The sequence below is a fragment of the Blastopirellula marina genome (assembly GCF_002967765.1).
Taxonomy (GTDB): Bacteria; Planctomycetota; Planctomycetia; order Pirellulales; family Pirellulaceae; genus Bremerella; species Bremerella marina_A.
In genome coordinates, this window is record NZ_PUHY01000001.1 from 288,358 (window position 1) to 346,028 (window position 57,671).

Annotated in this window: 40 protein-coding genes (2 of these 40 only partly in view); 16 read left to right on the forward strand and 24 right to left on the reverse strand. The window is 52.7% G+C overall.

Features of this window, described 5'->3' with window-relative positions:
* Both C5Y83_RS01025 and C5Y83_RS01035 read left to right on the forward strand, forming a co-directional pair.
* Positions 1-179, forward strand: partial view of a vitamin K epoxide reductase family protein gene (locus C5Y83_RS01025; protein WP_105327778.1) — the final stretch only. Its footprint begins 484 nt before the window's first position; only the last 179 of its 663 coding nucleotides appear in the window; its start codon lies beyond the left edge, outside the window; it ends in the stop codon at positions 177-179.
* Positions 180-560: 381 nt separating this feature from the next.
* Positions 561-1,010: a hypothetical protein gene (locus tag C5Y83_RS01035; RefSeq protein ID WP_105327780.1), complete on the forward strand. Its 450-nt coding sequence runs from the start codon at positions 561-563 to the stop codon at positions 1,008-1,010.
* 86 nt (positions 1,011-1,096) lie between these two features.
* On the opposite strand, the gene C5Y83_RS01040 is transcribed toward C5Y83_RS01035, so the two are convergent.
* On the reverse strand, positions 1,097-1,306 hold the full coding sequence (locus C5Y83_RS01040; RefSeq protein WP_105327781.1) for a hypothetical protein: 210 nt from the start codon (positions 1,304-1,306) through the stop codon (positions 1,097-1,099).
* A gap of 239 nt (positions 1,307-1,545) precedes the next feature.
* On the opposite strand from C5Y83_RS01040, the gene C5Y83_RS01045 reads away from it, so the two are divergent.
* The gene (locus C5Y83_RS01045; RefSeq protein WP_105327782.1) at positions 1,546-2,058 is read left to right on the forward strand and encodes a general stress protein; all 513 of its coding nucleotides are present in this window, start codon (positions 1,546-1,548) and stop codon (positions 2,056-2,058) included.
* Between the two features lie 101 nt (positions 2,059-2,159).
* Here the strand turns inward: C5Y83_RS01045 and odhB are convergent, their stop codons facing one another.
* Together odhB and C5Y83_RS01055 are read right to left on the reverse strand one after the other, a co-directional pair.
* Positions 2,160-3,389 (reverse strand): 2-oxoglutarate dehydrogenase complex dihydrolipoyllysine-residue succinyltransferase, encoded by a 1,230-nt coding sequence (gene odhB / locus C5Y83_RS01050; RefSeq protein WP_105327783.1) that lies wholly within the window; start codon positions 3,387-3,389, stop codon positions 2,160-2,162.
* An 18-nt stretch (positions 3,390-3,407) separates the two neighbouring features.
* Positions 3,408-6,287, reverse strand: a complete 2,880-nt coding sequence (locus tag C5Y83_RS01055; RefSeq protein ID WP_233207013.1) for a 2-oxoglutarate dehydrogenase E1 component — start codon at positions 6,285-6,287, stop codon at positions 3,408-3,410.
* 895 nt (positions 6,288-7,182) lie between these two features.
* Between C5Y83_RS01055 and C5Y83_RS01060 the strand changes: the two genes are divergently transcribed.
* Positions 7,183-8,226: a LacI family DNA-binding transcriptional regulator gene (locus C5Y83_RS01060; protein WP_105327784.1), complete on the forward strand. Its 1,044-nt coding sequence runs from the start codon at positions 7,183-7,185 to the stop codon at positions 8,224-8,226.
* Positions 8,227-8,265: 39 nt separating this feature from the next.
* On the opposite strand, the gene C5Y83_RS01065 is transcribed toward C5Y83_RS01060, so the two are convergent.
* Positions 8,266-8,688 (reverse strand): GNAT family N-acetyltransferase, encoded by a 423-nt coding sequence (locus C5Y83_RS01065; protein ID WP_105327785.1) that lies wholly within the window; start codon positions 8,686-8,688, stop codon positions 8,266-8,268.
* A 140-nt stretch (positions 8,689-8,828) separates the two neighbouring features.
* Between C5Y83_RS01065 and C5Y83_RS01070 the strand changes: the two genes are divergently transcribed.
* A complete protein-coding gene (locus tag C5Y83_RS01070) occupies positions 8,829-9,539 on the forward strand; it encodes a class I SAM-dependent methyltransferase (RefSeq protein WP_105327786.1) in 711 nt (236 codons plus the stop codon).
* A 70-nt stretch (positions 9,540-9,609) separates the two neighbouring features.
* Here C5Y83_RS01070 and C5Y83_RS01075 read toward each other — a convergent pair whose 3' ends face one another.
* The 10 genes from C5Y83_RS01075 to C5Y83_RS01120 all read right to left on the reverse strand — a co-directional run bounded on the left by C5Y83_RS01075 (position 9,610) and on the right by C5Y83_RS01120 (position 21,281).
* Positions 9,610-10,389 carry a sterol desaturase family protein gene (locus C5Y83_RS01075; protein WP_158262179.1) on the reverse strand — a complete coding sequence of 260 codons (780 nt, stop codon included), beginning with the start codon at positions 10,387-10,389 and terminating at the stop codon, positions 9,610-9,612.
* A 372-nt stretch (positions 10,390-10,761) separates the two neighbouring features.
* Positions 10,762-11,592 (reverse strand): class I SAM-dependent methyltransferase, encoded by an 831-nt coding sequence (locus C5Y83_RS01080; RefSeq protein ID WP_158262180.1) that lies wholly within the window; start codon positions 11,590-11,592, stop codon positions 10,762-10,764.
* A 12-nt stretch (positions 11,593-11,604) separates the two neighbouring features.
* Positions 11,605-13,512: a potassium transporter Kup gene (locus tag C5Y83_RS01085; RefSeq protein ID WP_105327789.1), complete on the reverse strand. Its 1,908-nt coding sequence runs from the start codon at positions 13,510-13,512 to the stop codon at positions 11,605-11,607.
* 179 nt (positions 13,513-13,691) lie between these two features.
* Positions 13,692-15,332: an FAD-dependent oxidoreductase gene (locus tag C5Y83_RS01090; RefSeq protein WP_105327790.1), complete on the reverse strand. Its 1,641-nt coding sequence runs from the start codon at positions 15,330-15,332 to the stop codon at positions 13,692-13,694.
* Positions 15,333-15,405: 73 nt separating this feature from the next.
* Positions 15,406-16,440 carry a DsrE family protein gene (locus C5Y83_RS01095; RefSeq protein ID WP_105327791.1) on the reverse strand — a complete coding sequence of 345 codons (1,035 nt, stop codon included), beginning with the start codon at positions 16,438-16,440 and terminating at the stop codon, positions 15,406-15,408.
* Positions 16,441-16,481: 41 nt separating this feature from the next.
* Positions 16,482-16,961 (reverse strand): bacterioferritin, encoded by a 480-nt coding sequence (locus C5Y83_RS01100; RefSeq protein ID WP_105327792.1) that lies wholly within the window; start codon positions 16,959-16,961, stop codon positions 16,482-16,484.
* 58 nt (positions 16,962-17,019) lie between these two features.
* Positions 17,020-18,204 carry an FAD/NAD(P)-binding oxidoreductase gene (locus C5Y83_RS01105; RefSeq protein ID WP_105327793.1) on the reverse strand — a complete coding sequence of 395 codons (1,185 nt, stop codon included), beginning with the start codon at positions 18,202-18,204 and terminating at the stop codon, positions 17,020-17,022.
* 11 nt (positions 18,205-18,215) lie between these two features.
* A complete protein-coding gene (locus tag C5Y83_RS01110) occupies positions 18,216-18,977 on the reverse strand; it encodes a DUF1641 domain-containing protein (protein WP_233207014.1) in 762 nt (253 codons plus the stop codon).
* A gap of 40 nt (positions 18,978-19,017) precedes the next feature.
* On the reverse strand, positions 19,018-20,442 hold the full coding sequence (locus C5Y83_RS01115; RefSeq protein ID WP_105327794.1) for an MBL fold metallo-hydrolase: 1,425 nt from the start codon (positions 20,440-20,442) through the stop codon (positions 19,018-19,020).
* Between the two features lie 17 nt (positions 20,443-20,459).
* The gene (locus C5Y83_RS01120; RefSeq protein ID WP_105327795.1) at positions 20,460-21,281 is read right to left on the reverse strand and encodes a sulfite exporter TauE/SafE family protein; all 822 of its coding nucleotides are present in this window, start codon (positions 21,279-21,281) and stop codon (positions 20,460-20,462) included.
* A gap of 1,476 nt (positions 21,282-22,757) precedes the next feature.
* On the opposite strand from C5Y83_RS01120, the gene C5Y83_RS01125 reads away from it, so the two are divergent.
* Both C5Y83_RS01125 and C5Y83_RS01130 read left to right on the forward strand, forming a co-directional pair.
* Positions 22,758-23,318: an ECF-type sigma factor gene (locus tag C5Y83_RS01125; protein ID WP_105327796.1), complete on the forward strand. Its 561-nt coding sequence runs from the start codon at positions 22,758-22,760 to the stop codon at positions 23,316-23,318.
* A 163-nt stretch (positions 23,319-23,481) separates the two neighbouring features.
* A complete protein-coding gene (locus tag C5Y83_RS01130; protein ID WP_105327797.1) occupies positions 23,482-25,878 on the forward strand; it encodes a serine/threonine protein kinase in 2,397 nt (798 codons plus the stop codon).
* 140 nt (positions 25,879-26,018) lie between these two features.
* On the opposite strand, the gene C5Y83_RS01135 is transcribed toward C5Y83_RS01130, so the two are convergent.
* The gene (locus C5Y83_RS01135) at positions 26,019-27,170 is read right to left on the reverse strand and encodes a xylose operon transcription regulator XylR (protein WP_105327798.1); all 1,152 of its coding nucleotides are present in this window, start codon (positions 27,168-27,170) and stop codon (positions 26,019-26,021) included.
* A 190-nt stretch (positions 27,171-27,360) separates the two neighbouring features.
* Between C5Y83_RS01135 and C5Y83_RS01140 the strand changes: the two genes are divergently transcribed.
* The 7 genes from C5Y83_RS01140 (at position 27,361) to C5Y83_RS01170 (ending at position 38,800) form a co-directional block, all read left to right on the forward strand.
* Positions 27,361-28,479, forward strand: a complete 1,119-nt coding sequence (locus C5Y83_RS01140) for a DUF1611 domain-containing protein (protein ID WP_105327799.1) — start codon at positions 27,361-27,363, stop codon at positions 28,477-28,479.
* Between the two features lie 2 nt (positions 28,480-28,481).
* Positions 28,482-29,522, forward strand: a complete 1,041-nt coding sequence (locus tag C5Y83_RS01145) for a dipeptide epimerase (protein WP_233207016.1) — start codon at positions 28,482-28,484, stop codon at positions 29,520-29,522.
* Between the two features lie 24 nt (positions 29,523-29,546).
* Complete coding sequence (locus tag C5Y83_RS01150) at positions 29,547-32,387, forward strand: serine hydrolase (protein ID WP_105327801.1); 2,841 nt, start codon at positions 29,547-29,549, stop codon at positions 32,385-32,387.
* Between the two features lie 71 nt (positions 32,388-32,458).
* The gene (locus C5Y83_RS01155) at positions 32,459-34,861 is read left to right on the forward strand and encodes a serine hydrolase (protein WP_105327802.1); all 2,403 of its coding nucleotides are present in this window, start codon (positions 32,459-32,461) and stop codon (positions 34,859-34,861) included.
* 126 nt (positions 34,862-34,987) lie between these two features.
* Entirely contained in the window at positions 34,988-36,316 is a 1,329-nt protein-coding gene (locus tag C5Y83_RS01160; protein ID WP_105327882.1) for an asparagine synthase-related protein, read from the forward strand.
* Complete coding sequence (locus C5Y83_RS01165; RefSeq protein WP_105327803.1) at positions 36,309-37,271, forward strand: radical SAM protein; 963 nt, start codon at positions 36,309-36,311, stop codon at positions 37,269-37,271. The genes C5Y83_RS01160 and C5Y83_RS01165 overlap by 8 nt, the downstream gene beginning before the upstream one ends.
* Positions 37,268-38,800, forward strand: a complete 1,533-nt coding sequence (locus C5Y83_RS01170) for an NAD(P)/FAD-dependent oxidoreductase (RefSeq protein WP_105327804.1) — start codon at positions 37,268-37,270, stop codon at positions 38,798-38,800. Before C5Y83_RS01165 ends, C5Y83_RS01170 begins: the two co-directional genes overlap by 4 nt.
* Here C5Y83_RS01170 and C5Y83_RS01175 read toward each other — a convergent pair.
* The 9 genes from C5Y83_RS01175 to C5Y83_RS01215 all read right to left on the reverse strand — a co-directional run bounded on the left by C5Y83_RS01175 (position 38,797) and on the right by C5Y83_RS01215 (position 55,767).
* Complete coding sequence (locus tag C5Y83_RS01175) at positions 38,797-42,381, reverse strand: FG-GAP-like repeat-containing protein (protein ID WP_105327805.1); 3,585 nt, start codon at positions 42,379-42,381, stop codon at positions 38,797-38,799. The genes C5Y83_RS01170 and C5Y83_RS01175 overlap by 4 nt on opposite strands.
* A gap of 19 nt (positions 42,382-42,400) precedes the next feature.
* Positions 42,401-44,260 (reverse strand): CRTAC1 family protein, encoded by a 1,860-nt coding sequence (locus C5Y83_RS01180; protein ID WP_105327806.1) that lies wholly within the window; start codon positions 44,258-44,260, stop codon positions 42,401-42,403.
* Positions 44,257-47,136 (reverse strand): multiheme c-type cytochrome, encoded by a 2,880-nt coding sequence (locus C5Y83_RS01185; RefSeq protein ID WP_105327807.1) that lies wholly within the window; start codon positions 47,134-47,136, stop codon positions 44,257-44,259. The genes C5Y83_RS01180 and C5Y83_RS01185 overlap by 4 nt, the downstream gene beginning before the upstream one ends.
* Before the next feature lie 374 nt (positions 47,137-47,510).
* On the reverse strand, positions 47,511-49,298 hold the full coding sequence (locus C5Y83_RS01190) for a CRTAC1 family protein (RefSeq protein WP_105327808.1): 1,788 nt from the start codon (positions 49,296-49,298) through the stop codon (positions 47,511-47,513).
* A 10-nt stretch (positions 49,299-49,308) separates the two neighbouring features.
* Positions 49,309-50,694 (reverse strand): tetratricopeptide repeat protein, encoded by a 1,386-nt coding sequence (locus C5Y83_RS01195; protein ID WP_105327809.1) that lies wholly within the window; start codon positions 50,692-50,694, stop codon positions 49,309-49,311.
* A 94-nt stretch (positions 50,695-50,788) separates the two neighbouring features.
* Positions 50,789-51,274, reverse strand: a complete 486-nt coding sequence (locus tag C5Y83_RS01200) for a carboxypeptidase-like regulatory domain-containing protein (RefSeq protein ID WP_105327810.1) — start codon at positions 51,272-51,274, stop codon at positions 50,789-50,791.
* Positions 51,275-51,328: 54 nt separating this feature from the next.
* A complete protein-coding gene (locus C5Y83_RS01205) occupies positions 51,329-52,387 on the reverse strand; it encodes a DUF1559 domain-containing protein (protein WP_105327811.1) in 1,059 nt (352 codons plus the stop codon).
* Positions 52,388-52,548: 161 nt separating this feature from the next.
* Positions 52,549-54,387: a CRTAC1 family protein gene (locus tag C5Y83_RS01210; protein WP_105327812.1), complete on the reverse strand. Its 1,839-nt coding sequence runs from the start codon at positions 54,385-54,387 to the stop codon at positions 52,549-52,551.
* A 15-nt stretch (positions 54,388-54,402) separates the two neighbouring features.
* Positions 54,403-55,767, reverse strand: a complete 1,365-nt coding sequence (locus C5Y83_RS01215; RefSeq protein WP_105327813.1) for a tetratricopeptide repeat protein — start codon at positions 55,765-55,767, stop codon at positions 54,403-54,405.
* Positions 55,768-56,254: 487 nt separating this feature from the next.
* Here C5Y83_RS01215 and coxB point away from each other — a divergent pair, with 487 nt between their 5' ends.
* Both coxB and ctaD read left to right on the forward strand, forming a co-directional pair.
* A complete protein-coding gene (coxB, locus tag C5Y83_RS01220) occupies positions 56,255-57,211 on the forward strand; it encodes a cytochrome c oxidase subunit II (RefSeq protein WP_105327814.1) in 957 nt (318 codons plus the stop codon).
* 2 nt (positions 57,212-57,213) lie between these two features.
* Positions 57,214-57,671, forward strand: partial view of a cytochrome c oxidase subunit I gene (gene ctaD / locus C5Y83_RS01225; RefSeq protein WP_105327815.1) — the 5' end (the start) only. It continues 1,768 nt past the right edge of the window; 458 of the gene's 2,226 nt are visible here — the first part of the coding sequence; the start codon lies at positions 57,214-57,216; the stop codon falls past the right edge of the window.

A 57,671-nucleotide genomic window follows, 5' to 3' on the forward strand; every position in this document is an offset into this window, starting at 1 on the left:
TTTACTTGGCTTACGACGAAGTTTACTCGTCGCTTCTATACCTCTGGAAGGTGTGGAGAGCGTCAGGTAGCAAACGCGAAGTCTGGATCACGCTATGTGGATTCCCCACTGAATCGGCAATTCGCGTTGGTCGAGAGATGTTAGAACCGAAATCCCCCACCTCCAGTGAAGGAACTTAATGTATGTGGGCCCGAGTTGCTGAATTCATGCTTGGTTGCTGGATGCTGTGTAGCCCCTTCATTTTTAGAGGTGTGCATCGCGCAGACGCTCCTACATTGTGGGACTTCTCAGCCGGCTTGTTGATAATTACGTTCGCGTTGCTTTCATTCTGGGAGCGAACACGTTTTGCCCATATTGGTACATTACTGCTCTCCATTGTCATGGTCCTGGGGCCGCGCATCGCTCTCGCCCCGCATGTTCCTCCTGCGGGAGAAAACTTCATGATGGTAGGACTTTTGCTGTTAATGTTTGCAATGGTTCCTAGTCAAGCATCCCAACCACCGAGAGCCTGGAGAACCGCTTTACACAAACGAGAACATACTTAAGAGAAGGAGCACATCATGGCTTATGAACAAGTAAAGAACATCGTCCATGATCTGGCCCGGAAACATTTGGCAGCAAGCGACGCCTGTCGCGGTGAGCACGGAATCACCAATGCCAATGCACGAACGAAGTTGTTACTGGAACACTTGGAGGCGTTTGAGGTTGAAGTTTACGCTCGATTGGAAATCGACAACGAGGCTACGCCGAACGAAATACTGGAAACATGGATTCAGTACGTTCCTATGGAATCGGTTGACGACTCGCTAAAACGTCTCGAGTACGCCGAAGGAGCCGACAAGCCACAGCGACTGCTCGACTTCCACCAGTCGGTAACTGACTTATTGAAAACGATCTCGGACCAGGTTGAGAGTGAGAAGGTCAGCGAATTTTTCGAGAGTTTAACTGAGATCGAAGAGACTTTTTCGCGTCAGTGTGCGGTGGCTCAGACTGGCGAAGCTGATATCTAGATCCTGTCACGCAACATGATTTCTTCGTCTGCAAAAAAAGAGCCGCTCAAATGGCGGCTCTGTCGTTGCTCGTTCCTGCAGGTTGACTAGCCAGCTTGCTTCCCAAAGACACCACTTAGATCGACGGTGCTTAAGAGCAGACTAACCTGCTTCATGTCGGCAAGCGTCTTACGACATTCTCGTTCGCTCGATGACCAACCGCGACGAATTGCACGGCAGGCATCCGCAATTTCCTTGTGGGAGACTGCTGCTTCTCGAATTTGAACTGGGGCTTCAGGACATGCGATCGAGCTCATGGTAACTCCATTTATATCTCGGAGGTCGGGTGTTGTTTCAGTGTTTGGTAGGGATCGCAATTGGCGTACCAATCCTGAGAAATCGCCGATTTCCATCTCGGTTTGGAAGGACGTTCTATCCTGCCTCGGAGGTCATCCATGATCTAAGGCACATCGCTTGCAGCGTTTACGAAAACCCGACAACTTCTTGTCGCGAGGTCCGCAACTTCGATAGAATGAGAGCAAAAAGGAGCAAAGCAATGTCTCGTCAGTGTGTAGTGGCCGTTTACGAATCACTTGAAGCAGCTCAGAAAGCGGTGCACGCCCTCGACGAGAGCAAATTCCCGTCGGAGAAGGTTTCGCTGGTGGCAAATAGTATCCATCAAGATCTTCAGTCGACCACACCCATCCAATATGGGGACGAAGCAACCCATGATGCCGCGTTCGGAGCTGGCGTGGGTGGATTGCTGGCATTCTTCATGGCAGCACCTTTACTCACAATCCCCGGCATCGGGCTCATGCTAATCGCTGGGCCAATTTCAGCAGGGCTTGCCGGAGCTATCGTCGGAGGCTTTCTCGGAGCCCTTAATGGGTGGGGTGTCCACGAAGATCACATTACGGATTACGAAGAGGAAGTTCGTAAAGGTGCGTGTCTGGTCGTCGCTAATGGTGATCCGTACGAGATTGACTACGCGAAACAGATTCTCGGCAAGACCGAAGCGAAGAAGGTATCGATGTACGCTCATGAGAGCGCTGACGAGATTAACCCATAGCGGAGAGGGCCCCCCCCCTATTTTGTAAGACGCTACCAAACGAAAAGAGCCAAGCCCGTAACCGGCTTGGCTCTTTTCATCTAGTTTCAATTGCAAGAAGCTTAGGCTTCGATCAACATTCGCGAAGGTTCTTCGATGGCTTCCTTCACGCGTCGCAGGAACGTGACTGCTTCGCGACCATCGACAATCCGATGATCGTACGTCAGTGCGAGGTACATCATCGGGCGAATCACAACCTGACCATTCAGAGCGATCGGTCGTTCTTCAATCGCGTGCATACCCAACACGCCGCTTTGTGGCGGGTTGACGATTGGCGTCGAGAGCATCGAACCGTAAACACCACCGTTGCTGATGGTGAATGTACCGCCGGATAGCTCTTCCGGCTTCAGCTGGTTGCTCTTAGCACGTCCAGCAAACTCTTGGATGGCCTGTTCGATTTCCGCAAAGCTCATTCGCTCGGCAAACTTCAGAACTGGAACGACCAAGCCCTTACCGGACCCGACGGCAATGCCGATATGGAAATAGTTGCGGTAAACGATGTTCGTCTCGTCGCGAATTTCGGCGTTCAATTCCGGGTGAGCCTTCAACGCGTCGATCAACGCCTTCGTGAAGAAGGACATGAAACCGAGCTTTACACCGTAACGCTTCTGGAACGATTCACCGTGACGCTTACGCAGGTCCATGACATAGGACATGTCGACCTGGTTGAACGTCGTCAGCAGTGCCGCTTTCTGCTGCGCTTGAACTAAACGCTGAGCGATACGACGACGAATCAGGCTCATTGGAATGACTTCTTCCAATTCCGATTCGTTCTTGCTGGATGCTCCGGCACCCGTCTTTCGATTCGAGATCGATTCGACGTACTTTTCCACGTCTTCACGGCGAACCGTTTTGCCGGTGGGCGAAACGTCAGAAGCATTCAAACCATGCTTCAACAATTCGCGTCGACCCGATGGGGTCGCTTGGACGTCGTTGCCGCTTGCGGAGGAAGCGCTGCCATCGCTTTTGGCTTCCGACGTGGCTGCGGCTGGTTTCGGCTCTTCGGCCTTCTTCGCGGCCTTGGTGCTCTTCGATGCGGCTTTAGGCTTGCCACCACCTTCTTCAAACAAGGCGATCACTTCACCCACGCCGACGATTTCGCCTTCTTGCTTCAGGATCTTCTGCAAGGTGCAATTCGCTGGTGCGGCCAGGTCCATTGAGGCCTTGTCGGTCTCTAGTTCAACCACGTCCTCGTCTTCTTGGACGTTGTCTCCTTCGCTTTTGAGCCATTTCAGGATCTGAACTTCCTGGATCGACTCGCCAGACTCGGGGACTTTCAATTCGATGGTCATCTTCCGCAGCTATCCTTTCTAGGTGTTGAAGGCTCGTTCGAGAAGTTGTTGCTGCTCGAACTCATGAGCCGCTTTGGATCCGGTTGCCGGGCTGGAAGATGTCTCCCGAGCGATAACAGAAAGCGGGAATCGCTCGAACATTCGATGCCCGTATCGTAATTTCCAGTAGGGCCAAACACCCATATTGTCGGGTTCTTCTTGGACCCAGTACAAGGGGACCCCGTCCTGATACTGATCCAGAACAGCTTGCACCGTGTGGTTCTTCAATGGGTAAGGCTGCTCAACCCGAATAATCGCTACATCGTGTCGCTGATGCTCATCACGGTAGTGGGCTAAGTCATAGTAAACCTTGCCGCTGCACATGATCACCCGCGAGGTATGTTCGGGGTTCTCGCGATTATCTTTGATAATGCGTTCAAACTTGTTGTTCGCAAGTTCTTCCAAACTGGAGACTGCTGCCGGGTGGCGGAGCAGGCTCTTTGGAGTGAACAGAATCAGCGGCTTCTTCCACGTGCGCTTCATTTGACGACGCAGAATATGGAAGTACTGGGCTGGTGTGGTCGGAATAGCAACTTGAATGTTGTCTTCCGCAGCCAACCAAAGGAACCGTTCCAAGCGTGCACTCGAGTGCTCTGGCCCCTGCCCTTCATAACCGTGTGGCAGCATCAACACTAACCCGCTCAAGCGGCGCCACTTGTCTTCGGCGCTGGCCATGAACTGGTCGATGATCACCTGGGCGGCATTACTAAAGTCACCAAACTGTGCTTCCCATGCGACTAACGCATTGGGATAGTCGAGGCTATAACCGTAATCAAAACCCAGCACGCCAGCTTCACTTAGCGGGCTGTTGACGATCTCGACTGGGGCTTGTTTCTGCGACAGGTTGGTAAAGATGTTGTGCTCGTGACCGTCGTTGATGTCGTGCAGCACCGAGTGACGCTGGTTGAACGTACCACGCTGGCTATCCTGGCCCGAGAGACGAATACGGTGCCCTTCCATCGATAGGGTAGCGAAGGCCAAGGCTTCGGCAGCCGCCCAATCGAGCGAACGCTGACCATCGGCCATCTCGCGACGCTGGTCCGCAATACGGGTCAACTTCCGATTGCGATGGAAGTCATCCGGTACGGTCGCCAGTTGACGCAATATCTCGGCAGATCGATCGGTCGGGATACGAGTTTCAGGACATTCGTCGGCCGGATCGTGCTCTGGATCTTCGTTAGTCGGTTCCAGACCACCCGCAAATTCTTCCCAAACACCTTCGGGTCGACGCAGCGAACGTTCCTTCATCTCTTGGGCGATATCATATTCCTTTTTCAGGAATTCCTGATACTCGTCCGACATCGCGTTCGCTTCTTCACTGGTGATCCGGCCTTGTTCGACAAGTCGGTTCAAATAGCTGTCGCGAATCGGCGTCTGTTTGTCGATCGCTTTGTACATCATGGGCTGAGTGAAGCTAGGTTCGTCTGCTTCGTTGTGCCCCAGACGTCGGTAACAGACCAAATCGATGATCACATCTCGTTGGAACTTCTCACGGAAGTCCATTGCCATCGAAACGACATCCGCCACAGCTTCCGGATCGTCACCGTTGACGTGGAAGATCGGAATCTGCAGCATTCGTGCGATGTCGGTGCAGTAGCGAGTACTTCGCGAATCGTCGTAAGAGGTCGTGAAGCCGATCTGGTTGTTCACGATGATGTGAACCGTACCACCAACCTTGTATCCATCCAGCTGGCTGAGATTCAGCGTTTCCTGGACAACTCCTTCGCCAATAAATGCGGCGTCGCCATGGATTAGCACGGCCATGCCACGACGACGTTGCATGTCACCCGTGCGATCTTGCTTTGCTCGCAATCGCCCGAGTGCAACCGGGTTGATGAACTCTAAGTGGCTCGGGTTAAAGCAGAGCGAGAGGTGAACCTCGTTGCCCGACTTGGTCATCTTGTCGACGCTGTTACCCAAGTGATACTTAACGTCACCTCCACCAATAAACTGGTGGAAGTCAACGTCGTTGAACTGAGCGAACAATTCGCGGGCGGGCTGGCCGATGATATTGGTCAGCACGTTCAAACGACCACGGTGAGGCATGCCTAGCACGACTTCCCGCACGTGGTTGCTGGCTGCTCGATCGATCAGCAGATCGAGCATGGCGATCAGCATTTCTGAGCCGAATAAGGAGAACGTCTTCGCTCCGACGTACTTTTTGCGGACGAATTCCTCGAAGACGGTTGCCTCGGTCAGTCGCTGTAGAATCTGCTTCTGAACTGCGTTAGGAAGTTCTTTAATATGCGACTGGTGTTCGATTCGATCGATAATCCACTGCTGAACATCGGTTTCTTCGATGTGCGTGAACTGATAACCGATATGTTTGCAGTACAGATCATCGAGTCGTTTGACCAGATCTTCCAGGGCGATCTGCTCGATCTTGTCGCCGCTGCTGTAGTAGACCCGTTGATCCAGGTCAGAGCGAGATAGGCCGAACGACTCCAGCGACAGATTGGTCGCCTTTTTATTCTTGATGTTTAGTGGGTCAAGCTTCGCGTTAAAGTGACCGCGTGAGCGATAGCCGTTGACCAACTGGTCGGAACCGTACTGCACCTTCTGCAGCCTAACGTTTCCGGTCGCTCCGCCGGCGATCGCGGCTGGCCCGGCGGCAGTGCCAGTCTCGCCGAAAATACTGCGAGGCTGGAAAGAGGGGCGACGCGAACCGAGATCTGCAGCCGAAACTCCGTTCTCTTCTGCTTCACGGTCGAAAAACGCTCGCCAGTTTTCGGGCACCGCGTCCCGGTCATCCAGATACTTCTGCAGCAACCGCTCAACGTACGAGGCATTGTAACATGCCAGGTCGATTTCTTCCGCCTCGGCGGTTGGCGCGGACCTTGGTGTACTTTCTGAGATCATTTTCTAGCTGATGCCTCTATAGCTAATAGCTTAAGCGATTTTCCCAGGGGGAGTAGGGATGGAAGGGAGGTTGGCAATCCGGGCGGAAAACAGATATCCGAGAATGAAGGAAAGGGTCGCGATGTGCCGACAACCGGCCTGTTCCTGCCGTAATGTGGGACGTGCGTCAAACCTGCTCGGAAGGAGCTGTGAGGTCCTGCCAGAAACTGCCATGGAGGGATTCATCTTTGGGTACCCCGCATCCTTACTCGGGGAGCCTGACCGCTAATTGATGAAAACGTGGGACCTACTTAAGTTTCGAGATTGCAGAAACCATCAATTAAGAATTCTTCCGCAATAAAAACGCATTAGCGTACAACGTGACAACCTAACCGTCTATTTCAAATCTGCCGCTTGGACCGATTTTGCTCAAAAAGCTAACTGGGAGGACAAAAACTGATCTAATGCCCTCGGTTGGGTAATCACCTTCTCTGGGAAGCAGGACTGCTTGTTTTCGGTAGGACCACAAAACGCGTTAATGGCCCTTATCCTAGTGGGCAATTCTAGCCTGGCATTGCCAGAGTCAATCGTTTGCATCTTCGAACCGGAAAGCGTCACGCTTCCTGGTCGGTTTGACAGCCAAGACGAGATAAACTGTCGACGGTCAATACCATGATTCGACCGCAATTCAAAAGAATTTCAAGACCGGTAAGTGATGCCCACTTTCGGATCTTTCCGCCGATGCGTTCTGACTTTCGAGAAACCCAGCGAACTGCCGGGTAGTGAACGCAATTATTTTGTATTATTTCCTTGTCGAATAAATCGAATCAGGATAAAAATAAGCAATATCGCGGGATAGTCGCGGCTCTTATCAAATTTCTTATTTCCTCGCTCAGTATACCAAGCAAAAATCCTCATGGCAAAAAAATCGGGGCGAACGGCGGTTCGCATGAAAGACGTCGCCGATGTGGCGGGCGTTTCGCGGATGGCGGCGTCTGCCGTGCTGATGGGTACGGGTAACGGACGTATTCGAGTTTCCGAGGAAACGGCTGAGGCCATACGTAAGGCCGCCGCCGATCTCGGCTATCGCCCGAACATCGCAGCTCAACAGTTAGCCGGTAAGCGCAGCAATGTGGTCGCTCTGGTTGTCCGCGATACGCGGAACTTCCTCACGCAAAAGGTTTCCGCCGAACTGCAACGAGAAGCGGAAGAGCTCGGACTTCGTCTTTTGTCGGTCGGATCGTATCCGAAGCTCGACGGTTTCAACCGTGCTCTACAAGATCTCGATGCGGGCTGGGTCGACGGAGTGATCTATCTGGCCTACGAAAACGAGGAGCAATGGAGCGAGGTTGGGCGACAGTTTCAATCGCGACAGCGTGTTTTAACGGTGCTCGACGATCCCTGTATCGAGGGGATCGGGCACGTCAGCAGCGATGTCCGAACCGGCGCTGCTGAAACGATTGAGCACTTAATCTCGACTGGGCGAAAGCGAATCTGCCTGATTACGGAACAACGCGATACCATCGCTATCAATCAGCGAATCGAAGTCTATCGCGAAGAGTTGGCCAAGCATGGCATTGACTTTGGCGACGACAAAATCGTGGTCGACACCAAGGGCTGGCTCGTGAACGACCCGACGACTTTCCCTAAGTTTGACAAGATTTGTCGACACTTCCTCGACGACCACCAGGCCGACGCGATCATCTGTGACAGCGATTTCAATTCGGTCGCCATCTGCCGTTCCCTACGCCGTCTGAACGTAACGATCCCAGATGATGTCGCCGTGATCGGGTGGGGAGACTTACAATTTTCGTCTCTGCTCGACCCGCCGCTGACCACCGTCGAACACGACTTGCCCGGCATTCTGAAGGCAGCCATCAGCGCCATTCAATCGGATACGCCTGAGGAAACGACGGAAATTCTGGTTCCGACGCGGTTACGGATTCGCAATACTTCCTAATCGTTATTTCTTTTGCGAATTGGACACTTAGTTGCTGCTCTATCCCTTCTCAAGCAGAAAATATGGGCCGTCCTCTCCAGTGCTGGTTTCAATGAGTTTCCAGCCTTTTGTTCGGTAGAAACCGATCGCTCGCGTATTGGCCGTGACACACTTCAATTGCCATGGCCGCGGCAGCCAACCTTCCAGTGAGTCAAGTAATTGCGTCCCTACCCCCTTTCCTTGGTGGGACGAGGCAACATAGAGGTTGTGCACAAACCTATTCGCCTCCCACACGCTCATCAGTCCGATGATCTCTCCGCTTGACGACTGGGCCACGAAAACCTTCTCGCCTTGCGTGCTGGCGGCAAAGTTGGGGTCTTTCTTCGCCGGTTCCGACAACCAATCCGATTCATAGACGAACTGTTGAAACAACTGCTGGAGAGTCGTCGCATCCGAATTGTGAGCGAGACGGATTTGTATCATGTCTTACGGAAACGATTGAACGCCTAAAGGTTCACTAGGGGCAATCGGTCACGATCGATTGACTCGCCGTTTTCCTAACCTTATCGTTGACTTTGTCTTCACGGCGAAATTCCTACCCACCTCCTGCCAGGACCTTTACCATGCGAATTGCCACTTGGGCGATTTTAACGGCCTCCCTCCTTTCTGCACCACTTTTTGCACAAGATTCCCCGTCCACTCAATCACAGCAAAGCGTCAAGCCCGGTATCAACGACAACTTTCTTGATCCCGATCTAAAAGTGGAAGAATGGGTCAAGCGATTCGAGGTTGAAAGCCGCGAGATCTTCCATGCGCGAGATGAAATCGTTCAACAGCTAAAACTGAAATCAGGCGACCGGATCGCCGACATTGGAACCGGAACCGGACTATTCGTCGAACCGTTCGCGAAGGCAGTCGGAAAGAACGGGTGGGTCTATGCCGTCGACATTGCGCCTAAGTTCGTCGAACGTGTAGGCAAGCTGGCCGAGGAATATCAGCTAGACAACGTCACGCCCGTCGTCTGTGGCGAGGATGACGTCAGATTGGCACCTCGATCGATCGATGTCGCATTCATCTGCGACGTCTATCACCACTTCGAGTATCCCCAATCGTCGCTCGAGTCGATTCATAAGGCTTTGGTTCCGGGTGGCCAGCTCGTGGTAATCGATTTCAATCGCATCCCAGGCGAGTCACGTGATTGGACGCTAAGTCACGTCCGAGCCGGGAAAGAAGGATTTCGAAAGGAGATCGAAGCGGCCGGCTTCGAGTTCGTTGAAGAAGTGAAGATCGAAGCGTTTAAGGAAAACTATTTCCTGCGATTTACGCGGAAGTAAAGTCGCGTTCTGCTTCAACGTGCTGGGAACCGTTTGAATCGGTTCCCAGCGGAATCCTGCTAATGTCTCATCATGCAGGTTCTTTTGCCGCTTCTGGCATCGTCTTGTCCTCGCGCGACGTTACCCGCTCAAACTCTGCTTGATAGTCAGGGTGGTTCGTCTTGAACAGCAGATCCCAGTAGTTGAAGTACAACCCAAAGTTGTAGTTCACGCAGCGATGATGCATGTTGTGATGCACGCCGGTATTGTGCCAATAAAGCGGCCAGTATCGCAGGAAGTTCTTGGGGAACAACTCGAATCCCAGATGGCCGAAGACATTCATACCGGTCATGTAAAGCATCCAAATGACGACGGTAAAGGGATGCAACGGCATGAAGAGGGCGACGATTGGTAAGATAATCGCCTGAACGAACGCCTCAACTGGGTGAAAGGCAAACGCGGCCCATGGAGTCGGATTGTGGCTTTGATGATGGATTCGATGCACTTTGGCATACAGATACTTTGTATGCAGCAGCCGATGCGTCCAATAAAACCAAGCATCGTGAATCAAGATCATCGCCAAAACCGTAAACCAGAAATATGGCTGTGATGTGGGAATACCGTCGTAATAGAAATGTAAGACGCCGGCCAACTTCCCGAGGTAAACCACCACGCCAATCATCGCGAAGATCGCCAACGACGAAAGACTATACAGCACCTCGCGTCGAATATCGGACCAGCTGGCAAGTGAGTTCTGAATTTGTGCGAACCATCCTGTTCTTCGTAGAACGACATAGAACGCGAAAAAGGCTCCGCCGGCGAAGACGACGTAACGAATCAAATTCGTCGCATAGACCGCTCCGAAAATCATCGGGCCCCTTTTTACAACCGGCAGTTGTAGATCCAAAAGCCAATCAATCGCAATCACAGCGCTACAAATCATAGCGAGTCCCGCAAACCAGGGGAGAATCGTTTGCAGGTAAGGTACTAACAACCCGCGTTTGCCCTTGTTTCGCCTAGGCAAAGGCTTAGTTGGCTCCACCGTTTTGGGGGAAGTCGCCTCACTCATCCTATATTCTCCGACTTTCAGTCTATGATCCGGGATCACTACGCTCTTGGGTACTACTGGATGGGTTGAACGGTTTCAATAAAAATAGCGACCGGGCGATATCGTCTTCCAACATAGATCCGAAAGCGAATTTGGAATAGATGAAAGTTCGCAGGTTCTGACGCATGGACCGATTCATTTGCGCGACGAGATGACGGTGTATTCGACCGACTTGTGAAATAGTCCGTCATGTTGCAGCCGACTTAGTCGCTCTCTTAATTCCGCTTCAAATTCTTCGGCTTGGTCACCAAGCACTCCCTTCGAGGCATACGAAGTCGAGTATAGAAAGCCAATGATCTCGTCCGTTGTCCATACTTCGTCGACATTCAAGTCATGAACCGTTGCTGAACCAAATCTCGTTTGAGCAAGGGCCGTTTGATGACGTTCTCCTTGCTGGTAGATTCCTCCGCCGGCGCGTCGTTTCGGGCCCAGCCACTTTTCCAGCATCTTGCAGATAATTGCCTCCCACTCGGTTTTTCCTTCATGGATACCCGTATAAGCGAGTGCCACAATTCCGCCACCGTCGTCCAGTAAATCATAGACGCGATTGGCTACTCGCAGACGGTCCATCCAATGGAACGATGCTCCAAAGGTTGCCAGGCGAAACATACCAAAATCTTCGCTAAGCTCCTCTGCCCGCATCTGGTGGAGTTGCACCTGGTCAATAGCAAGTTCTATCGCAGCCTGCCGGGCAATCGCGATCATCTGCGTGTCGGCGTCGATCGCGACAATCTCTTGAAAGTAGGACGCCAACGGTAGGAATACCTGCCCGGTTCCGCAACCGACATCGAGTAGCCCCCCTTCCCCGTTTAGGTTGAAGGTCTCGACAAGATAGTTGATGACCTCCGTGGGATAAGGACGGCGATAACGGGCATAGTACAAAGCGGTACCTTGAAAGAGATCCGCCTCGTTCCCGCCAATCTTGAAGCCTTGCCTGACAAACGATTGATCTTCGCGACTGGTCACGACCAACTCCTATTAAAGTTCGATCTGGCCACCGACCTCGACGACTTGTTCCGGCGGAAGATGGAAGTAGTCCGTCGCGCGCTGCGAATTACGTGTCATCCATGCAAACAGACGTTCTCGCCAGATTGCGATGCCGGGTCGATCGGTCGCCAGCAGATCTTCACGCCCCACAAAGAAGCTAACATCCAACTGCGAAAAATCGAGCCGCTCGTCATGGATCGTCAACAGAGCTAACGGGATATTCGGCGTATCCATAAAGCCATAAGTTAGACTTACCCGATAAACCCCTTCGCCGATTTCTTCGATTTGACTTCGGCGAGCAACTCGGACATGCGGAACGTCGGCGGTGGTTACGGTGAGCAAGACAACCGTCTCGTGCAGTACTTTGTTGTGAGTCACGTTGTGACGCAGCGCCGGAGGCGTACCAATTGGATTCCCCGTTAGGAATACGGCCAGTCCGGGAACCCGGATTGGTGATTGATTCATCAAATCGGCCAGGAACAGTTCGATCGGGACGCTGTTTTCGTTCAATCTTTCGGCCAATAATCTTCGTCCGGCCATCCAGGTAGACATCAACAGATAGGCAACGCCTGCCACGACGAGAGGAAACCACCCTCCATGGGTTACTTTCGGCAAGTTAGCTCCGAGAAATGACAGGTCAACCAGCAGGAATAGTCCTGACAAAGTCACCGCGGCTGATAACGACCAATTCCAACGCTTGCGGACGAGAAAAAAGAACAAGATCGACGTAATAACCATCGTAATAGTAATTGCCACGCCGTACGCAGCCGCCAGATTACTCGACGTCTCGAACCCCAAGACAAGCCCGATGCAAGCCAGCATTAACATCCAATTCACGGCAGGCAGATAGACTTGGCCCGCTTGCTCGTGCGAGGTATGCCGAATCGTCAATCGCGGACAAATTCCGAACTGCATCGCTTGCAACGTCAAAGAAAACGCACCGGTGATTACCGCCTGTGAAGCAATTACGGTGGCCGCCGTCGCTAAGATCACAAGCGGGTACAATGCCCAGCCGGGTGCCATCCGATAAAACGGATTTACGACATCGGAAGGATCACCTAGCAGTAGTGCTCCCTGACCGAAGTAATTTAAAAGCAGCGAAGGCAAGACGAGCGAATACCAACCAATCCGAATCGGCTGCGTACCAAAGTGCCCGATATCAGCGTAGAGCGCTTCGCCACCAGTCACCACAAGAAACACGGTCCCCAGTGCTAAGAAGCCTCCGAATCCATTGCCCAATAGAAAGTGCATTCCATGAAGCGGGTTAAGGGCTGCTAGGACCTCGGGCTTCTCGATGATCTGTGCCACTCCCATTCCCGCGATCGTCATGAACCAGACGAGCATGATCGGTCCAAAAATCAAACCGACGCCGGCGGTTCCGCGCGATTGAAAGAGAAACAGGCCGATCAAGATACCGATGGTGATGATTTGCACATACGGTTGTAATGCTGGCGTGGCGACTTCGATTCCTTCAACTGCACTAAGCACAGAAATCGAAGGGGTGATCATCCCATCGGCATACAACAAGGACGCTCCCATCAATCCCATAGCTACGATTAAGGCACTTCCCTTGCCGGACGGATTTTTTAGGGACGTGACCAAAGAAGTTAGCGCGAGGATTCCGCCCTCGCCGTCATTATCGGCCCGAAGAATGAAGATGAGGTACTTAATCGAAATGACGAGAATTAGGGCCCAGAATACTAAGGACAAGATGCCCAGAATATTGAAGCTCGACACTTCCAACGCGTGGTCTTCGTGAAAACACTCACGTAGCGCGTAAAGGGGACTCGTTCCAATATCTCCATAAACGATCCCCAGCGCAATCAGTGACATGATCGCAGGCTGCTTTCCATCCTCCTGATGATCGGTGCCAGAGGGACTCTTCGACGCGTCGGACATCGCCTGCTACTTTCAGAACGGTTTGCGTTGCGCCCACCCTCGATTCCGAAGAGGCAAGCCGCCCGATTCTCCCACGCAATCCGCAACGTTACAAGGAGCAAGAAATCGGCGACGGAGTCGCTGCTACTAAGAAACATCGCAGGGCCACCACCTCGTTGGTCCTGCGATGACTGGTCCGCTTAAATCTTGCCGTTCTCGATTGCCCACAAGCGATATCCGCCACTAATATTGGCAGCATCAAACTCATTCTGCAGCAAGATTCGTGTTGCCAGGTAACCTCGTTGACCGACCTGGCAATAAGTGGCCACTTTGCGATCCTTCGGAACTTCCATCAATCGTTCACGTAGCTGTTCGACCGGAATGTTGGTTGCTCCGGGTATGTACCCTTTGGCAAACTCACCCTCGGTACGGACGTCCAGGACGAATAAGTCATCAGCGTCTTCTAGAGTATCAGCGTGCAAGATCGGTTGGTCACCACGCAAGACACCCGACGCGATGAAGCCTGCCATGTTGACCGGATCCTTTGCGTGACCATACTGCGGTGCATAACAAAGCTCCGACTCTTCCAGGTCGAATACCGTCAGATTGGCTTGAATGGCCATGGCAATCACGTCAATCCGTTTATCGACGCCATTGGTTCCTATAGCCTGAGCGCCCAAGATTCGTCCAGTTTCGGGAGCGAACAATAACTTCATCAGCATCTGCTGAGCACCCGGGTAGTAACCGGCATGATCAGTCGGGTGAAGAAAGACCTTCAAGTAGTCCATCTTCTTACCGCGCAGTACCTTTTCACTCAGTCCCGTCATCGCTGCCGTCTTGCCAAATACACCAACCACGGCCGTTCCTTGCGTACCGCGATAAATGGAATCGCGACCAAAGATATGATCGGCGGCGATCCTTCCCTGCCGATTCGCAGGGCCAGCCAAGGGGATTTGAATCGGATCCCCCGTGACGGCGCAAACCGTTTCTACGACATCCCCCACCGCGTAGATATCAGGATCGTTGGTTTGCATGTGGCCGCTGGTCAGAATGCCACCGCGCGAACCACACTCAATGCCAGCATCCGCGGCCAGCTTACTGTCGGGGCGGACGCCTATGCAAACGACGCCAAAATCGGCTTCGACAATTTCACCGTCGCTGAGCGTGACATGCAGTCCGCGATCGTCGGATTCGAACCTGGTAGCAGAATTACCCAGCCGAAGTTCAATGCCTTCCTCGCGGATATGTTTCTCGAGCGGCAAGACCATCTCAGCGTCCCAAGGTGGGAGAATCTGGTCCGCTAGTTCGATCAGGGTTACCTGAAGTCCCCGACGAACCAAGTTTTCAGCCACTTCGATACCGATAAAACCGGCCCCGACAATTACGGCACGCTTTGCATCCGAAGTTGCCAACTCACGCATGCGATCGGCATCATTTAGATCGCGTAAAGCAACGATGCGTTCGCTGTTGATTCCTGGAATGGGTGGCCGAAACGGTGAAGCCCCAGTGGCGATGATCAACTTGTCGTACGACTCCACGTACTCTTCGCCTGATTCGAGATTTTTTACGGTCACTTCTTTCGCGGACCGATCAATTTGGGTGGCCTCAGAACGGACGCGAACGTCGAGTCGGTGCCGTTCCTTCAGCATCTTGATTGGAGCGACCAACAAGCTATCTCGCTTCTCAATCTCACCACCGACGAAATAAGGAAGGCCACAGTTCGCGAATGAGGGATAGCCTCCCTTCTCCAAAACAACGATCTCGGCGTCTTCTCCGAGCCGTCGTGCCCTTGCTGCGGCGGAAGCCCCGCCGGCAACTCCACCAATGATGACGATTTTCATGACGTTCCCCCAATATCATCCTGAATAGCAAACACGCTTATCGTGTCGAATCGTTCAACGAGGCTTCCATGCTCTACTTTGCCAGTGGAACGTAGGCGTAACCATCGGCCTGCAGGTTCACACTCGCCGTGAATGCGGAAACGGCCGTATCGACAAACACAACCACGTCGTCCGGACTTTTCCCTTTGGCGCTGAGCGTTTGACCACAAACATACATCTCGACACCAGCGTGGTGAAGATCACGTAGCAGTTCTAAGTTGGGATTTTTCTCGGTCTTGAATTCGGCGTTGTAGACCGCTTCATTCAATACATCCAGGGTCGCGCCACCATGAAACACCAAAGCGATGTTCGCATCAACTTTTTCTTTGCCAGCTCCGGCGTAGATATTGACATAGCGAGCCACCTTCTCGATAGCCGGATTCAGCTTATCGGGATCGCTTGAGGCCGTTACGTCGACCATAATCTTCGTCCCTGGTCGTGGTTGCTGAGTGGCGGTAGGTAGTTGGTAGACCCCACCATGTCCTTGAATTGCAGGGAAGACGGTCTCTGTCTTAACGGCCCCATCCTTGCCCGGCACGGGATGGTTTTTCATCGCTTCCTGGAATCCATCGTTGACGAACTTGGAAACGACCATGGCATGAGCTTGGATCAGTTTCACAACGTAGGGATCATCCGACGTTTCGGTAACTTTGACACCGCTTTTCGTCTTCTCGACGTTCATTTTGATCTTGTCGGTGTGACGGAAGATCTCTGCGAACAGTGGATCACGGCGTCGGATGGGGTTCGTTTTTTCGATCCGAACCTCCATCCAATGCACGTGTTCTTTGATCTTCGCGGCAACTTTCGGATCGTCCGATTCCGTCAATGTTTCGACGCCATTAGGAAGTTCCTTCACAGTCCGCTCGATCTTGGTGTGATTCTCGAGCAAATAATGAAAGACCTCCATATCTTCAGCTTGGCGAGCATCAGGCCCATGACCGCCGCCTGGGCCGCGACCAGGACCACCGCCAGGTCCGCCTCCGCGACCTCCTCGGAAACCTTGTGCATCTACGGAAGAGCACCAACCAACCGAACTAATCACTAAAGCAGCTACCAGTAGCCGAAACATTGCCAGGGTCCTTTCCAAAAATCTCGTTATCGTGAACGAAATCAGCCGGCCGAAGGCGAAGACATATGCTTCGCGATGTAGGCTGATTCCCCCATTCGTTTAATCAAGTCAAGTTGCAATTCCAGCCAAGACATGTGCCCTTCTTCATCGAGTACAATGCTTTCAAATAACGACCGTGTTCCGATGTCGGAATCTGCGGCCGCTTGCTGCGAGGCCTTCGTGTAAAACTCGATCGCCTCTTTCTCATCTGCCAGATCGGACTCAAACACATCGGTCAGAGTCTCTGCGCGCTTAGGCGTCTTTTGAAGGGTCATCTGGGGGTCACCTTTAAGGAACAAAATCCGTTCCAGGTACTTTTCCGAGTGACCGAGTTCTTCATGCATCTCTTCCCGCATACGTGCAGCCAGCAGGTCGAGTCCCCAGTCATCCATCACTGCCGCATGTAGCTGGTATTGGTGACAGGCAGTCAATTCCATCGAAAGTGCTGCTTGCAGATTCTCGATCGATTTGGACTTAGACATCGTTGGTTCTCCTCACAATTCGTGTTGTTGTTGGTCGTTCCCGTGAAGTGAACGTCGACTAGGCTCGACCTTTAAGCATGCCGTGCCAGTACAACGCAGGTAGCCCGAACTTTTTCAACATCAACATGCTGAAGCGTTCCTGGCCCTGATCAAAGGGAAACGTTTCTGCCGGCTGACCGTCGTAGTCGAACTCGGCTAAGACCAAACTATCATATCCGGTGACCACCGGGCATGAGGTGTATCCGTCGTAACTTGCGGTGAGAGGTTCGTGATGCATCTCGGCGAGTAAGTTCTTCACTAAAACCGGAGCTTGCTTGCGTATCGCGGCACCCGTTTTGGAAGTTGGCAAACTAGAAGCATCACCTAGACTGAACACATTCGAGAAACGCGTATGTTGGAGCGAATACTTATCGACATCGACCCAACCTGCCTCACTTGCCAACTCGCTATTTGCGACAAAGTCCGGCGCGCCCATCGGTGGTGTCACATGGATCATGTCGTACTTGATGACGATCTCTTCATCCGTATCCATGTGCCGGTAAATGGCTTCCTTCGAGGCGGAACGGACTTCGGTTAGGTTATGCCGGAAACGTGTATCGACACCCTTGCGCGCGGCAACCTTCTCGAGAACTTCTCGATACTTTTCAACCGCAAACAACCTCGGCCCAGCGGTGGTGAACATCACATGAATCTTGTCTCGCACGCCAGTGAGACGGAAGTGATCTTCGGCGAGATAACAGATCTTCTGTGGTGCGCCGCCGCACTTGACCGCCCCTGCTGGTTGCGTAAATAGCGCGGTCCCTTCTTTCAGGGCCCTGATGAACTTCCACGTACTGCCAACCGTGTTGATCGAGTAGTTGCTGCAAACGCCATCCTTGCCAACCGATTCCTTGAGACCTTTCACTTTGTCCCAGTTGATTTGAATGCCTGGGGCGACAACCAGGTATTCATAAGAAATCGTCGTGCCGTCTCGGGTGGTGAGTTGATTTTCATTCGGCTGGAACGCAACGACCGCATCTTTAATCCACTTCACCCCATACGGAATGACATCGACTTCATTTCGGCCAGATTCTTCCGGTCGGAAAATGCCCCCACCTACCAACGTCCATAAAGGTTGGTAATAGTGCTTTTCGGAAGGCTCAATCACCGCGATATCGAGCGATGGGTCTGCGTTGTGAAGTCGAGCAGCAACCGTGATTCCTGCCGTCCCTCCACCCACGATGAGAATTTGATGATGGCTCATGAGATCGCTCCTTACGACTTAGAGGGGGTAGTGGTAGGACAAGCCTTGGGATGGTGCTGCTCGAGCAGTGTGCCGAAACATTTGCCAAACTGAACCGCGAACGCCAATGCACGCTGCGTACTGGGATCTCGGGAAGCCCCGAGAAGACCAAACAGTCCCATGCGTTCGGGAACCGGATGTTCGCAGCTTCCTTGTCGACAGCTTGAAAGCGCGCTGCCCGCAAGCCCGACCGTTTCGACGGAGAACTCGCTCAACACGTCTGAACGCAACAGGTAGCCGAGTCGATCAAGCTCATCTCGTTGGATTTGGCCGCCCAGGTAAAGTGCCGCGTGCAGACCGTTCTTGAGGCTTTGCTCAAGATCGATCCCATCCTTCTTAAGATCTCTCGCCCATTCATCGATGACGTCGGTCGCGATCGCCGCCAGATTGGGAAGCTCGTCAGACATCTCCACGGCTTGTTGAATCTTGGGAAGATGATTGGCGAGAACCTGCAGCGCTTTCATGTTCCGCGGTTCAGTCAATTGCTTGACGATCGAAAGCACATCCGCGACGCGCTGCTGAAGATCGATTCCTTCTTCGGCTGCCTGCCGAGCTAAGCTATCGAAAAGATCTGTGGCAATTGCCAGCAGATTCGGCACTTCACCGGTCATGGCCAACATCTTGTCGAGATCTTCGGCTCGGTCGAGCAGGCGATGAAGCATCTCCTGCGTCTCTGGCTGATTGAGTCGATCGGCGACCGTCATCGAACGTTCGCTTGTCTGCACATCGCTCATGGGAACCTCACTTTCCTTCGTTAAGCATGTTGTTCAGACTTCACGACACATTCACGGTATCGGTTTGCACGGTCGGCAAGCCTGCCGATGTCCAAGCCGTATAGCCTCCCTTGAGGTTGATCACATTCTTGAGTCCGGCTGCTTGCAGCACACTGACGCCAATTGCCGAGCGAGCACCACTTCGACATTGAACGACCACCTTCTGATCGGACGATATTTCCTGAGACGATTTCGGTAAACTTCCTAGGAAGTGGTGCGTTGCGTCCGCGATGTGCCCGGCATTCCATTCGGCATCGGTTCGAACATCGATCAATTCGACACTGCCGTTGCTCAACGCGTCAGCAAGTTCCGACGCCTCCATCGACTCGTATGTTTCGGTCAGGAGGCCCGCCGATTTGACGTCTTCTCGTAGGACGTATTCGCGGATGTCTTCGACGCCGATTTTCGAGAGGATCATCGCGGCTTGATCGATTTGATCTTTCTCACCAATCAGGTAGGTCGGACGATCGTAATCGACCAACCAGCCAGCCCAGGCTCCGAGCATGTTGCTAGGGATGTTGATCGTCCCCGGAACGTGACCTTGAGCGAAAACGCTGGATGGTGCCAGGTCGACGACCGTTCCCTTCGTGGTCGCATCGGTTATCGTGGAAGCCTCGACTTGAGGCACCATAGCCCCTTCACCCAGTACACGAGGTCCCTCCTTATTCACCCGCTTCATGACCGCAAAGTACGTGGGCGTTTCCGGTTGATCGGCGAGGATGTAGTCAACGAACTCCGCTTCATCGGTATACTGTAGACCAGGATTGAACAGTTTTTCGTAACCGACCGTCGAGGAAGGAATTGCCCCCAGTCCTTTTCCGCATGCGCTGCCAGCACCATGTGCTGGCCAGACTTGCAGGTAATCAGGAAGCTCTTTGAACTTCTCCAACGAGATGAACAGGTCTTTCGCACCTGCCCTGGCTGTATCCATGATCCCCGCTGCTTTCTCTAGCAAATCAGGACGGCCGACCGAATTCACAAACACGAAATCACCTGTGAAGATCCCCATCGGCTTGTTGGCACCGCCACCTTGGTCGGTAAGCACAAAGGAAACACTTTCCGGAGTGTGACCCGGCGTGTGGATCACATCGAATCGAATGTTACCCACCATGAAGTGATCTCCATGATGGAGAAGTTGATGGGAGTATTCGCTCGCAAACTGGTATTTCCAATCAGCCGGTCCTTCGTCGGAAAGATGTAGCTTGGCACCAATCCGCTCGGCGAGTTCGCGGGCCCCAGACACATAGTCGGCGTGAATGTGCGTCTCTGCGACGTCGGTCAGCTTCAGACCTTCTTGCTTGGCGGCGTCTAGATAAGGTTGAATATCGCGGCCCGGATCAATCACCACGGCCACTTTGGCTCGTTGGCAACCAACCATATACGACGCATGAGCGAGTGTCTTGTCGTAGAAGTATTTCAGCAACATCGTAAAGTTCCTTATCTTTACAGCAACGTTGATTTCACAATGACAAAGGCCGCCACCAGCACGACCGCCGTGGCAAACACTTTTTGAAGCGTTGGGCCCTTCAGGCGTTTCGCCAGCAAACCGCCCAAGTACATGCCGGTAAATCCACCGACCAGGAATTCGAGAGTTAAAGCGAAGGGGAATTCATTCCGACCAACAAAGTGCGAAAGCACTCCACTTGCGCTAATTAGCACGATGACAAACAGCGAAGTCGCGATGGCTCGATGAATATGCATTCCACTGAAAAGGACGAGCGCCGGGACAATCACAAATCCACCACCCACACCAAACAGACCTGATAGTACGCCGGTGGCCAGTCCGGTAAGGATCAGTAACCGAGCACACTTCGAGGTAAAGATCAGCTCTCCGTTTTCATTACGTTGGCAGGTTGACCGTTCGCGGGTTGAATCAGGCTCGCAGATTGCTTGTGGGGTGGCCGGGGACTTCGATTTCTGCCACATCCGAAACGCCACGATGAACATCAACACAGCAAAACATGCCAACAAAACATCGCCTGGCAGAAATTTGGAGAGGTACGAACCGATCGGTGCACCGAGCATTCCAGAAACGGCGAATAGAAGGCCGGTTCTTAGTTCGACTTCCCTGCGCAGCAATCGGGGCAACGCACCTGAGATGGCCGTGCCACCGACTGCCGCCAAAGATATGCCGACCGCCTCACGCGGTGCGACCCCCAGCCCGTAAACCAACAGTGGCACGGCAAACACACCACCTCCGCCCCCGGTCAACCCAAGAGCAAACCCCACAATGCATCCAAACAAGATTGCCAGGGCGGCGGCCATTTGCTCAGCCTTTCGTTTCCGCAATTAAAGGAGCGGGTAACCTGACCCATGCAACTCGTCACCTCACAAGATGACGATACATGAAGCCAAAAAAGGAGACCGAATTATTCGATCCGTTTCTCCAAACTAGAGACGTAATGCCTCGTGTTTGACCGATTTCAGCTGAATTCGAAGTGAACTACGCTCACCTCTATTCATTTATATCGTGATCTCACGATATGTCAAACACATTTTCCAAGGCAGACCAATCGCTATGCGGTATCCCGCGAAAACACCTGAGTCACGTCGGCCATAACTGGAGCATCTTGTTCCCACCGAAGTCCACCGATTCAGTCTGCGAAGGGTCAAGCTATAGCTGAGCCGATGTATACGCGCATCGTGATCGAACCATTGCCTTGAGTTAGAGACGGCTGACTTCAACACTCACAGAAAAAGTGGCCCGCAACTCGGCACTAGCGGCGAGCCGAGTCACGGGCAACAGGGGGGTCCGTGTCAAGGAACCCAGCAACAATCATCAAAGGCGAGGATGCGTGCTGGTCGACTTGCGTCAACACATATTGATGTGAACGTCAGCGACGCGTGTAACGAAATCAACAGATTCTCCCAGGGAGGATTCTAGCGATTCTCCAATCCTGAATAGCGATTGAAGCACACTCGGAAGTAGCTTCTAAACCCCAATGCGAGATCACGTCGCGGATAGTGACACGAATATTCTCACCAAGCGGCGACATGGCACACATAAGATCGCGAATCATTCGATCTAAGACGTTGCGAATACCTTTTGAGACGAACGCAAATCGGCTTGTTGAGAAAACTATCCGATGTCTATTCATAGCGTTAATAAGACTCAAGTCAGTGACTTTTAGATCGAGCAAACATTGCGCCGATCGATCTGCCCTGCGTACAGTACGTGTGCAAGCTCATGGCAGCGATCTCGAATACTCATTCGGCCGTCGTTTACAATCTGCCCCAAACATAAGCCAACCCAAGGACTTAGTAATGAAGAAGCGGCGTCGCTGGAATCCAATCTTCAGGATGCTTTGTCTTCGCTATTCGACGCAGGTAAAGGTCACCCCGATCCGGAAACTGTAAAAGAAACCGTTTGCAATGTGTTTGCTATGTACGGACTGGATGCCGCCAGTTGGCTAATACCCGTAGTCCCGGCGGCGGACGACCTCCTGGTGGAATTCCTGCAACAACTGAAAGCGAAAGCTCTTTGGAAATGGAATCCGACGCGACTCTCTTCGAGACATTGCAAGATTTACTTTCGCAGCTATCGGGAAGCGAAGATTCTGAAACGGTCCATAAAACCTCAGACCTTCTGGTCTGGGGACTGCTTGGAGTTGATGAAGAGGCGTAGCTTACCGCGAAAACCAAACAAATTGATGTGCTTTTGCTAGAATAGTTAGACGTCTTTCCTGGCGTTCTGTGTACCTGCGAGACAATTTCTGAACCCATTAGCGAAGTAGATCACTCGTGACGAATTCGGACGTAACGCAAATCTTGGGAGCTCTAGAGCGTGGCGAAGCACACGCTAGTGATCATCTGCTTCCGCTTGTTTACGAAGAACTCCGCAAGTTGGCAGCTGCCAAGATGTCTCACGAAAAGGTTGAGCATACGCTTCAGCCTACCGCACTGGTCCACGAAGCCTACATGAGACTGGTCGGCGGAGGGGGAAGCTGGGAAAATCGCGGCCACTTTTTCGCCGCGGCAGCCGAGGCTATGCGGCGTATTCTGATTGAAGAAGCACGCCGACGAGCAAGCTTGAAGCGAGGCGGCAATCACACGATCGTCGCATTACAGGAGGACTTGCTATGGAAGTCAAAGGACGAGAATGAGTCGCTCTTAGCGTTAGACGAGGCCCTTACCCGCCTCGAAAAGGCGGATCCGGATTCTTACAAGCTAGTGATGTTGCGTTACTTCAGCGGCCTCACCGTAGATGAAGCGGCTCAATCTCTGGGAATCTCATCACGAACCGCGAAGCGATATTGGAGCTTTGCCCGTGCTTGGCTTCAGCGAGAAATCGAACGACAGTAACCGTTTCCAAGTATTTGGCACTCTCTTCGCGCAGATTTCGCATATCCTAAGAGTAAGGACCGTCGCGCTTCATCCGTAGGGTGCGAGCATGCTCGTGGATCGCACCCTACGGCCTCGGTTCACCTCAATTCCATCCTGTTGAATCCTGAGTGAAAACGCCCCCATGTCGTTTGATCGGGAAAAATCGATCTTTCTTTCCGCGCTCGATCTTCCGTTCGGAGCCGAGCGGGATGCATTTATCGAAGCGGAATGTAAAGGGGATTCCCAACTACGGGCAGCCGTAAACGAACTTCTGTCCGCTCACGATCGATCAATGAACGTGCTTGATCATCAAACACCCCAACGCAGGGCGCTTCAGGGACAGGTAAAATCGGCCGCCGAAGCGATTGCGCAGAATGCAACTTGGGATCGCGGAAGTGACGGTAGCGGTATTCCACGCGAAGGTGACGACAACGCGTTCATCGGAAACTATGTCTTACTGGAAAAGCTGGGCGAAGGAGGCTTTGGCCAGGTTTACGTGGCCGAGCAGCGTCATCCGGTGCGGCGTCGTGTGGCGATCAAGCTTCTGAAAGCTACGGCTAATTCTCAGGATGCAATGGCCCGCTTCGAGGCCGAGCGCCAGGCCCTGGCGATGATGGATCATCCAAACATCGCCCACATCTTCGACGGTGGCGCCACTTCATCAGGACAACCCTACTTCGTGATGGAACTGGTGCGTGGTGTCCATATCACGACCTTTTGCCAAAACCACCAGTTACCGGTATCCCGGCGATTGAAGTTGTTCCTGGACGTGTGCCATGCAGTACAACACGCACATCAAAAGGGAATCATTCATCGCGACTTGAAGCCCTCGAACGTACTAATCACTTTGCATGATGTGGAGGCCGTCGTCAAAGTGATTGATTTCGGTGTCGCCAAGGCGCTCAACGAGCCCTTGACGGATCGTACGATCTACACCCGGTTCGCCCAAATGATTGGGACTCCCATGTACATGAGTCCCGAACAGGCCGAAATGAATTCGTTGGATGTCGACACGCGCAGCGATATCTACTCATTGGGCGTTCTACTTTACGAGCTTCTCACCGAACAGACTCCCTTCGACCAACATCGCCTGCAGACGGCGTCTTTTGATGAGATGCGGCGAATGATCCGCGAGGTGGATCCGCCTCGACCCAGTGCTCGCTTAACGACAAATACCCGCCTTGTAACCACGCGTGAGGCCAATCGCACGATGGGCGAACGAAGTTTGGCCAGCGAGCTGAAGGGCGATCTCGACTGGATTGTAATGAAGGCGCTCGAGAAGGATCGACGGCGGCGTTACGAAACTGCGGCTGATATGGCCCGGGACGTGCAGCGGTTTCTTGATCAGCAACCCGTCATCGCCCGACCACCGTCCCCGTGGTATCGCTTCACTCGGTTTGCACGACGTAATCGGACGATGCTTGCATCAACCGTTATTGTACTCGTGGCGTTGGTAACCGGCACGATTTTCAGTACATGGCAAGCCGTCCGCGCAACGATCGCGCAAGAGGAAACCGAACTCCTGCGGCAAGAGGCCTTGGACTCTGTCGAGAATCTGAAACGAGCGAACGTCCTTCTCGATAATGCTCGGTCCAACGCCGACGAGTGGCGTTGGGGCCTAGCCTTGAAGGAATACACCGAAGCAACAAGACTTCAACCGAATCACTACCTTGCTTGGTCAGGTCGAGGTGCTCTATTGGCTCGCCTAGGCGATTGGCCTATAGCCGCTTCCAATTATGCCAAGGCCATTGAGCTGGGCGCGCCAGCAAACAATCCATCGTGGTGGGGCGTTCCCCAATTGTGCTATTACGCTGGTGAGATGGATGCCTACAACGAAGTCTGTACCCGGATGCGGGAACAGATGAAAACAACTGACGACGCTGGTCATTACTCAATGGCCGTCCGGGCCATATGCATGGAACCGCGAGAACCCGAAGATATTCAAGCAATGGCATTCCGCATGGAAGCTTTCCTATTTGAAGAAATGGAGCATGAACGAAATCGAGATCGATTTGGGCCACCTCATGATCGAGGACCCGGTGGTCCTGGCGGCGGGCGTTTAGGAATTCCGGGCGATCGTAAATCGCCACCACCGGGCGGACCACGTATGAAAGAAGATATCCTGAGGTATGCGACTGGTGTCGCGAATTACCGTGCAGGCGACGCTCGACGGGCCATATCGGTCCTCGTCGACATTCGCTCAGGCGATAAGATCTCGCAGTTCGGCCACATTGCTTCGCCTGTTCTTGCGTTGGCCTATCATCAACAGGGTCGCACCGAAGAAGCGATTCAGGAACTCGCGATTACCGAGAAAGCGATCGATTCCTGGCTAACTTCGATGCGTTTATCCATCGAAGATCCTGACTATCCTTGGTTCGATTTCGTCGAAATGTCCGTCTGGTATCGAGAGGCTTATCAAGCCGTAATGAAACGCGAGCCTCCCGTTGACGAACGTATCGACGAGTTCTCTCGCCAGGTAGAACTTATGCTGAAACAAGCGGAAGACGACACTCCTTCCAATACGTTCTCCTCACCGTAGCCCGTGTTTTCAATTCCCGCAGTTTACGGAGAAACGCCTTTCGAATCGTCAAGGTGGACTATTCGAATCGTTGGGTTAGGCGTCCTATTCAGAAACTGGTCATCCTCACGCGTTTGGAATCAATGCATTCAAACGATGCCTTACGTCTGGGCAAACTGCGTACGCCAGATGCTTGGCGGTGTGCCAAACTGCTGATGAAAAGAGACTGAGAAGTGAGCTTTCGAAGTGAAGCCACACAGGCGACTGGCTTCAGCGATTGAGAGGTCCGTTTCGATCAACATTCGCTTCGCCATATCAAGTCGTAAGCTACGAATCAGCTCGGCGGGTGAACGGCCCAATTCCGAGCGGAATCGCTGCTCCAAATTTCGCCGCGAGATCGCGAACTTTCGAAGGACCTGTTTGACCTGAATTCCTTGAGCAACGTTCTCCTGAACATACCGAAGGATTGCCTGAAGTTCGGGATCGTTGATCGCCATAACGTCCGTTGAATGACGCGGGCACACTTGAAGGGGAGGAATCTTTGTGGCCTCTGCCGGAATTGGATCCCCATCCATCAACCGTGTAAGCAATGCCGCGGCCGATTTTCCTAACGTTCCACAAGCCAATTGAACGGCGGATAAGCTCGGGAAGCCAAGATTACAGATCAAATCGTCGTCGTCACCAGCAAGAATGGCAATTTCGTCCGGAATACGAAGCCCAGCCGACTCACAGATATCCGCGATCTGGCGCGCAGGATAGGGATCCGAAGCAAATAAGCCCAATGGACGTTTTAGCTTTGATAGCCAGTTGATCACCGCAGCCGGATCGATAGACCAACCTTCGCGGACACCTTTGGCTCGAAACGTTTCGCACTTGTAGCCAGCATCCTGAACCGCCTGCGTGAAGAAGGCTTCTCGCTGCGGTGAGTAACGCCCCATCATCGGCGAGTAACAGGCGAAGTGCTCGATCCCTCGCTCTCGAAAATGATTGACGGCCATCTCTGAGCGAACGTGGTCGTCAGTGATCACCCGCCCCACCCAGTCTTCCTTGGGAAACATGATCGAAACATCGACGGTTGGCAACGCTGCTCGCCGCAGATGCGTCACCAAAGTGCGCGTTCGCATATGGGCGATGACTCCGTCGCCTTGCCACTTACGCGGCAACCGTAGCCGTTGCTGAGCATCTCGTGGAGCGATCAGTAGACGCCAGCGATGTTCGGACGCGTACTTTCCGATCGCTCGAACGACACTTCTGCCCCAAGTATCGTCTGTTTCAATCAGCACCGCCACGCGGCGTATAACTTGATCGGTCATGTCACTTGATCATCTGGAATAGCGAGGCATTTGCACCGTACCGTTGATAACTTGTTCTCCGTTTCATTGTAAACGGACGCTGCGCATATCCTAAACATTTATGCGCATCCGCGCATTGGAATAAGCCCTCTGGGCACTTAAGATCAAACACAACCTCAGGAAACACCTCAGCACTCTCGCGGATCAGTAAATGGCATCGTCTCCCTCACAATCAAATGCTTCCGAAGCTGTAAAACGTTTGCCGGGCGAGGCGAACACAAACTTTGAGGACCATCGGCGAATCGTTCTACTAACTGATGGTTACTCGAATCCATTCGTCGCAAAGACAGCAATCAGCTTGCTCCGCTATCGAACATCCGACATCGCAGCGGTATTGGCAGGCCAAACCGAAACTAAGACCGCTCAGAAACTTCTCGGAGCTGGTGGCGATGTCCCGGTTGTGGCAAGCTTGAGTGAAGTTCCTGACGCCGATGCCGTGTACATTGGCATTGCCCCTCCCGGAGGGAAATTGCCGGATACTTGGCGTCCGGTTCTACTTGAAGCGATCCGTCGCGGCATCGATGTCATTTCTGGACTACACGACTTCGTCACAGAGGATGCCGAGTACCGTGCCACAGCGGCGACAAGTGGCTCCCGTCTTTGCGACGTTAGGAAGAATCGCTTCAAAAATGTCGCAACGGGTCAGCCGTTTCGTCCCGATTGCCTCCGCATTCTGACCGTCGGACATGATTGCAGCGTGGGCAAAATGGTCGTCTCCCTGGAAGTTCAACGCGCACTACAGCAACAAGGACTCGACGCGACTTTCTTAGCGACTGGACAAACAGGAATCATGATCTCGGGTCGCGGTATTCCGGTCGACTGTGTCGTCTCTGATTTTGTAAATGGCGCCGTCGAGTCGTTTGTTCGCGACAATCAACAGCACGATATTCAATTGATTGAAGGTCAGGGAAGTATCTCGCACCCCTCTTTCTCGGCGGTAACGCTTGGCTTGCTTCATGGGTCCGCCCCGCAAGGGCTAATCTACTGCTATGAAGCTGGGAGGAATGAAGTGAAAGGGCTATCCAGTATTCCCATCCCTTCCCACCGCGAGCTTATTCGCGCGTACGAGGTTGCCGCCAACCTTCGAGCCCCTTGTCGCGTCATCGGGATCGCCGCGAATACAAGAAACCTTACCTCCGAAGAAGCGGGCGAAGAACTAACGCAAATCCGCAGAGAGTTTCAACTTCCGGTATGCGATGTCTATCGAACCGGACCGGAACCATTGGTCCAAGCTGTCAAACGCTTACAAGAGGCAGTAGTCAACGTATGAAAATGAGCTTGCATCGAATTGACCTTCCCCTGAAGCGAACGTTCACCATCTCGCGCGAGTCGATGGACTGCCAACATAGTCTGATCGTTGTACTCGAACATGACGGAATGTTCGGGTTTGGGGAAGTGACGGAAAACGCCTATTATGGTCACACGCTCGACGCGATCGAAACGGCTCTCTATTCGGCGAAGCCATGGTTATCACGCTACATTGCAGAATTCCCAGAAGCAGTCTGGCCTGATGCCGAGGCTGCGTTGAACGAACGATTCGCACTCTCGGCTCTCGATATGGCTGCTCACGACTTGTGGGCTCGACGAAATGGCGAGCGCCTTTACGAGACTTGGGGGCTTTCCTGGCGACATATCCCAACTTCCAGCTATACGATCGGTATCGATGATATCGATACGATGGTTGCCAAGCTACAGGAAATGCCTGGTTGGGATGTCTACAAAATCAAGCTCGGTACGCCAAACGACATTGAAATCGTTACCGAACTGCGGAGGCACAGTGATGCCCGTTTTCGGGTCGACGCCAACTGTGCATGGACCGTTTCGCAAACCATCGAGAACTCGCAGCAGATGGCGTCGCTAGGCGTTGAATTCATCGAACAACCGTTGCCCCCAACCGCATCGGATGCTGATCGACTTGAAGTTTACGCGAACTCTGCCTTGCCAATCATCGCGGACGAGAACTGCCAAGTCGAATCAGACGTTGCAAAATGCCACGGCCTATTCCATGGTGTAAACGTCAAGATTTGCAAGTGCGGCGGTCTTACGCCGGCCAAACGAATGCTGGTGCGTGCCAAACAGCTTGGCATGAAGACGATGGTTGGCTGCATGGTCGAAAGCTCGATCGGAATCAGTGGTGCCGCTCATTTAGCCCCGTTATTGGACTATGCCGATTTGGATGGCGCTGTGCTACTTCGAGAGGAGCCAGCAACGGGCGTCGTCATCGATCGCGGACAAATTCAACTTCCGCCCGGACTCGGTTCTGGCGGTGGTTGGAAATCGAGTGTGCTTACTCCCTCCCCGACAACGGTATAACTCACCCTCCATTTGAGATACACGATGAACCTGACTCGACTTTGGGCTACTCAATTCGTGGCCTTTGCTCTCTTGGCTATGACTACGAAGATCACCCTCGCCGACGCGCCCGCCGATTTGTTGCTGAAGGGAGGACGCGTGGTCGATGGAACGGGGGCACCTTGGTTCCAAGCGGACGTCTTGATCGACGACGGAAAGATTGTCGAGATTGGGCATGTTGAACCAGAATCAGCCAAGCGCGTCATCGACGCCACCGGACTAGTCGTCGCCCCAGGCTTCATTGACATGATGGGACAATCGGCCACACCTCTCTTGGAAGATCCCAATACGGGCATCAACGTTCTAACCCAGGGAATCACGACCATCAACTGCGGTGAAGGTGCCTCGGCAGCGCCACTTTCCGACAAGGAGTTGGAGACTCGCGGCTGGACCACTATGGCGGAATACTTTCAGCTGTTGGATATGAAAGGGATGCCCGTCAACGTAGTGCAAACCGTCGGCCATACGCAGATTCGCCGACTTGTTCTGGGGGACGTCGACCGTCGTCCGAATGACGAAGAACTTGCTCGTATGATGGCGTACGTTGACGAGGCAATGGATGCCGGAGCGATTGGTCTCTCGACAGCGTTAATCTATCCACCAGCCGTCTATGCACAAACCAAGGAAATTGCTGCCCTTGCCTCTGTGGCCGGAAAGCATGGGGGTCGCTATTACACCCACATGCGGAACGAAGGGGACATGCTGATCGAAGCGATCGACGAAGCTATTGCAATCGGCGATGAAGCGGGTGTTCCGGTTCACATCTTTCATCTCAAAGCGGCCGGTCGTCAGAATTGGGGCAAAATGCAACTGGCGATCGCCCGCATTCAAGCCGCTCGTGACGAAGGTAAACAGGTTACTGCCGATGTCTACCCCTATATCAACAACGGACTTGGAATCGCCGCGTTGATTCATCCTCGCCATTTTGCGATGGGGCGAGAAAACCTTTATCAAAAGCTGAAGACCGATCAGGCTTTGCGGGACGAGATCAAGCAAGAGATGCTGACAACCGACGGCTGGGAAAACTGGTTCCGCCACGTCGGGCACGACTGGAGCAAGGTTGTGGTGGGAACCCCTGGTAAAGGTGACTACAACGAGTTTGCTGGTAGCAGCATCGCTGAAATCGCCCAGACCAAAGGTGAAGATCCGTGGGATACATTCTTCAACTTGGTCGGTAGCGGAGCATTCGTCATGCCGCAGAGCATGACCGATGCGAATTTGATTCTGAAGATGCAACAAGAGTTTATCTCTTTCTGCACCGATGTTGGGCCAGTTCATGATCGGGGAGGGGCTTCGCACCCACGAGGGTTCGGAGCTTTCCCACGCATGGTTTCCCGGTATGTTCGTGATCTGGGTGCCATCTCGTTGGAAGAGGCCGTTTCGAAGGCGAGTGCCTCGGCCGCGAACAATGTCATGGCTTACGACCGGGGACGCATCTCAGAGGGACTCGCCGCCGACATCATCGTATTCGACTACGATAATCTGACGGAGAACGCCACCTTCGCCAATCCTCACGAGATTTCAACTGGAATGAAATTCGTCATTGTTAACGGTGAGGTCGTATTGGACGAGGGGAAGTTCACAGGCGCTCGACCTGGCCGAGTCTTGCGTGGCCCTGGCTATCAAAGTGATAAGGCCCCGTATGCGATTGCTACCGGCAAAGAATTACAGGAAACAAAAGCCCTGGATGAGGCCGTCCAGTCAGCAATGAAAGAGTATTCGATTCCGGGGGCAGCAATAGCAGTGACCCATCACGGCAAATTGGTTTACGCTCGCGGATTCGGGTATGCCGACTTGGGAGCTCGTGAACCAGTTCAACCAGAAAGTCTTTTTCGCCTGGCAAGTATTTCCAAGCCGATCACCGCAGTCGCCATCATGCAACTGATCGAGCAAGGCAAACTTTCAATGGACGATAAGGTATTCGAGATACTGAAATATGAACCTATCTTGGAGGGTGAAGCAAAGTTCGACAAACGCTTGAACGACATTACCATTCGCCATCTGCTTCAACACCGCGGAGGATGGGATCGGGATAAGTCATTCGACGCCATGTTCCGTTCGGTCGATTTTGCAAACCTCGCTCAAATGCCACCTCCGGCCGACTGCGACGCAATTATTCGTGTGATGCTTGGCAAACCACTCGACTTCGATCCTGGCGAGCGATATGCCTACTCCAATCTCGGGTACTGCATCTTAGGTCGAGTCATTGAGGAACTGTCCGGCGAAGCGTACGACAACTATGTGAAGAATCACGTTCTCCATCCCATCGGTGCCACGGAAATGCGAATCGGAGCGACTCACTTACCGGGCCGAGCCGATGGCGAAGTTCGCTACTATGATCCGGGATTCAGTCGATCCGTTTTCGCGAAGAATCTAGGACAACAGGTTCCCAACGCCTATGGAGCGTGGTACCTCGAATCGATGGACTCGCACGGGGCCTGGATTTCCTCAGCGATTGATCTCGCCAGATTTGGAACCTGTCTTGATCAACCAGACAATTGTCCGATTCTCACTGCCGAATCGATCGAATTGATGTTTACTCCCGCACCGAATGAGACAGACCGTAACGGCAGACACTATGTCTCCGGTTGGAGCGTTAACACCGATGATAATGGTCTCAAATCCGTTGGACATGGTGGCTCCCTGCCAGGAACAAACACATCCCTCACGCGTCGCGAGGATGGCAAGAATGTGGTCATTCTACTAAACGCACGGACGTCCGGCACGACCAACCGCTTGATCAACATCTTGAATGAGCGGGTACACAACGCCGTGGATCACATTGAGAACTGGCCCGAAATCAACTTGTTCGAGCCGACTCGGTAGTTCATGATCAACCAAGTTCGTACACTTCTCGCCATTGAAAACTCTCCTAGGGCCAACTAAGGACCAGCCTCATGCTGAAGCATTCGTCTTTCATATTTCGCATGCTGCTAGTGACGCTTTCGGTGATTTTGACCATGCAGGGAACACATTCCAACGGGCAAGAGCCCGCCAATCCGCAGGGCACATCCAAGACCACGCCAGTCGATTACGGACCGGCCATCGCCAAACTGAAAGCCGCAGCACAATATGAGCTAGACCAGCACGACTTACCAGCATTGTCGATCTCGCTGGTCGATGACGATCAAGTCATTTGGGCCGACGGATTCGGCTTTCAAGATGCCGACAAAAAGGTCCCAGCCAGCAAGCGAACCATCTACCGGGTTGGTTCCGTTTCAAAATTGTTCACCGATATCGCCGTGATGCAATTTGTTGAAGAAGGATCACTTGACCTGGAAGCGCCGGTTCAGCAGTACTTACCCGACTTTCATCCTGAAAATCCATACGAAACGCCAATCACTCTCCGTCAATTGATGTCGCATCGCTCTGGCCTGGTACGCGAACCACCGGTCGGAAACTACTTTGATCCGACCGAACCAACCCTGGCCGAAACGATTGCCAGCTTGAATAATACAACACTGGTCTACCCTCCCAACACGAAAACTAAATACTCCAACGCGGCTGTGTCGGTTGTTGGCGCCGCTCTCGAAAAAAAGGCGGGTGTTCCCTTCGAGCGAAGAATCGAGCAATGCTTGCTCAATCCGCTGGAAATGCCCAACAGCAGTTTCGATCGTCCAGCGAACCAGGAAGACTTCCTAGCTACCGGATGGATGTGGACCTATGATGGCCGTCGATTCGAGGCACCGACGTTCTCGCTCGGCACTGGTCCCGCTGGCAACTTCTATTCCAATGTGGTCGACCTCTCCCAGCTTTTGATCTGTCTTTTTCAAGATGGCAAGACACCCGTTGGACCGATCTTGAAGCCTGAAACCTTGAATCACATGATTACACCGACGATGGACGAGCATGGTGCTGAGAACCGTGACTTCGGAATCGGTTTTCACATCCAGAAGTTGGATAACTATACAAAGGTTGGTCACGGCGGGGCAATCTACGGTTTTTCTACCCAGTTCGAGGCTTTGCCAGAACGCAAGTTAGGAGTCGCCGCAGCGTCCTCTTTGGATGGAACGAACAATATTGTTCGTCAGCTGGTCGATTATGCCTTGCGATTGATGATCGCGACTCAAGATGGCCAGCCGTTACCGGAGTACCCAAAGACGGCCGCACTGGCAACAGAACGTGCCAAGTCGCTTGTGGGAGCCTACGGGAGAGAAGGAACCTCAGAGATCCTCAAGATTTCGGAACTGAACGGCGACGTGTTTCTCGATCAGGGGGTATTCCGCCGCCAACTCCGCGCAACTTCGTCCGATGGAGCCATCGTTACCGACGATCCATTCGGTTACGGCAGTCCGCTCGTTCCACATGGCTCGACCGGGGTCAAATACGGTGACACAGTCTACGAGCGACTACCCGACGAACCGCCCGTTGCTAGCCCGGATCGTTGGGACGGATTGATCGGCGAATACGGCTGGGATCACAACACCTTGTATATCCTTGAGAAGGATGGACAACTCCACGCGTTAATCGAATGGTTCTACGATTACCCGCTCACTGAAATCAGCCCGAATGTTTTTGCCTTCCCTGACTACGGTTTGTATCACGGTGAAAAGTTGTTCTTCTCCCGCGACGAAACAGGGAGTGCCACCGAGGTTAGGGCGGCTGAGATATCTTTCAAGCGTCGACCTGTTGGCACGAAGCATGGCGATACCTTTAAGATCGATCCAGTGCGACCGATCGAAGAGCTACGCCCCATTGCGCTGGCTGCCTCGCCACCGAACGAGCCTGGCGACTTTGTTGAGGCCGACTTAGTCGAACTGATTTCCTTAGATCCGACGATCAAGCTCGACATTCGCTATGCCACCACCAACAATTTCATGGGCGCCGTCATGTATCAGCAGCCCCAAGCATTCATGCAGCGTCCTGCCGCGGAAGCCCTGGTGCGTGTGCATCAGCGGTTAAAGGAACGCGGCCTGGGGTTACTTATACACGACGCCTATCGTCCCTGGTTTGTCACCAAAATGTTTTGGGATGCGACTCCTGCTTCCATGCAAGACTTCGTTGCCAATCCCGCGAATGGATCGCGTCACAATCGAGGATGTGCGGCGGATTTAACGCTTTATGATCTCGCTACTGGCAAGCCCATTGAAATGGTCGCGACTTACGATGAGTTCTCGCCCCGGTCCTTTCCAATGTATCCTGGCGGCACGTCTCGCCAGCGCTGGTATCGTCAATTCCTTCGCGTGTCGATGGAGCCGGAGAACTTCACCATTTATCCCTTGGAATGGTGGCACTTCGACTATCAAGACTGGAGCAAGTACCGTATTGGGAACGCAACATTTGAAGAACTAACCAAATAACATCTTGCTCTAACCCACTACATCCCTACCCCGTCCTCTAGGCCCATCCGTTGTTGATGTAGCTTCGTTTTGGCATAATTCGGTGTCGTACACTTCGACTTCCTAATCGCCAATGCTGAGGCAATGATGCATAACATCGTCCCCATTGAACGCCTGGTAAATCTTCTCGATCCTGAGGGAAACGCCCTGCTTAACATGTCCGTTGACGAGGCGGTCGAACGCGTTGGATCGGGCGATCCAGCACGTGTACGTGAGATTGATGGCCATTTTGCATTGCTTTCAAAGAACGGTACGATCATTCGCATGGCGCGATCCATTGGTCGCCCGATGCGTTACTTCCTGGCGAAGCGATCCGAAGGCCCGTGCCTGGTTGTCGCCGAGAGGATCGACGAGATCTATGAGTTTCTCAAGAGCGAGGGCCTGCACGGCCAGTTCCATCCTTCCTACACACGGATGGTTCCCGCGCACCACATTATGGAGTTAGCACTCGTCGGCTGTCCCGATCCCAATCCGACGACCATCCGCTACTTTGATCCTCAGCCGAACCAGCTAAGCAGCAACTTAGACGAAATCGGAGCACGGTACATCGGTAAACTGGCGGAGGAGATCAACGGTTGGCTCGATTCAATTCCATCCGAGCAGCCACTTGGCGTTCTCTTTTCCGGGGGAATCGATAGTGGCTCTGTACTCTTGGTACTGTACCATTTGCTTCTCAAACGAGGCGAGTCCCCAGCTCGCCTAAAAGCATTCACCTTAAGCGTCGAGAATGGTGGCACCGATGTGGGTCAAGCCGAACGTTTCCTTGCTGAACTTGACTTGAGCATGTTTTGGGAACCGATAGAGGCCCAAGGAGACGACCTCGATTTCCGAGACGCCGTTCGAATCATCGAAGATTACAAGCCGCTCGATGTTCAAGCGGCAACGATGGGGCTGGCGTTATGCCGTGGCATCCGCAACCGTTATCCAGATTGGAAGTACTTGATCGATGGAGACGGAGGTGACGAGAACCTCAAAGATTACCCAATCGAGGACAACCCAGAGCTCACCATCCGCAGTGTGTTGAATAATCAGATGCTTTACCAGGAAGGTTGGGGAGTGGATGCCGTGAAACATTCTCTGACCTATTCCGGAGGGCAAAGTCGTGGACATGTTCGATCGCATGCCCCGGCGAAGGCGCTGGGATTTAGCGGATTTAGCCCGTATGCGTTGCCAAATGTGATTGAAGTCGCCGAAGGCATTCCGTTCATCGAACTTACCGATTGGAGCCATGACGAGCTATACAAGCTAAAAGGGGAAATCGTCCGCCGAGGTGTTGAGCAGATCACGGGATTGTCGATGCCAGTCTTCGAGAAACAACGTTTCCAACGCGGCACCATTTCTAGCGAGCAATTCGCGGAGCTATTTCCGACCGACGAAATGGAATACCGTCGAGCTTTCGCGCAACGTTATGAGTAAGCCTTCCCAACGTCTTACCGACGCCGAGATCCTGGCATATCGCCCGCCGAAAAACAAGGTAACGGCTGATCAGCCTTACGCTTACCTTGTCGAAAAGGAGCGGGCTGCTAACGGTACGATTGTCGACGTAGCGACCTTGTTTCTGACAAATCGTGAATGTCCGTTTCGTTGCTTGATGTGCGATCTGTGGAAAAATACCACCGACACGAGTGTCCCTGTCGGTGCGATTACCAATCAGATCGATTTCGCCTTGAGCGAATTACCGCCTGCGTCGCAAATCAAGCTATACAACAGTGGCAACTTCTTCGACGCAAAAGCAATCCCGTCCGCCGACCTAGAGGGAATTGCATGCAGGATGCAGTCCTTCGACCATGTTATTGTCGAAAACCATCCTCGACTTTGCGGTGATGCCTGTCGAACTTTCAGCAAGCTACTCGCGGAAACGACTCTCGAAGTTGCCCTTGGACTCGAAACCGTTGACCCGCAAGTATTACCACGGCTCAACAAGCAAATGACGCTCGATGATTACGCGCGGGCAGTGGAACGTTTGCTATCCGCTGGGATCTCAGTGCGAAGTTTTATCCTGCTTAAAGCACCATTTCAAACCGAAGAGCAAGGCATCGAATGGGCCCTTCGCTCCATCGAATTCGCCGTCGGTCTGGGTGTCGGTTGTTGTGCCGTCATCCCAACCCGCGAAGGCAACGGAATCATGGAGCAACTACGATCACTCGGTCACTATGCGCCTCCTACGTTATCGTCGCTTGAACAGGTCATGACCGAAGGCTTGCGGCTCGTTGGTAATCGCGGCCGTCTTTTTGTCGATCTCTGGGATCTGAAGCAATTCGCTTCATGTCAACGATGTGTGGGGAAACGCAGTAATCGTCTTGCGGAAATGAATCTTCAACAGCAGTCACTTCCCCCGGTGGCATGCAAATGCAGTGAGTTAACGACGTGAATGAATCACTCTCGGTCGACGTCGCGGTCGTGGGAGCAGGTTTCGGGGGAAGCTTGACTGCGCTGATCCTTAATCGCATTGGCTTCCGCGTGGCCGTACTCGAACGTGGTCGTCATCCTCGTTTCGCGTTGGGCGAATCTTCGACCCCGACAGCCGATTTGGTTCTCCGCGATTTGGCTAGGCGATATGATCTTCCGTTTCTAAATTCGCTTTCCCGTTATGGTGATTGGCTGCAGAGCTGTCCCGACATCATCCGTGGCCCAAAACGTGGCTTCTCTTACTTCTCTCACCAGGCCAATCATGAATTTGAATGCCACGCTGACCACCGTAATGAATTGCTTGTAGCTGCCAGTCATAGCCAGGCCTCAGCGGATACCCATTGGCTGCGCAGCGATGTGGACTCGTTCTTCGTCCAGCAACTTGAGTCTGCGGGAATTTCCTATTTTGATCAAACCGAGGTTACGGTTGAAGATGATCGACCTAGCTGGCAGCTTGTTGGGTCGCGAGAAGATGGAACATCGCTTTTTATCCAAGCAGCGTTCCTGATTGATGCTACAGGAGAGGCCTCTTTCCTACCGAAAACGTTTGGACTGAAGCAACTTGGCGACCGGATGCGTACGAATTCCCAAGCGGTCTTCGCCCACATGGAAGGAGTGCTTCCTTGGGAAACCATGCTTCAACAGCAAGACGCTCGCACAATAGACCATCCGTTTCCGTGCGATGCAGCTGCCTTGCATCATTTACTTCACGTTGGCTGGATGTGGCAACTCCGTTTTGATAACGGAGTAACGAGTGTAGGTATCGCAACTAACTCAAAAGCATCTCCGTTAAATCCAAAGCTGAGTGCTACAGATCAGTGGAATCAGACTTTAAACCGTTACCCTTCCCTGGCGAAGCAGTTTGCATCTTCGCGCATCGTCGCGCCTAAAAACGAGATCTGCCGAACAGGGCGATTACAACGACAATGGTCGCAGTTGTCCGGACTGAACTGGGCCCTGCTTCCCCATACGGCCGGATTTGTTGATCCGCTGTACAGCAGCGGCATCGCACATACGGTTTGTGGCATCGAACGACTTTGCCACTTACTCGAACAGCACTGGCTGCGCGACTCGCTTGAAATCGTGTTGGATCATTATGCCAGTACGATTCGATCTGAACTCGACCTTCTGGATGAACTGGTCGCTGGAAGCTACGCCGCAATGAACGATTTTTCCCTTTTCGTCCCGTACTCGATGCTCTACTTCGCGGCAGCCACGACTTATGAGACAAATCGACTACGTTCCAGTTTCACACCGGAAATGGCGATACTGTGTGCTGATAATCAGCCATTTCGAGAAGTCGTAACCCAAGTGACAGGTGAGCTTAGACGCGTCGTGAACTCCGAGAGATCCGACCGGACAAGCTGTCACTTCTTTGAAACGGTGGCGACCGCAATCGCTCCTTATAACACCGCAGGTCTTTGCGACACATCCGTTAACAACATGTACCGCTACACAGCCGTCGAGAAATCGCACTCGCACCGAGCCTAATTCGCGAATGCATTCGTGCTCGTCTGACTCCATGATCGGCGGAAAGGCGCCGAACTCTGTCGCCGCGTTTGATACTGTCTTAAGTACTCTTGGTACGCACCATTTGCGGGATATTCTTTCGCCGGATAGCTCCCCATCGCCTGGTAAGGGAGAGGCTCCGAAGAGGTGCCGTAAATCGTATTCAGGTCGGCGTCCTTATCCCAGCCGACACTATGCAACACGAAATCACGTTTCCAACCGGGCGGCAGCGGCTGGTCAGGCACATCGAATGATAGAGAGATCTCGTCCCCTGATCCGATAACAACGAGCTGGTCATCGACTTCTTCGAGTAATGGCAACACATCCCCATAGCGAGTGTAATTTCCGCTCATCGCCGGCCATTTAGGACGTGTTGAGAGTTTGGTGTAGTCGTAACGTTCTGGACCGAAGGCGGGGTGAATCAGACACTCGGAGAAGCCACGATACGCCAGCTTGGCATCGCTCAGCTTCAATGGAATCTCTTTAACTTCGACGTTCGGCGAAGAAGTCGTCACAAACGCGGCGTCCCAGTAAATCTCAATACTGGTGCCAACTCGCAACCGGTAGCGGTCACTAGCAAATGCGTTGGTGATATCGATCGCGATCGTCTTCGTTTTGCCGCCAGGGAACCCTGTAAATGGAATGGTTTCTACCCATTGTCCGTCATCGTCCAGCGACTCGATAAATGGAGGACGAGGGGGGGCAATTGAATCGTTTTCGGCTAGGCCGACATTAATCGAAGTGTCAGAAGGATAGATCCACCCGGTCAGGAACAAGGTGATCTGCTCAGCATCCCCCAGGTCCTCAAACTCAAGTTCGATAAAGTGTGGCTCGGTAACGCCCTGCAAGATCTTCTTTTTGAAGGATTTTACGTAGTGGTCATCCTGCTTGCTTAGCAGCTGCGACACGTCTCGTCCATGTGTATCGAGGGCAAGCTTTGGCCATATTTTTTTTTCAACGGCGTACAGTTTGTGCTGAGCAATGCTGGGCGGTCCGACTTTTTCATTCGTATACACCTCGACATTAGCCGGATGGTCGATCGCCATTAGCTGAACATGGTCAAAATAAGCGGCCTCCCATAATTCCTCGGTAATTCGAATTTCGTACTTTCCGTTTTGTTGGGACAACATCTCACCTGGCACTTTGATATACTCCCACGGGCGATCCGGTACGATCTTGCCCTCGGCACTTTGCAGACCTATTGGTGCGGCCCAAAGCAGATCAGTTACGAATTCGAATTTCTCTCCATTCCAAGTGTAGAGGTAGGGGCACGATCCCTTCAGTGTTTGTCGCTCGGTGATTAACGTGTTGATTTCAGGCTGAATGATGCTCTGAGGGATTCCATTGGTCCAGATTACCCGGATGGCATCGGCTTGTTTTCGATCTCCCAAACCGAAGTGCGTAATGCCTTGCCGAACAACCTGAGCTTGGTAATTCGCATCGATGCGAAGTTCCAATAGCGATCCCAGTCCGTATTGATTCACCCGCCCACTTGAACTTGCCGCACCTCCCTTGACCTGAGCAGCTAACAGCTGCACATCAATCCAGTGGTTTTGATTACCACCTTCATTCATCAACGGAAATATTGCGTCCGACGTCAGCAGCACGAGATCAAGATCGCCATCCCCATCCAGGTCGGCCTGTTTCGCCGCGATTATCTCAGCATCAAGTTTAGGCAGGGTGGTTGAGGTTTGTTCCATCCTGCCATCAGGTTCACCCCGTAGCAGTTGGCTGCCTTCCTCATCAAAGGCAAATAGGTCTTGATAACCATCGTTGTCGTAATCGAGAAGCTGCCAGTGAAGCGGGAGACTCGCGTCGGCCGACTTGGTACTCAACGGAATCACCTTTCCTGTCTTGACGGTCCGAGTTTGAGCCACGTTGAGCGTGTCTTTGTCGGCATACAGGATATCCCAACTGGCGTTGGAGTCCACGTCGATGATATCGAACATCTTGGCATGCTCAATACCGGCGATGTCTTTCGATAACGATTGCCAACGCATGCGGCGATGACGCAAGTTTTCGAAGTACCCCAGACCGGGACTTCCCTCGTACAATGCAATGATATCGAGGTCCATATCGCGGTCCCAGTCGACAGCAATCGCCTGTTTCAATTTCGCGTTGCCCTCGACGCCGCTGATTGCCTCGACCACCCATGGCTCAAAGTGGAGCCCATCGACGTTACTCCAAACCGTTGGGGTACCACTTGTCCCGATGAAAAGATCCAAGTCACCATCGTGATCAAGATCGGCTGGAACAACGATATGGACATCGGGGGTCGCGTGCTCCTGCGTGATAACGGTCAATTGCGGTTGATTGCCTCCTTGGTTCTCGATAATAGAAACGCCACTCGCACCGTAGAGGACCAAATCGAAGTCACCAGCTTGCCGAACTTCCCCTCCGGCAATTTCTATGTCACCGTCCAAGTCGACTGCCAACACCTTTGCATAGTCGCCGCTAATCTCTAACCGCACGGGCGGTGCATATCCGTCGCCTGATTCGTGCTTCAAATAAATCTCAATGGCATCTTGCTTCAGCAGCGCCAAGTCCATCGTGCCGTTTAAATCGAAGTCGACCAGCTCGAGATCTTTGACTTTCCCGCCACTGTCTATTTCAATCGTCTTGCCAGGAACATACTTCACTTCAATTCGTGGGGACGTGGTTGCCAGTGCCGCTGCGTATTTGACATAAAACTCTGGCGAAAAATCCGTTACGACAAACTCCAACGGACTACGTTCAACCATCAGCCGATCACTTTGAACCGCTTCCTCCGCCCGAGTCGCATTGCGTATCATCTGAACGGTTCGTCGCACTACGGCCCAGTTCCCCTGCCGAGCCGCGTCGCTGGCTTGAGCAAGCATGTCGTCTAAGGAAACGCCAACAAGACGTTGAACGGATGTCTCCAGCGGAGAAAACACTTCTTTAGCTCGGTCTAGCACATCGGCTATCTGTGGCGCTTCCTCACTTACCAAGGCCGGCATTTGCTCGAGAAGTACTGCCAGATTATCGGGTGCAAGCTTCGCTGCGTTGTTCAAGAACTCGCTTGCAGCGTCGGTATATTCAGGGCCACCTTCTTTTGCCGCTTGATAGGCCTCAAACCAGATGGCGGCACTGGATGGATCCAGTTCGGCGGCTTTTTTCCATGAAGTGAGTGCCGCCGCCAGGTCACCTCTCGCCAATTGGACGCGGGCCAGTAGGCTGAACGTCTCTGCAGACTGCGACTCAAGATGCTGGAGTCGATCCATCCCCGCCGAGAGTTTCTCCAGCACCTCAGCATTCGGCTGACCCCCGGCATTTTGAAGCGACATTAGATGAGCAACGACCTGATTTTGCGGACCCAATTTCTCATCAGGAAACGCTTCGGTCAGTTGAAGCCAGGATGGAAAGGTCTTGTCAGGCTGCTCCGATTCGAGGTAACCGAGCGCGACATTCTTCTCGCTCAATAGCGCTCGCAGTTTGGCGACATCCATCGCTGAGTGTGACAACGATTTCCAAGCCACAAGCCCCACGACAAAACTGAGAATCAGGCATCCGGCGAGAAGTAGTAGCTTCCGTGAGAATGACATGGGGCAAAGCGATGCTTTTTTAGGAAGATTTGGAGATCGTATGCGATTGATTGACTTCGACCGGCGAAATTTCTTGTACCGTCCCGTCGGGCCATGTCACTTTGATCGACTCGATGGTGTCTGATTTACCAAGTCCAAATGTCAGTGGAAGTTCGACCTGGCTTAGATAGCTGCGTGTGGGCATGACTTGGCGTCGCATGGTTTGCCCGCCAGCGGAAAGCTCGACAATCGCTCCTAAGGCACCTGTATTCCCGTTGCCGCCGTCGAGCGTTATCCGCACCCAGTTCTCACCCAGATCAAGGTCGTTACGAAGCAACCGCGGAGGCCCGCCAAGGCCAGCGATGACCACATCTAGGTCGCCATCATTATCGATATCCGCGAAAGCCGATCCACGCCCAACCATCGGCTTTACGAGATCGCTGCCACATTTTTCCTCAGGGACCGGAACGAACTCCGTTGCCTGTTCAGCACCGCAGTTTCGAAACAACTGTGGTGGCTGTTCGTAGTGCTGACTTTCCTGAACACGATGGATATCACGCTCCAAGTGTCCGTTGGACGCCATTAGGTCAAGCCGACCGTCGTTGTCGTAATCGAAAAAGAAGACGCCAAAGGTCAGGAGCAACCGAGTTTGCGGACCAAGGCCAGTGGCAACCGCCTCGTCAGCGAACAACATTCCACTTTCGTCAGCGACATAGAGTGCCGTCATTTCGTTTGAGAAGTTTCCGATCACGACGCCGGGGTCGTTGGTATTTCGGAACGTTCCAATGTCGATTCCCATCGCACCACGGGCGTTGCCGCTATCGTCAAACGCAATCCCCGACAGGCTGCCTTGCTCTTTGAAAGTTCCATCTCCCTGATTGCGAAACAACATATTCTGTACGGTGTCGTTGGCCACAATCATGTCGATCCAGCCATCCCTGTCTAGGTCGGTCATGACAACGCCCAACGACTTTGCCAGAGGCACTTTATTTACAGGATCACGAACTTGCAGACCAGCTTGCTCGGCGACTTCTTTGAAGCTTCCATCTCCCTGATTTTGGAAGAGATAGGGAAACATACCGCCGAAGTTCTGTGGTCGACCGTAGGCGCGTGCCCCGCCCGTTAATTGGAAGTTTTGGCTGATGTCATATTGCCGATTCCACTCAAGATAGTTGCAAACAAACAAGTCTAAGTCGCCGTCGTTGTCGTAATCCAGCCAACCGCAACTTGTGCCCCAAGCATCTTCCGCTCCAGCGACACCCACCGATTCCGCCACTTCCTCAAACTTACCGTTGCCAAGATTACGGAATAGGTAGTTTCTGCCTACCGCCGTAAGATAGACATCTGGAAGAGAATCTCCATCGTAGTCTCCAACGGCCAATCCCATGCCGTAGCACTCGACGTCCAGTCCTGAACCAGCAGTGACGTTGGTGAATTTGCCAGTGCCATCATTCTCGTAAAGACCCTGATAACTTGGCTTGTGGTCGTCCCCACGATTCCACGGCCAGACACAACCGTTACTCAGCAATAGGTCCTGATCGCCATCATTATCAAAATCGAAGAAAGCACAGCCGCCTCCCATCGTTTCTGGCAATAACTTCTGTTCGGAAAAACCATTCTCGTGGACAAAGTCGATCCCTGCCTCTTTCGTAACATCGGTGAAAAACACCTCAGGGATCTCGACGGGAATCGACTGGCGAACTTCAACGCTACTCAGCTTTGATTCGACCGCCGGGGGAAGTGTTTCTTTTGGCAGGAGAAAATAGGCTGCGACGATTCCAGTAATGACCAATCCAACAATGACGGCCAGAGACCAACGGAGCGCCTGCCCGATGACTTGATCATCCTGATCGAGCTCGGGGTCGTCCATCGAGATGTTAGCTTGCGGGTCGTTGGTCATTCCGACTTTTCTCCCTCATTTGAATCTGATTTCACTTCAGCTTTCTCGGAAGTTGGATCCTTCTTACGTTGCAGCGGATATTTCGTTACTTCTTCCGATACATCATTTGCCGCCGGGTACTTTTCGCGGGCCAAGCGAACGGCGTTACCTTGTGCCGTATCATCTGACTTGTAGCGTTCATGCATTTCGGCATGGTGCTGAGCTTCCTCTGGCTCGTCCAGCGCTGCGTAGACTCGCTGCAAATTATAATGAGCCGTCACATTTTCGGAATCGATCTCTAGGGCGCGATGGAAGTATTCTGCCGCTTCATGCAAGTAAGCAATTCCTTCCTCTTCTTTCCCTTGTCGACGACGCTGATTTCCCAAATCGTACAGCGATTGTCCCAGCAGATTGAGAACTACGTAATCCTTGCTGAAGTCAAATCCACGACGCACCATCTCGGGGGTCCGTCCGTCAACTACGCTTTTCAGATTGTTGATTGCTGCCGGGAGATTACCTTGCTCCCGATTGACCATACCGCTGAGCCATGCCCAGGTCCATTCAGGATAGTTCTTCTCGTCAGAGAATTCCTTAGCGCGTTGCAAAGCTGCCACAGCGTCGTCAAGCCGACCTTCTGCCGAATACGTTCTTGCCAGATTCATCGGTCCGTCCCAACGATTCAACTTCTCTACTTCCTTGAAGGCAGCCTCTGCTTGACGCAGTTGCTTCTTGCCAGAGATCAGCAGACCAATTCCGTAATCATTCCAACGTTTCCACAGATCGAATTTCGGAATTGGATTGGTGACTTTGACATTCGATCCTTCCACGGCAAAGGTCATGGTATCCGTCGCTAACGTTGTGATCGGGAGATCGTTAACATAAGTACCATTCTTCTCTTCGCCTCGAATCTTAGCACCAAGTTCCTGGTTGGATTTGGCGACAAACTCCATGTATTCCTGATCGAACTTGCGATACTTCAGTTTAGCTTCAACGGTCACTGGACCGTCGACGTCCTCAGGCAACGTGAATTCATAGTGAACTGTATCAGCAGCGCCGGGTGGAATCTGGTTGTTATAGAGCGGCGTGAAGATATCTTGCGCGTTTCGGCGGTTAATGCGATTGCCATACTTGTCTAGCATGAACACATTCACTCGGTGTGCCCAAGGATCAACTTCGTTGCCACGTTCTGGGTCGATGTCACCACTCTGACCGATAATCCGATCACCCGACTTCACAATCACTTCTAACCAAATCTCGTTGGAATCGACTGTCCCTTGCGTGAAGTGATGGCCTAATTTCAGTGTACGAATCACAACATCCAACAGATACTTTTGTCCTGGGACCAATTCCGGCGATTCCGGGCGAAGCGGAGCGATCAGCGGAGAATCGATTTCGCCACCTGGATGTAGCCCAAAAATATCGACGCGAGTCACGTCCTCCAGGAACTTCTGATGTGCGGCGGTGACATCGGGTTTGTCACGCATCCAGGATATACCGGTGTTCGCCGAAGGGAAGAGATGGTCGTGGACTTTCAAGATGCCCGAACCATCGAAGTCTTTCGCTCCGAAGTCGTTCGACGCTTCAAGTGGCATGTGACACCCATTGCAATTTACTTGGGCGGTTTCTGGGTAATAGAAACTGCGACTTCCGTGTCCCGAAACACCGCTGATCAGGTAAGAATCGTAGTGATTCTGACCGCGGAGGAAATCTTTATAGTGCGTCACTTCCGCGGGCAGATGCACTTTATGGCACGTGGAACAGAATTCAGCCGTCTTATGAAGCGGTTTGAGGAATGTTTGCTTGTGGAACTCTGGCTTGGCTTTAACCAACTGCCGATTGATCCACTGCAACGCTGGGTTCTCGCTGTAAGCGAATGGATACTGAAGCGGTTCCTCAATCGTGTAGTCGGCATTACCACGATTACTGTTCACGTTCGTGATCGCGTGGCACACCGTGCACGTAATCCCAGCTTGGCCGGTCGGATCGGTCAGCATCTCGAAGTTCGGGTCGTCGAACTTTCCACTGAAGAAAGGAACTGGATCGTGGCAGCCCGCACACCAGCGTGAGGCTTGAACTGAGCCGTCACGCTTGAGTGAAACCTGGCGGGTCTCGTTTACACTTGCCAAATAGGCTGGATTGTTGAAGGAACTGAACCGATGCACACTGTCTTTCCAACCGTTGTGTACATCTTCGTGGCACTGTTTACAGTACTGATCGTTCATCATGGCTCGGGCGGGGATAAAATCGCCAGAAGTTGTTCGTGCCAGAGATGGCGAGAAGTATTGTAGACCAGATTCCGGGCCGACTGCGTTCCAGCGCCGCGGATCTTCACGATGCATCACGGTCATCACTAGGAGCATTACGGCGACAACGCCGACGTAGCCCAGACCAATCTTCCATTTTATCTTTGGTCCCGCCAGGCGATGCAACCAATACAGCCACACGGCGGTCAGTGGCACGATCACATGCAACCAATAGACAACGCTTCGTACGGCTGGCTGTTTCAAATCGAAACCACTAACGCGAGTCAACAAGACCCCAGTGACAAGCACGATTATCCCAGCGGCAAGCAATGCGTAGCCGATTCGAATTGCACGAATCTTCTTTCGTTTTCTCGTGGCGTACCAATGAACACCACCGAAAACGAGAAAGGGCACGATAAGCAGGAATCCCAGTATCAGATGCCCTAGGAACATGTACTGATAAAAATAGTTCTGATAGGCATGCCCAGAGAACCATTCCATGGCTGTGATCGATGCCAGGTAGGCTGAGTTCGCAAAAAGAATGGCGACGATCGCCAAGACAATATTCAGAAGTATCCGCAGACGTGGACTAACGGCTCGCGCGGCTTTTGGTTTACTCGCGGCTTTAGCCAGTAGATCTTGCTTGGCTTCCATAGGGCATCAATCGAACGGTTGTTGGAGTGCGAAAAGATTGGACAATGCAACCTCGGTCGTTTCGTTGGATTCAACGTTGTGTGGCACATCCGGTTGACCTTACGACAGCTGCCATGCGACCACGACCCGGCGTACACCATCAAAAAGTAGAATCGGGAATTCGCTACCGCTTACCGATTCCCGCGATACTCTCGCAACTAGGCCTGGATAGTTTGCTACCCAGACATACCTAAAGAGGGTGGCTTAATGAAAGGACGAGGAGTGAAAAGTCATGCTTTATTCTCACCCCAGCGCCTAGTTTTTAAAAGAGGCTTTCTCTGTTTCTTACCTGATCTAGCGTAACGTATAATCGTTAAATACGGCAGATTTGCCGGTCATTTAGTCTGAGATGGGTTCAATTCCGTGCATTCGCCCCCTTCGATGATTTGCAGAAACCTCCCAGACGGCGGGCTCTCGAAAATCTCCTCGTTACCATTTGGCCAACGAATGAGTATCCGCTTTATCTTGGCCGCCCCCAGTCCGAAGTGAACCCGATCGCCGTAGCTCGATTGATACCCCCGACCCCGGCGAACTTCGGCTTGTTGGTTTCCTTCTGTCGTTTCCAGCAAAATCTTCGCCCCAACTCCATCTCGATTCGATTGCTTACCAACCAAGGATATCTGGACACTTCCTGCCGCTGAATTGAGATCATTTCGCATTACAGTAGGTGGAGCATTTACGTTTAGGATGACGATATCCAGGTCTCCATCGTTATCTAGATCATCGAACGCGGCTCCTTTGCTGGACTCCAGAATTGCCATTCCCGAACCACTTCGGTTGGAAACATCCGCAAATCGACCTTTCCCGTCATTCTCGAGATACGCGTTGGGTACCCGTACCGCGGTTCGATCGTCCACGTTTCGCGCATTTACCCAAAAGTGCCCACAGGCAACGAAGATGTCTTCGTCCGAGTCGTTATCGAAATCGGCAAACGTGGTCCCCCACTTCACATGCGGCAACGTACTAGAACCGCTTCCACTGGGCTTAGACATATCTTGAAACATGCCGCCGCCGATGTTTTCGTATAGGGTTGAAAGCTCACCACTAAATGTTGTCATGTAGAAGTCAAAACGCCCGTCGCGATTGAAGTCGCCCACGTCGACTCCCATGCTGCCGTTAGCATTTCCACCACTGTCGTACGCGGTGCCAGACAGAAGCGCCACTTCCTTGAATTTGCCGGTTCCGTCATTTTGAAACAGGAAATTCGCGGCGTAGTCGCCACATACAAAGAGGTCGACGTCTCCGTCATCGTCATAATCGCTTGCGACGATCCCCATGCCAGGCCCCGCGACAGCGCTAATCCCTGATTCGCGACTGATATCCGTGAACGTTCCGTCGCCATTGTTACGAAATAATACGTCAGGTGTGGGATCGTAAGATTGTGGCCCCGAGGAGAACTCAACGTCTCCGATCTTATCCACCACATTGGTTTCGTAGGTGAAATCAACGTAGTTAGCGACGTACAGATCAAGATCACCATCGGCATCAATATCAAGCATCGCTGCCCCGGCTCCGACTTTGTCGCACTGCGTTCCCGTCTCTTTTGTGACGTCTGTAAAGGTACCGTCCCCGTTGTTTCGGTACATGACATTCGGACCGAAGTTGTTGAGGTAAATATCCTGGTCACCGTCGTTGTCATAATCACCGGTGACGATGCCGAGTCCATACCCGGTGTCACCTACGCGCGCTTCTTCGGTGACGTCGGTGAACGTCCAATCACCGTTGTTACGGTAAAGAGCATTGCGTGGTGGTACGTCGTACTTCGAGCCTGGATTAGGAGCCCCATTCAGAAAGTAGATGTCCACGAATCCGTCGCCGTCGTAATCGAACGTCGCCAAGCCGGCTGCTACCGTTTGTACGATGTAACGACTACCTCCCTGTCCGTCCGTATGGACGAAGTCAATACGGCACGTGTCAGTGACGTCAGCAAATTCCGCTTTGCCCGCCGGTGTTGGAAGAATGGTTACTGGTGGAAACGTATCCCCCATGGCAACTGGACGTGGAGTCGTCTCTGTTCCATTCTCCGTCGCATCGCCCTTGCTTAGATTGGGAGACGTCACTTCCGACTTGCCGTTGCATCCACAAATAACAAGAAGAATCGATAAGAACACAGTCCGCTGCATGACTTCCAATCTATTTTGATATGGGAGCGACTCGGGTGGAGGATGGCATAAGTTTCCGAGCGTTTTCTTCGGCTTGCTGTTTACCTTGTAGGTCTCCCAATCCGGCACTAGCTGCGGCTAAGACCTGATAGGCATGAACCGATGGCGTGATCTGGATACTCTCTTGCGCCATCTTCTGTGCACTCTTCAAATCGCCTTCTTCCAGATAGTAAGCAGCCAGGGCAGTTGCCACCGTCGATGAGTCTGGCATCCGCTTATAAGCCGCGAGCAGTGCGTCGCGTCCGCCAGCAGGGTCTCCTGCGAGGAAAGCAATTTTCGAGAGGTTGACGTAATTCAAGGGATTGTTTGGCTCGACAGCAACCAAACGGCGCTCCGCCTGGTAAGCATCCTGAAAACGTTCCTGCCGATATAGCACCTTCGATAGGACTCGATAGATGAGTCCACCCTGCGGATAAATCTCCGCGGCCCGCAAAGCAATCTGGGTCGCTTGCTGTGCGTCTCCTTGGTCGAGATAAAACTCCGCCGCCTGCGCCATGGTGTAGCCGACAATTCTCCGCAGGGACTCGTCATAGTGTTTCTCGAACTCACCTCCCCCTGTTTTCGTTTCAGGACGGAGTTGTCGGGAAATCTCCAGATGCTTGTCAGCAAGTTCAACATCTCCCAAACGGCGCGCGACGTTCGACAAAATGAAGTGCAACGATCCGTTCGACGGATTCACTTCAATACCACGTAAGCAAAGCTCTTTAGACGCTTCCAGTTTGCCACGCTGAGATTCGATTTCTGCCGTGGTTTGTAACAGTGTAGGTTCTCTGGGGAATTGAGTTAGGGCACGGTTAGCCACCTCGGCAGCTTCATCTAACTTACCTGTCTGTTGGAGGCCACGAGCAAGTTGCGTCGCTAAATCAACGTTGCTACGGTCGTCTTGGAGAAGCTTTTCCAATCGGGTAACTGCTTCCTCTGGGCGCCCCTGCTCAAGGGCAACTCGGGCTAGTCCCGTTTGGGCCTCAATCGACTGCGGGCGGAGCTTCAATGCCGCTTGCCAATGCGATTGTGCTTCCTCGTATCGGTAGGTGCTCATCGCAAATTCAGCCGCAATCTTGTGCGGAACTACCACGGTTGGATAGTCATCGATCAGGTTCGTGACGACCTCTTCGGTTTCCTTCCTTAACTCCTCCGAAGTGATCGATACTGGCTCAAGCGGAAGTACGATGGGCTTGGCATTCGCAAGCGATGGATTGCCGTTGAGTTCTTCTGGAAGATCACTTGATGGTGCTGGATAATACCGCGCCACCGCCAACACCACGAAGACTGTGACGACGATGATTACGCCGTAAACGACATAGCTCGTTTGCGATGCACTTTGCCTTGCCGGCGTTTGCTTGCGTTTCTGGGCCAAGGGAAGAGCCTAAGAGATACAGTGCCTACGACGAAAAACACACTGCGATCGGCGACCGCAGTGTGTCATGAAGTTCGATCGATTTCATCAATCGTTACGGTAGCTTGCCGTCCGATGTCAGTGCTAGATCAATCGTATTCTTACCACTTTTAACTTCGCGGACGATCTCGGTCTGCTTGTTGTAGACCGCCGGAAGCTTTTCCTTCGTAGCGGCATTGTTGTAGTCCGATTGCCTAGTCTGCATTAATTCGGCATAGCGAGGATCATCCGAAGGAATATCCTCCATGGTTTCGGTTGTGGCTTCAGGGACCGATGTGATCGATACCTTGTGCGTGCCAACTACTGCGCCAGCTTCGCTGATGTAAGCCAACGTATATTCGCCGTTATCATTCGTCGTCGCCGAGGAGGCACGTCGGCCATCTTCAGGGACAAACGAGACAATGGCGTTAGAGAGGGGCTTGCCGTCCAGCGTTACCTTCCCCGAGACTTGGCCCAGGGAAGGTCCACCTTCACCACACCCGACGGTAACCGCCAAGCATAGTAGAAACGTGAACGAGATACTCAGGTTTCGGAAACTCATTTTTGAATACGCTCCTGCAATGCTGGGGTTCCGAGGTGTACCGTATTAAATCGACTATGGTAGCGATGCGGCTTCACCGCCGTTTCGGCTACCAAGAGCACCCCACACACCGTAGTCAGACTGACCACTTGGTGTTGCCTGGCTATCGGCTGCTTGATTACCAGTATTGATGTTCTGGCTAATGAACTGGACCGATCCGTCAGCCATGCAGACGTTACCACCGCCTGGGTGCCAACTGGAAAGCGTTCCCATGTGTTCGTTGCCGTCGACACCGCCCCAGTGGCAGCTAGGACCATTTGGCCCAACCATCGTGGCGAAACCAACGAAGTAAGGACGTCCGTCCCAAGCACGGCCAGTGTGAGGACGATAGTCAGCACGCACATCGCCAGTCAGGCGCTTAGTGGTGACATCGTATCGAGCCGAACAGGCTTGTGGATTCCAGCTTTGCATGTTTAAAGCAACACCACCGCGAAGATCGGTTGGACCGCCGGAACCGGCGATTTCACCCACCATAACCGTGTTCGAGAGACCGTCGGTAATTCCTGCGAAGTTGATCTTACGATCGATTTGGAAAATACCTCGATTGTCACGACCTTGGTTTGGACGGAACTGGTTCTGGTGATAGTCGTCACCGACGCAACCCTTGTAATTCAAGATGCAAGGACTCTCATTTCGATTGGTTGGAGGAGCGTCGGATGGGCAGGTAAAGCCTGCGATGTCGACTTCCCAGTTTTGCTGAATCCATGTGTCAGTCGCGGTCGTCGCCCAAGGGCTAGGAAGACTGGAACTCTTTGCACGGACTTGGATGTTGTCGTAGAGCGCCGTTTGTTCGATGTACGGCAAAATGTAGATCGTCCACGCGTAAACTCGGTTACCACCCCAGTCACCATCGATGGCTTGGTTGCCTAAAGGTGGCAACTTACCGTACGTGTCGTGTCGGTTATGGAGAGACAACCCCAGTTGTTTGAGATTGTTGGTGCACTCCATTCGACGCGCGGCTTCGCGGGCTTGCTGAACAGCTGGTAGGAGTAATGCGATGAGAACTCCAATGATGGCAATGACTACCAGCAATTCAACTAAGGTAAACCCACGACAAGATTGTCGCTGTACCATTTTCACTTCTCCCTGAGAGAAAAGGCGTTGTTGAAAAGTGTCTTCGTTTTTGAGGCGGAAACAAAGACAAAAGAAAAGGCAAAATAACTTACGAATTAATCTTAAACAAAGTCCCATTATTCAACAAGTAGTGACGTGAAAAACATACACTTCACGTGAATTCACCCTGACCCCCTCTCCAGAACCACTTGCTGCATACTGCCGATCTTTGACCCGGAAAATATCTCAATTTGACCGTCGGGCCACCTTACTTCAACCTGGTCGATATCTCGACTTTCTCCCAAACCAAAAGTAAGGCGTCGACCATAGTCTCCTTGGTAACCTCGCCCGCAATAGACTTCAGCAACTTGTTTAATGTCGCCGGATATCACCGTAACGCGACTACCTACCCCGAATTGGCTACCATTCGGATCCTTCAACCTGATTTGAATGGACTTGTTATTCGAGGTTGAGTCGTTTCGCAAAATCGTCGGAGCGGCGGCCGAGTTCAGCACCACCGCATCAACGTCGCCATCGTTATCCAAATCATCAAACGCCGCGCCACGGCTACTTTCGACAATGGCCATTCCACTGCCAGCGGACTTAGAGATGTCGGCGAAAGAGCCGTTGCCTTGATTGAGCATAAGGTAGTTTCGAACTCGTTTTGCTGTGCGGTCGTCAATTCGTTCGATCTCATCGAAATGGCCGCATGCCACAAACAAATCCAGATCGCCATCGTTATCGAAGTCGATCAAGCCCGTTCCCCAGTGAACATGTGGGAATAGTTCGTTGCTGATACGTGCCGTACTTGTTGCATCTTCGAACAGTCCATTACCTAGGTTCCGATACAACACCGGCATTTCCGATTGCCAATCAGTGAGAAAGATATCGATATGGCCATCATTGTCGTAATCGCCGCAATCGACGCCCATGCTGGCGTTCTTCTTCCCGTCGAAGTCGTAGGCAACGCCAGTGATGATCGCGACCTCTTTAAATTTTCCACTTCCGTCATTCTGCCAGAGGTGATTCGCCGCATTGTCATTGCAGATGAAAACATCGAGGTCGGCATCTTCGTCATAGTCCGTGGCGATGATTGCCATCGATGGACCTGACATCGAACCGATACCGGACTCTTCCGTGACATCGGTGAATGTTCCATCCCCTTCGTTGCGGTACAAGGTATCTGGCACGGCTTGGTAGTACTGGGGGCCAGCCTTGAAAAAGTGTCCTTCAATCTCGATTGGTACGTGTGTCTCGAAGGTAAAGTTGACGTAATTCCCCACGTAAAGATCGAGATCACCATCTTTATCCATATCAAAAAAGCTGACACCTGCCCCAAATTTGTCGCCGTTACCGGTCCCCGTCTCCTCAGTCACGTTGGTAAATGTTCCATCACCATTATTTCGGTAGAAGACGTTGGGCCCGAAGTTGTTGATGTAAAGGTCTTCATCGCCGTCGTTGTCATAGTCTCCCGCAGCGACACCCATGCCATGCCCAGTGTCCCCAACACCAGCTTCCTGCGTAACATCGGTGAACGTCCAGTCGCCGTTATTGCGGTATAAAGCGTTGGTCGGGGGCGTCTTGAAATTGGTACCCTTCAAGGCGCCGCCGTTGAGAAAGTAGATATCGATGAAACCGTCGGAATCGTAATCGAACAGCGCAACGCCGCCCGTTGAGGCTTCAACGATGTATCCTTGGCCACTGCCTCCATCGTTGTGCTTAAACGTGATTCCTGACGTTTCTGTGACATCGGTTAGTTGAATGGTATGCTCAACCGCTGGGGCTTCCGCTTTCAACTTCGGAAGGGATTCGACGCGAATTGGCGAATTGTTCGACGCTTTCGAAGCCGCCGTCGGAAACGATTGAGCCTGGAGCCCTTTCGGTTCAGCGTTCTTCGCGCTCGCAATTTCACTTTCATCCGTGGGCGTAGCAGGGCCTCCCACAGAAATTGCAGGTTGAGACTGCTGTTCACAACCGCTGAACAAGATCGCCGCGGCCAATACTAGGACAAGCTTCTTCATGGAGTCGTCGCCTACTTATGGAGACACCGAAGGACGTTCGAGCTTTTGAGCTTCCTGCATTGCGGCGACGGCGTTTGTTTCGTCCCCCATACGCTGACAAATCGTGGCCAGCAATCGATAACCACTGGACGTAGCATGATGCCTTAGGGCCTCTTGGGCGTACCAGCGTGCTTGATTTAACTTGGCTCCATCCAGATAGAATTGCGCCAACGCGAGATAAGGCTCCGGCATGTTTGGGCCGATCGAAATCACGTTCTTAAGTGCTGCTTCCGCTGCAGCCCGATCGCCGCTCGCTTGCGAGGCCTCGGCGAGTTTAAATTGGTTCGTGAAGTCAAACGGCGCGATATCGACCAAACGTTGTCGAACCAGCCGCTCTTCAGCCGCTAAACCGGCCTCATGGTACATATCGGCTAAGACTTGACAGGCCGCGAAATTTGCAGGATCAAGCGTCAAAGCACGCAGCAAATGTAGTTCAGCAGCAAGGGAATTTCCCATACGGATTTGGACGGTAGCTGCCTCAATCAGTGTGTTGACTGTGGCTTGGCGAGCTTCAGCACTGGAAAGCACTTGAAATCTTCGTTGCGCCGCGATGTCGTCGCCACCATTCTTGTCGCTGACTAAATCGCGGTACTTCTTAGCTTCGTCGTCTTTCCCCTGCTGCGCTAGGGCATTCGCGAGGGAGGTAAACGCGGCAGGCGATTCGTGTCCCGTCTCGATCGTCTTTTTCAGACTCTTCTCCGCCTCTTCAAGTTTCCGCAGACGGAGTTGGGCTTGCCCCAAAACCATCCAGAAGGACGGATTGTCAGGATCTTGCTGAATGGCCCGCTCAATTACTTTTTCCGCTTCTTCCGATTTGCCAACCTTATTAAGCGCGACACCCAGATGGTGCATCAAGTCAGGCGACGATACTCCGGCGTTGTATGCTTTTTGCAGTGTTTCAGCAGCCAATTGACTGTCGCCACGATCCATCGCCACAGCGGCAAAGTTAATGTAGTAACGTGGATCACTAGGGGCTAAAGCGATGCACTGTTTCCAAAGCTTCTCGGCTTCTGCCGATTGACTGAATTGAGCACACATCATCGCTGCCACGTGCAACGCTTCTGCTCGGTCCGGATAGCTTTGCCGTAAGGTGTTCGCCACGAATTCCGCTTCGGCACGCAAGTCATCCTTGCTGGCTGGCATCGCCCTCGTCGGAAGCGTGATACTCGGCCGCTGCGGAATTAGCTGTTCGACGATATCCGAGATCGACTCTTGTTCGAGTGGCTCTTCAATGGCCGAAGACTCTTCTGGTTGCCCTGGAGCTTCCGGTACAGCAATTAGGTGAGAAATGCCCAGCGCGGCAGCTATACACAACACAAAAAGGGATGCCCACTTCAACATCTGGGGAATTCCAGAAGTTTGGGCAGTTTCAGCTGATGCTCCCTCGTGAGGCGCATTTGCAGAATCGTCCACAGCAAGTATCCCTGACCGCGAAGAGAACTTGTGAGTAATTAAAAGACGTCAGTTGTACGATTGGTGAACACCAATTTTGATAAGAACTTAATAGTTCTTGTAATTATCGTTTTTTTATTGCGCATTCTCAACCCACCATCTGGGTACATGCTGCGGAATACATGGTTTGTAAAATGTTGTAGGTGTGTCGATCTGCGCAACGACTTTCTTGTTCTTTTCGGTCTTCTACCGTCTGATCGAGGGAGCCAGAACGGAACACTCTATCGAGATTACCCATCTTCGTAGAACGCTCATGACATCTCTGCTTTTTTGAAGCCGAATTCACCTTGAAAGGTTTTACGACGGCCAAAGACCAACGTACAATCGGCGGGACTTAGATGGACCTTAAGCAGCAGCACCATGGAGCCACAGCACGATGCCGTCGACGTTTCCCGTATTTGACCCTGCATCTCCTCAGGCGGAGTCGATACGAGATTTGTTCGTGCAGGTTCTCTTCATCAGTGCTGCCATCTTTGCGATTGTGGCTGGCCTAATCTGCATCGCTCTGGTCAAATTCCGCTCGCAGGAAGCAGTCCCGGCCCAAGACTTTGGTAGCCACCGTCGAGAGATCGCCTGGATCGCGGGACCGGTAATTATCGTGATTTGGATTGCGGCTATAAGCATCAAGCTCGTCTTGACCGTAAACGCCCTGCCCCCTCAGTACGCCAAGGGGGAAGCCGCCTCGGATGCCGAGGTCGACATCTTCGCGACAGGCCACCAGTGGTGGTGGGAAATCGAGTATGCCGATTCGGGTATTGTCTCTGCCAATGAAGTTCACATTCCGGTCGGTAAGAAACTGCGCGTCAAGCTTCAATCAGACGATGTGATTCACTCGTTCTGGGTGCCCCAGTTATCGCGCAAGATGGACGCCATACCAGGTCATGAAAACTACATCTGGCTCGAAGCAGACACGGCTGGCGTTTACCAGGGCCGCTGTGCCGAGTACTGCGGAACGCAGCATGCCTGGATGAATTTCCAAGTCATCGCGCACAATCCAGAAGACTTCGCGGCTTGGCAAAAACAAGAGGAAAAAGTCGCCCAAACGCCAACAACTGGCAACGCGGCCAAAGGGGCCGAACTGTTCATGAAGCTGACTTGCTCGCAATGTCACGCCATTTCAGGAACCGATGCCAAAGAAGACTTCGCCCCGAACTTGACTCATTTGGCAGGTCGCCGAGAAATCGGAGCAGGTGCGATTACCTACTCGCCTGAGAACCTCCGCACTTGGTTGGCCAACCCACAAGCGATCAAACCTGGCTGCAAAATGCCTAACTTCAAACTCAGTGACGAGCATCTCGATCAGCTTGTTGCCTATCTGGAGACCTTGCGTTGAGTATGCCGTTGGTGAAAACCGCTGAGACCGAGACCGAAGAAGCGGCACCGGCCTACGAGAGCTTGCTTTCGTGGGTGAGCACGGTCGATCACAAACGCATCGGTATCCTATACATCTGCACGGCGACGTTCTTTCTCGCGGTTGGTGGTCTCGAAGCGCTGCTCATGCGTTTCCAATTACTGCTACCGCGAAATGACTTCCTGTCGCCCGACTTCTTCAATCAGATGTTCACCATGCACGGCACCACAATGGTGTTCTTGGTGGGCATGCCGGTACTGGTTGGGTTTGCGAATTACTTCGTTCCATTGATGATCGGGGCGCGGGATGTCGCTTTTCCACGGCTCAACGCGATGAGCTACTGGATGCTACCGATGGGTGGGATCTTGCTCTATTTTAGCTTCTTCACAGGGAAAGCCCCCGACGCCGGATGGTTTAGTTACGCGCCGCTATCCACTAAGCC

Bases quoted from the DNA above. Each gene is read 5' to 3' on its own strand.
- C5Y83_RS01155 (WP_105327802.1), top strand. From the start codon at position 32,459: ATGCTGAAGCATTCGTCTTTCATATTTCGCATGCTGCTAGTGACGCTT.
- C5Y83_RS01060 (WP_105327784.1), top strand. From the start codon at position 7,183: ATGGCAAAAAAATCGGGGCGAACGGCGGTTCGCATGAAAGACGTCGCC.
- C5Y83_RS01150 (WP_105327801.1), top strand. From the start codon at position 29,547: ATGAACCTGACTCGACTTTGGGCTACTCAATTCGTGGCCTTTGCTCTC.
- C5Y83_RS01165 (WP_105327803.1), top strand. From the start codon at position 36,309: ATGAGTAAGCCTTCCCAACGTCTTACCGACGCCGAGATCCTGGCATAT.
- C5Y83_RS01105 (WP_105327793.1), bottom strand. From the start codon at position 18,204: ATGAGCCATCATCAAATTCTCATCGTGGGTGGAGGGACGGCAGGAATC.
- C5Y83_RS01140 (WP_105327799.1), top strand. From the start codon at position 27,361: ATGGCATCGTCTCCCTCACAATCAAATGCTTCCGAAGCTGTAAAACGT.
- C5Y83_RS01035 (WP_105327780.1), top strand. From the start codon at position 561: ATGGCTTATGAACAAGTAAAGAACATCGTCCATGATCTGGCCCGGAAA.
- C5Y83_RS01160 (WP_105327882.1), top strand. From the start codon at position 34,988: ATGCATAACATCGTCCCCATTGAACGCCTGGTAAATCTTCTCGATCCT.
- C5Y83_RS01065 (WP_105327785.1), bottom strand. From the start codon at position 8,688: ATGATACAAATCCGTCTCGCTCACAATTCGGATGCGACGACTCTCCAG.
- C5Y83_RS01145 (WP_233207016.1), top strand. From the start codon at position 28,482: ATGAGCTTGCATCGAATTGACCTTCCCCTGAAGCGAACGTTCACCATC.
- C5Y83_RS01055 (WP_233207013.1), bottom strand. From the start codon at position 6,287: ATGATCTCAGAAAGTACACCAAGGTCCGCGCCAACCGCCGAGGCGGAA.
- C5Y83_RS01200 (WP_105327810.1), bottom strand. From the start codon at position 51,274: ATGAGTTTCCGAAACCTGAGTATCTCGTTCACGTTTCTACTATGCTTG.
- C5Y83_RS01180 (WP_105327806.1), bottom strand. From the start codon at position 44,260: ATGACCAACGACCCGCAAGCTAACATCTCGATGGACGACCCCGAGCTC.
- C5Y83_RS01120 (WP_105327795.1), bottom strand. From the start codon at position 21,281: ATGGCCGCCGCCCTGGCAATCTTGTTTGGATGCATTGTGGGGTTTGCT.
- C5Y83_RS01100 (WP_105327792.1), bottom strand. From the start codon at position 16,961: ATGTCTAAGTCCAAATCGATCGAGAATCTGCAAGCAGCACTTTCGATG.
- C5Y83_RS01095 (WP_105327791.1), bottom strand. From the start codon at position 16,440: ATGTTTCGGCTACTGGTAGCTGCTTTAGTGATTAGTTCGGTTGGTTGG.
- C5Y83_RS01130 (WP_105327797.1), top strand. From the start codon at position 23,482: ATGTCGTTTGATCGGGAAAAATCGATCTTTCTTTCCGCGCTCGATCTT.
- coxB (WP_105327814.1), top strand. From the start codon at position 56,255: ATGCCGTCGACGTTTCCCGTATTTGACCCTGCATCTCCTCAGGCGGAG.
- C5Y83_RS01070 (WP_105327786.1), top strand. From the start codon at position 8,829: ATGCGAATTGCCACTTGGGCGATTTTAACGGCCTCCCTCCTTTCTGCA.
- C5Y83_RS01040 (WP_105327781.1), bottom strand. From the start codon at position 1,306: ATGAGCTCGATCGCATGTCCTGAAGCCCCAGTTCAAATTCGAGAAGCA.
- C5Y83_RS01110 (WP_233207014.1), bottom strand. From the start codon at position 18,977: ATGAGCGATGTGCAGACAAGCGAACGTTCGATGACGGTCGCCGATCGA.
- C5Y83_RS01215 (WP_105327813.1), bottom strand. From the start codon at position 55,767: ATGTTGAAGTGGGCATCCCTTTTTGTGTTGTGTATAGCTGCCGCGCTG.
- C5Y83_RS01135 (WP_105327798.1), bottom strand. From the start codon at position 27,170: ATGACCGATCAAGTTATACGCCGCGTGGCGGTGCTGATTGAAACAGAC.
- C5Y83_RS01190 (WP_105327808.1), bottom strand. From the start codon at position 49,298: ATGCAGCGGACTGTGTTCTTATCGATTCTTCTTGTTATTTGTGGATGC.
- C5Y83_RS01085 (WP_105327789.1), bottom strand. From the start codon at position 13,512: ATGTCCGACGCGTCGAAGAGTCCCTCTGGCACCGATCATCAGGAGGAT.
- C5Y83_RS01045 (WP_105327782.1), top strand. From the start codon at position 1,546: ATGTCTCGTCAGTGTGTAGTGGCCGTTTACGAATCACTTGAAGCAGCT.
- C5Y83_RS01175 (WP_105327805.1), bottom strand. From the start codon at position 42,381: ATGTCATTCTCACGGAAGCTACTACTTCTCGCCGGATGCCTGATTCTC.
- C5Y83_RS01210 (WP_105327812.1), bottom strand. From the start codon at position 54,387: ATGAAGAAGCTTGTCCTAGTATTGGCCGCGGCGATCTTGTTCAGCGGT.
- odhB (WP_105327783.1), bottom strand. From the start codon at position 3,389: ATGACCATCGAATTGAAAGTCCCCGAGTCTGGCGAGTCGATCCAGGAA.
- C5Y83_RS01185 (WP_105327807.1), bottom strand. From the start codon at position 47,136: ATGGAAGCCAAGCAAGATCTACTGGCTAAAGCCGCGAGTAAACCAAAA.
- C5Y83_RS01090 (WP_105327790.1), bottom strand. From the start codon at position 15,332: ATGAAAATCGTCATCATTGGTGGAGTTGCCGGCGGGGCTTCCGCCGCA.
- C5Y83_RS01075 (WP_158262179.1), bottom strand. From the start codon at position 10,389: ATGATTTTCGGAGCGGTCTATGCGACGAATTTGATTCGTTACGTCGTC.
- C5Y83_RS01205 (WP_105327811.1), bottom strand. From the start codon at position 52,387: ATGGTACAGCGACAATCTTGTCGTGGGTTTACCTTAGTTGAATTGCTG.
- C5Y83_RS01115 (WP_105327794.1), bottom strand. From the start codon at position 20,442: ATGTTGCTGAAATACTTCTACGACAAGACACTCGCTCATGCGTCGTAT.